Consider the following 55,897-nt stretch of genomic DNA (forward strand, 5'->3'; position numbering starts at 1 on the left):
ACGCCGACGGCGCGACGCTGCACCTCTACCGCAACCCCATCGGAAGGGTCTATGCGCTGTTCACCCTGCCCGACACGGCGGGCGACGTGGTCACCACTGGCACCGTGATGACCCTCACACCGCAAGGGTTCGAACCCAAAACGGTCGAGGCCCGCGCCGAACGTGGGCGCGTGGTGGAATACGCAATCAGCACAGGCCGGCAGGTCCGCAACCGCCTCTGGCACGGCGAGGGACAGGCCCCGGCCTTTGGCACCTTTCACGACATGCTCGAAGCCTCGGACATAGAGGCCACATTCACCCTGACCGATGGCACCACTCTGGACACATCCTGGTCTACCCAAGGCGCAGCTACTCCCATCGCCCAGGCCATCGGCGTGTCCATGGACGGCATACCCGCAGGCGCCGAATGGGAAGAAACCGCTGCTCAGGCCCTGCTGGCCGCCATGACTGCCTGCCAGTTTCCGAAACTGGATGTGATGTGCGTGCAACACGTCACCGCGTGCAGCACGCACATCAGCGACACCCGCGACATCGACGGTTTTGAGGCCTGCGTAGCCGACTAGGCTGCGTCCGGATCGTATGGGCGCGCGATGGACAGCGCGTCGTGCAACTTGGCCCAGGTTACCTCTTCGAACCGCTCCGGCCAGTCCAGATCAAGCCGCTTTGCCATCGCCCGCGCGCGGGGCAAATAGGCGGCGGCATAGGCCAGATGCGTGTCGATCATGGCCTCACGATTGGGTGCCGCCAGCGGAAGCCCGGTCAGCAGTGCCTTGTGCTCATCCGTGATCAAGCGGTTGAGGTGCAGCACACCTCCACGGTCCGGCGCGCCGGTCTCCTCGATCAGCAGATCAACCAGCAGATTGCGCAAGTGAAACACCCCCAGCACACCGTTGATGTACTCACCGCGCCCTTCAGCCAGATGCAGCAGGCCAAGAACGCGAATGAACTCTTCGAACTGATAGGCGAGCCGCCGGGGGTTGGGGGCGGTGTGGGCCGACCCTTCGGCCAAGCCGTCATAGAGCCCGTCGTGATCGAAAACAGGCCTCAGGGAATGACGCGTCTGCGCGCCCAACTGATCGGGGCGCAAAACGATGACATCGGTGCGCGTCCAGTCGGCTGTGATCGCATTGATCAACACCGGCACGGTGGTCCGATCCCACCACAGCACGATCTCACCGGTGCGCGCGACGGCCTCGCGCCAGATCTGCGCAACCTCGTCGCTGATACCGTCCTGCGTCACGAGGACAAAGTCGATGTCGCTATAGGCATCGGCGCGCCCGTTGCCATGGCTGCCGCTCAGAAACAGGGCGCGCACGGTGGGTTGGTCGCGCAACGCCTCTGCAATGGTATCGATCACGTGCTGATGTGTCATGTGTGCCCCTCGGTACGGGTCGGCGACGCTCAGACCAGCTTGCCTTGCGACATCCGCTCCAGAAAGGCGTCAGCCTCTTCTATCACGGTCGCGCGCTTGGTGTCATCCATCCGGTCCCACGTCCGGTACATGTTGCCCATCCGGGCATTGTTCGAAAACCGGTCGCGGTGCCGGTCCAGGAAATGCCAATAAAGCAGGTTGAACGGGCACGCCCCCGCGCCCGTCTTGACGCTCACCTTGTAATGGCACCCTTTGCAGTAGTCCGACATCCGGTTGATGTAAGCCCCTGAACTCACATAAGGTTTCGACGCAATCACGCCCCCGTCGGCAAATTGCGACATGCCCACGACATTGGGCGCTTCGACCCATTCAAACGCATCCGCATAAACGGCCAGATACCACTCCGACACCTCTCCCGGATCCAGCCCCGCCAACAGCGCAAAGTTCCCCGTGACCATCAACCGCTGGATATGGTGGGCATAGGCTTCGGCCCCCGTCTGCTCGACCGCCTTCGACACACACCGCATCCGCGTCTCGGCCCCCCAAAAGAAATCCGGCAACTTGCGTTGATGGTTCAACCCGTTGCGCCGCGGATACTCCGGCCCCTCGTGGAAATAGATGCCCCGCACATATTCCCGCCAGCCGATGATCTGCCGGATGAACCCTTCGGCGGCGTTGATCGGCGCATCGCCGTCCTTCCACGCCTGCTCCACCGCGCGGCAAACCTCCAAAGGGTCCAGCAGACCGACGTTGATATAAAGGCCAATGACCGCGTGATAGAGAAACCGGTTATCGGCCAGCATCGCATCCTGAAAATCCCCGAACTTCGGCAGTGCATGGGCCACAAAATGCGCCAGCGCCCGCCGCGCCTGCCCCTGATCTGTGGCAAACCAGAACGGGCGCAAGTCCCCGAAATGATTGCCAAACCGCCGCTCGACCAGGTCCAGAACCGCTTCCACCTCCTCATCCGGCGTAAACTGCATCGGTCCGCCAAAATCCACGTCATCCGGCGCAGGCTTGCGGTTGTCGTGGTCATAGTTCCACTTGTCCCCCGCAGGCTTGTCGCCCTCCATCAGCAGGCCCGTCTTGCGCCGCATCTCGCGATAGAAATACTCCATCCGCAACGCCTTGCGCCCCTTGGCCCAGGCCTCGAACTCCTTGTGCGACGCGATAAACCGGTCATCCTCCAACAGGCGCACGGTCAACGGACACTCCTCCAACGCCGCGATCAACCGATACTCACCGGGCCGCGTCGCAATCACCTCCGACGCCCCGTGCTGATCCGCCCGCCGCAACAACTCACCCACAATCGACTGGCTGTTGTCGGTGTCGTCCAACTCGGAATAGGCAACGGTCCAGCCATCCGCCCGCAAACGCGCCGCGAACTTGCGCATCGCGGCAAGGATAAAGGCAATCTTCTTGGGATGGTGCGGCACATAGGACCCCTCCTCGGCCACCTCCGCCATCACCACCACGTCGCGCGCCTTGTCCGCCGCCTTCAGCGCCGCAACGCCCGTGCTCAACTGGTCCCCAAGGACCAAAATCAACCGGCTCACCACGGCACCTCCGCACCGGAACAATCAAAAAAGCCGCCGGTCTGCGCTGGCCCCAACCCGTCCATAACCGCGATCAACTCCGCCGCCGCCTGACCCGGCTCCACCGCCGGATGCCGCCCCAGGTACTTCTCGGTAAAGGCTGTCTTCACCGTGCCGGGATGCAGCGCCACAATCGCCGCCTGCTTGTGCGTGCGCGCCAGTTCCACAGACGCCGTGCGCACCACCTGGTTCACCGCTGCCTTGGCCGCTCGATAGGAAATCCAACCGCCGATCCGGTTGTCGCCAATCGACCCCACACGCGCCGACAACACCGCCAGAACACCCGGCGCATCCCGGTCCAACAACCCATGCGCATGGCGCAACACCAACGCAGGCCCCACCGCATTGAGCGCGAACTGATCCATCATCGCAACCGCATCCAAACTCTTGATGGTCTTCTCCGGCGCTGCCCCACCAATTTCCAACGCGCCCGTGCCCACGACCACCCGCGCATAAGGCCCCCGGTCCGACAGATGCGCGGCCACAGACCCCGCATCGGTGATGTCAAACCCATCCACAGACCGCGACAGCCGATCCACACGCACGCCCCGCGCCTCAAACCCGTCCGCCAGCGCCGATCCGATCCCGCCCGACGCACCTATGATCAATACCTTTTCCATCAGCGGCGACCTAGGCCATCCGCCGCGCCCTTCCACCTTCATTGTTCCCCAAATATGCAATCCAGCGTCGACGCATTTCCGCCCTTCCCATTTCAGGCGCAGCGCGTATAGTCCCGCCCATGACACACGCCACGCATATCCCGACCACACGCCGTTCCGGCGCGTCGCTGCGTGGCCTCCTGCTCCTAATCCGCCTCTGAGCGTGCCCATCGGCGCGACCGCTCAGAGGATGGCTTTCGCGCCAAGGCTTTAGGACAGAAAAAGAGATACGCACATGACCCAAGACAAAGTTGTCATTTTCGACACAACCCTCCGCGACGGCGAACAATCCCCCGGCGCGACCATGACGCACGCAGAAAAGCTCGAAATCGCGGGCCTGCTGGACGACATGGGCGTCGACATCATCGAGGCCGGATTTCCCATCGCCTCCGAGGGTGATTTCAACGCCGTCTCCGAAATCGCCAAGAATGCGACCAATTCGGTGATCTGCGGCTTGGCCCGCGCGCAATTGCCCGACATCGACCGCTGCTGGGAGGCGGTGAAACACGCCGAACGCCCCCGCATCCACACCTTTATCGGCACCTCGCCCCTGCACCGCGCCATTCCGAACCTCACGCAGGACGAAATGGCCGAACGCATCGAACAGACGGTGACCCACGCCCGCAACCTTTGCGACAACGTGCAATGGTCGCCCATGGACGCCACGCGCACGGAACTCGACTACCTCTACCGGGTCGTCGAAATCGCGATCAAGGCAGGTGCCACGACCATCAACATCCCCGACACGGTCGGCTACACCGCCCCACGCGAAAGCGCGGATCTCATCGCCAAGCTGATCGAAAACGTGCCCGGCGCGGATGAGATCGTCTTTGCCACCCACTGCCACAACGACCTCGGCATGGCGACGGCCAACTCCCTCGCCGCGGTTGAGGCGGGCGCACGCCAGATCGAATGCACGATCAACGGTCTTGGCGAACGCGCAGGCAACACGGCGCTCGAAGAAGTCGTGATGGCCCTCAAGGTCCGCAACGACATCATGCCGTTCCAGACCGGCATCGACACCCGCAAGATCATGAACATCTCGCGCCGCGTCGCCACCGTCTCGGGCTTCCCGGTTCAGTTCAACAAGGCGATCGTGGGCAAGAACGCCTTTGCCCACGAATCCGGCATCCACCAGGACGGCATGCTCAAGAACGCCGAAACATTCGAGATCATGCGCCCCGAGGATGTGGGCCTCGCCGGGACGTCCCTGCCGCTTGGCAAACACTCCGGCCGCGCCGCCCTGCGCGCCAAGCTCGAAGAGATGGGTTTTGACGTCGGAGACAATCAGCTCAAAGACGTGTTCGTGCGGTTCAAGGACCTCGCCGACCGCAAAAAAGAGGTGTTCGACGACGATCTCATCGCCCTTATGCGCACCTCAACCGACACCGAGGATGAGCGCCTCAAGATCGAGAAGCTCGCCGTGCGCTGCGGCACCGAAGGGCCACAAGTGGCGGATCTGGTGATGGACATCGACGGCACGCGCCACATGACCACCCAAACCGGCGACGGGCCTGTCGACGCGACTTTCAACGCGGTCAAGGCGCTGTTCCCACATGAGGCACGCCTGCAACTCTATCAGGTCCACGCCGTGACCGAAGGCACAGACGCCCAGGCCACCGTATCCGTCCGCATGGAAGAAGACGGGCGCATCGTGACCGGCCAATCCGCCGACACAGACACCGTTGTCGCCAGCGCCAAGGCTTACGTACACGCGCTCAACCGCTTGCTGGTCCGCCGCGAAAAGGGTGGTTCTGACAAACGCGAAGTCAGCTACAAGGACGCCACCTGAGGTGCGCGATGAACGCGCACCCTACCATCACGCGTAGGGTGCGTACTTACTGCGCACCGCTACACGACGTCAGCCGCTGGTGCCGTCCGCTTCAAACATCAGGCGCAGTGTCACCGGCACTGCACGCACGATGTTGGGCAAGCTCGCCAGCTCCATCAACTTGTCCACGCCGGGGTCAATCTCTGCATCCGCTGTCGACAGGAAAATCATGCTGTCGGTCGTGACCATGACCTTGTCCTCGGCCAGGCGCATGATGAACAGATCACCATAAAGCGGCACTTCGACGCCCAGCAGTTCCAGGTTTCCGTCCACTTCCATCACGGTGCTGTCGCCCACCGCCACTGCGTCCAGTACCGCCATGTCGATTTGCGCGTCAATCGCGGCACGCGGCGCGTTCTTGAACACATATTCGATCATCCGCTCATTGCGGATATCGATGTTCGTCTCGACGGAACTGAGGTCGATGCCCAATGCAACCGCACCGTCCGCACCCACTGTGCCGTCGATGGACTTAAAGCTGTGAACCTCACCCAAATCGTTGAATTTGATCGACCCAAAGGCCAGCTTGGATGCGGCCCCATCCAGGGTCCAGCTGTCGGCCTGCGCGGCCCCTGCTGTCAGTGCCAGAGCCAGCCCGAAACAGGCAGTGCGAAACGAAGTCATGTGATCCTCCCGAAATCCTATGTGGTCCCGGCTGCAATGGCCAGGGCATGACGGAAACAGCGCAGGCGGGCCATTTATTCATCCACGACCGAAAATAATTTCTAGACGGAACCGCAGGTTGGCAAAAGACCGCCGACAATGCCCCGTTTTCGGCCCTTTCACCCCACCCCTCACAGCCCTATAAAGCGGGCGGTCCGCGCCTCGTTCTGAGTCGCGGACCCAACGTTATTGGGACACGACGAAGGCCCCTGACAATGGCCCCAAACAAAGGGCCCAGACAAAGGCCCCAAACAAAGGCAAGGTGCGCAGCATGTCGATATTCGGAAATCTGGGCGGACTGTTTTCGTCCGACATGGCGATTGACCTCGGCACCGCCAACACGCTGGTCTACGTCAAAGGGCGCGGCGTGATCCTGTCCGAACCTTCGGTGGTGGCCTATCACGTCAAGGACGGCGTCAAGAAAGTACTCGCCGTGGGTGAGGACGCCAAGTTGATGCTGGGCCGGACCCCCGGCAGCATCGAGGCCATCCGCCCCATGCGCGAAGGTGTCATCGCCGACTTCGACACCGCCGAAGAGATGATCAAGCACTTCATCCGCAAGGTCCACAAACGCTCGACCTTTTCGAAACCGAAAATTATCGTCTGCGTCCCCCACGGCGCGACCCCCGTTGAAAAACGCGCCATTCGCCAATCCGTTCTGTCCGCAGGCGCCCGCCGCGCGGGCCTGATTGCCGAACCTATTGCTGCGGCCATTGGCGCAGGCATGCCCATCACCGATCCCACAGGCAACATGGTTGTCGACATCGGCGGCGGGACAACCGAGGTGGCCGTGCTGTCGCTGGGCGACATCGTCTACGCCCGCTCGGTCCGCGTTGGTGGCGACCGCATGGACGAGGCGATCATTTCCTACCTGCGCCGCCAGCAGAACCTTCTGGTCGGTGAAACCACGGCTGAGCGGATCAAAACCTCCATCGGCACAGCGCGTATGCCCGACGATGGGCGCGGCACCTCGATGCAAATCCGGGGGCGCGACCTTCTGAACGGCGTGCCCAAGGAAATCGAAGTGACCCAGGCGCAAATCGCCGAGGCCCTCGCCGAACCCGTCCAGCAAATCTGCGAGGCCGTGATGACCGCGCTTGAGACCACACCGCCAGACCTCGCCGCCGACATTGTCGATCGGGGTGTGATGCTGACGGGGGGTGGTGCGCTTTTGGGTGATCTGGATCTGGCCTTGCGCGAACAAACCGGGCTCGCCGTGTCCATCGCGGATGAAAGCCTGAACTGCGTGGCGCTTGGCACCGGCAAGGCGCTGGAATACGAAAAACAGCTGCGCCACGCCATCGACTACGACAGTTAAAACACCGGCTGCGAAATTTAACATAATATGTCCCCGCGGGGACAAAGAGTTGACTTGCTCCAATGGGGCAAATGTCAGACCATCAGCGCAACGGACCAAACATGGGGTGACTTCGCCTTGGCTAAGGACCGCGGACAGGTCGACTATGCAGGCCCGCTACGGCGGCTTGTTCTGGCTGTTCTGGTGTTGGCGCTGACGGGTGTCTTTCTGCTGTGGCGCATCGACAGCCCGCGTGTGGAACGGTTCCGGGCGCAAGTCACGGACCGCATCGTGCCCAACATGGACTGGGCCATGGCCCCCGTCACTGGCACCGTCAACCTGATCCGCGATTTCCAGAGCTACCGGCGCATCGCCGAACAGAACACCGAACTGCGCCGCGAGGTGCGGCAGATGCAGGCGTGGAAAGAGGCGGCGCTCCAGCTTGAACAGGAAAACGCGCGTCTGCTCGACCTGAACAACGTTCGGCTTGATCCGCGCCTGACCTACATCACGGGCGTGGTGCTGGCCGACAGCGGGTCACCGTTCCGCCAGTCCGTGCTGCTGAACGTCGGCGCGCGCGATGGCATCGTCGAAGGGTGGGCCACCATGGATGGCATCGGCCTCGTGGGTCGGGTGTCGGGCGTGGCCCAGAACACATCGCGCGTGATCATGGTCACCGACGCATCCAGCCGTGTGCCGGCCGTCATCCAACCCTCGGGCCAACGCGCCATCGTTGCAGGTGATAACAGCGCAGCACCCCCCATCGACTTTCTCGAAAACCCCGACCTCGTGCGCCCTGGCGACCGGGTCATCACCAGCGGCGACGGCGGCGTCTTTCCCGCTGGTCTGTTGATCGGCCAGGTCGCGGCGGACCCCGGCGGGCGGCTACGCGTGCGGCTGGCGGCGGACTATGAACGGCTCGAATTTCTGCGGGTGTTGCGCCACTACGGCAACGAACCGGTGTCCGACGACAGCAATGTGTTGGCCCCCGGCGGCGCCGCATCGCTGTTGGAAGCGGAGGGGTCGGAATGAACGAGCTGAGCCCACTGCGCCTGTGGATGATGCGCGGCAGCTTTACCGCGCTGATCCTCGGCATCCTCTTTTTCCATCTGCTGCCGCTCCAGACATCGACGGGTGGGTTGATCTGGCCAGACCTCGTGCTGGGCTTTGCCCTTGCGTGGTCCGTCCGGCGGCCCGAATTTGTGCCCGCCGTTCTGTTGGCCGCCGTTTTCCTGCTGGCGGATCTGTTGCTGCAACGCCCGCCGGGTCTTTGGGCATTGCTGGCGTTGATCGCCTGCGAACAGCTCAAGGCGCAGTCGCGCAGCCTGCGTGACGCCAGCCTCGCGACCGAACTGGCATCGGTCGGCGCATGGATCATCGGGATCGGCATCGCCTATCACATGGTGCTGGCCCTGCTGTTGGTGGACCGGCCGGCCTTTGGCCTGGTAGTGATCCAGATGATCGCCACAGCACTGGCCTATCCGCTGGTCATTGCCGTCACCCATGCCGTCATGGGTGTGCGCAAGGCCGCAGCCAATGACATCGGCGGCAAGGGAGCCCGATCATGAAACGCCCCCGCGTCGATACCGAGGCGAACCACCGCCTGATCACCCGCCGGGCTGCGATCCTGGGCGGTGTGCAGCTTGCCTTTGTCGCGGGTCTGGGCGCGCGGATGCAATTCCTGCAAGTCGATCAGGCCGATCAGTTCCGCCTGCTGGCCGAAGAAAACCGGATCAATATCCGCCTCATCCCGCCATCCCGTGGCGAAGTGTTCGACCGCAACGGCGTGCCGCTCGCTCGCAACGTGCCCAGCTACCGCATCGTCATTGTCCCCGAGGATGCAGGTGATGTCGAAGACGTGGTGAACCGCCTCAACCAGATTGTGCCGCTGGACCCCGACGAGGTTGAGCGTGCGGTGGCCGAGATGAAACGCTCGGCCCCGTTCTTGCCGATCACCTTTGCCGATGAGGTGACATGGGAAGACCTGAGCCGTGTCAGCGTGAACGCCCCGGCGCTGCCCGGCGTCACACCCGAAGTTGGCCTGAGCCGCGTGTACCCGCTGGGATCGGACTATGCGCATGTGCTGGGCTATGTCGGGCCGGTCAGCGACTATGATCTGGAGCGGATCGAGGATCAGGACCCGCTGTTGCGCATCCCGCGATTCCAGATCGGCAAAGTGGGCGTCGAGGCCAAGGCCGAAGGCGCGCTGCGCGGCAAGGGCGGTGCCAAACGGGTCGAGGTGAACGCCACCGGGCGGGTGATGCGCGAACTGGACCGGCGCGAAGGCACGTCAGGCGCCGACCTGCAACTGACCATTGATTCCAAGCTGCAAAGCTATGTTCAGGCGCGCCTGAACGGCGAAAGCGCCAGTGCTATCGTCATGGATGTCCAGAGCGGCGATCTGCTGGCGATTGCCTCGGCACCTACATTCGACCCCAACCTCTTCGTGCGGGGCATTTCTTCGCGTGATTACAATGCGTTGACCGAGAACAAGTATCGGCCACTTGCGTCGAAATCCGTGCAGGGGACCTATCCGCCGGGATCGACGTTCAAGATGATCACGGCCATGGCCGCCCTCGAAGAGGGGCTGATCGGGCCGGACGACACCGTGTATTGCCCCGGCCACCTCGAAGTGGCGGAACGCAAGTTCCACTGCTGGAAACGGGCGGGCCACGGTTGGGTCGACTTGCAGAACTCGCTCAAGCAATCCTGCGACGTTTACTACTACGACCTCGCCCTCAAGGTGGGGATCGAGAAGATTTCGGCCATGGCCAACCGGTTTGGTCTGGGCGTGCGCCACGACGTTCCAATGTCGGCGGTGGCCAGTGGCCTGACCCCGACAAAGGACTGGAAGGCGCGCGTGCACGGCCAGGACTGGGTGATTGGTGACACGGTGAACGCGTCCATCGGGCAGGGCTATATGCTCGCGTCCCCACTGCAACTGGCAGTGATGACGGCGCGGCTCGCCAGTGGACGCGCGGTGGAGCCACGACTGGTCAAAACGGTGGACGGGGTCGAACAGCCCAGCGGCACCGGTGAGAGCCTTGGCGTGAACGAAAACAACCTGCGCAAGATGCGGCGGGCGATGTACGAGGTCGTCAACGACCGGCGCGGCACAGCCTATGGCAGCCGCATCATCGAAGACGCGATGCGCATGGCGGGCAAGACCGGCACCAGCCAGGTCCGCAACATCACCACCGCAGAACGCGCGCGCGGCGTGACCCGCAACGAGGATTTGCCGTGGGAGCGTCGGGACCACGCGCTGTTCGTGAACTTTGCCCCCTATGACAATCCGAAATACGCAGTGGCGGTTGTTGTGGAACATGGCGGCGGCGGGTCCAAGGCCGCGGCCCCCATCGCGCGCGATGTGACCTTGCAGGCGCTCTATGGCGAAGAGCCGCCGCTTGACGCCTACCCGACAAAGGACCGTGGCCGGATCAAGGAACAGCAACGCGTGCTCAGGGGTATTGAGCCTGTCGCCAACATCTCGGGCAAGGATCAGGCATGAGCTATCTTGAGTATACGGTCAAACACGTGCCTGCGGGCCCGCGCAAGATTCTGTATATGAACTGGCCACTTGCGCTGTTGCTGGCAGCGGTGGCGGGTGTCGGGTTTCTGATGCTCTATTCCGTGGCGGGCGGGTCGTTCAGCCCCTGGGCCGAGCCGCAGATGAAACGGTTTGCCGCCGGGTTTGTCCTGATGATGATGATTGCCATGGTGCCGATCTGGTTCTGGCGCAACATGGCGAGCCTGGCCTATCTGGGGTCGCTTGCGCTGTTGCTGGCTGTCGAGTTCTTTGGGTCTGTCGGGATGGGTGCGCAGCGCTGGATCGACCTGGGGTTCATGCGCCTGCAGCCGTCCGAGTTGATGAAAGTCACACTGGTTCTGATGCTGGCCGCCTACTACGACTGGTTGCCCGCATACCGCAAATCGCGGCCCTTTTGGGTGCTTCTGCCGGTGCTTTTGATCCTGATCCCAACTGCGCTGGTGCTCAAGCAGCCCGACCTTGGTACCTCGATCCTGCTGATGGCGGCGGGTGGTGGCCTGATGTTCCTTGCCGGTGTCCACTGGGCCTATTTTGCCGCTGTCTTCGCAGCGGGTGCGGGGTTGGTGACAGCCGTTCTGCAATCGCGGGCAACGGACTGGCAACTGCTCAAGGACTATCAATTCCGGCGCATCGACACGTTTCTGGACCCAAGTTCTGACCCGTTGGGCGCGGGCTATCACATCACGCAGTCCAAGATCGCATTAGGATCGGGGGGCTGGACCGGACGTGGGTTCATGCAGGGCACGCAGTCGCGGCTGAACTTTCTGCCGGAAAAGCACACCGACTTTATCTTTACCACGCTGGCCGAGGAATTCGGGTTCATCGGGGCGTTTTCGCTGCTGGCGCTCTATGCGCTGATCATCCTGTTTTGTGTCGCCTCTGCTGTGGCCAACAAGGACAGGTTTTCGTCGCTGCTGACGCTGGGGATTGCGCTGAATTTCTTCCTGTTCTTTGCGGTGAACATGTCGATGGTCATGGGGCTGGCACCGGTTGTGGGTGTGCCGCTGCCGCTGGTCAGCTATGGCGGGTCGGCGATGCTGGTTCTGATGCTGGCCTTTGGGCTGGCCCAAAGCGCGCACGTCCACCGACCGCGATGACGCATCTGGCCCCGTTTGAGCCGCGTGCCGTCATGGCGCTGAGCCCGGTGCACCAACACGGCTGGACATTGAAACGCTATGCCGTCCTGGCCGAGGGCCGCGCGTTTGACGACGCGGTTGCCGAGGCTGCGTCCGACGCGGCGGTGACACGCCTGCCACAGCCGGGGGTGTTGGCCGATGCAACGGGCAATCACGGCGTCGGGTTTCAGATCATCCACTTTGCCGAAACGGCGGTTGTTGCGCCGCTGTTTTATTGGCAATGGGGCAGCGTGCTGGCGCACGGCGATCAGTTGCGCGCCCCCTGGAGCAACCCCACAGAGTTCGCAACCGGTGCGACCGAGGTGTTCGGTTGTGTGTGGGAGATGGACATCGTCACGTTCGAAGTCGCCGCCTGGAAACGCACAGTGTTGAGCGGGCAGGACACCCCGGAATACCGGCTGGCCAGATATCTCGCGGCACACGTCGCCTGACGCGACCCATCACCACATCCACTGAGATCCATCACAAGCGATTGTTGTGCATCCGAGGATCAAGACGCTACACCGATCACAGATGTCGCTGACCGGAGTATCCCATGGCCCTTTTTCACCTCGCCTTCAACGTATCCGACCTGGATGACACCCGCGGCTTTTACGGCACATTGCTGGGATGCAAAGAGGGGCGGAGCACTGACACCTGGGTCGATTTCGACTTTTTCGGCCACCAACTGAGCTGCCATCTCGGCAAACCTTTTGACAGCGCGCCGACAGGCAAGGTGGGCAATTGCGATGTGCCGATGCCGCATTTTGGTGCCGTGCTGCCGATGGCGGACTGGCGCGCGTTGGCGGACAAGCTGACGGCGGCGGGCATTGAGTTTATCCTCGAACCGCAGATCCGTTTCGAGGGGGAGCCGGGCGAGCAGAGCACCATGTTCTTTACCGACCCGGCAGGGAACCCGATCGAGATCAAGGGCATGGCCAACCTTGATGCGGCGTTTGACACATGACGGTCAACGTACTCTTTGCCGCCACTGCGGACCGCTGGGACCAATACGCAGCACCGCTCAGGGCCGAGATCGCAGCCGCAGGTGTGGAGGCGCATCTGGCGACGGATATACCGGCGGACGAGGTCGACTATATCGTCTATGCCCCCAACTCCGACGTGCAGGATTTCACGCCTTTCAGCCGCGCCAAGGCCGTGTTGAACCTGTGGGCGGGGGTTGAGGGGATTGTGGGCAATCCCACGCTGCACCTGCCGCTGTGCCGGATGGTCGACCCCGCGCTGACGCAGGGCATGGTGGAATGGGTGACAGGGCACGTGTTGCGCCTGCATCTGGGGATGGACAGCCATATCGGTGCCGCCCCCGGCACCTGGGAACCGGTTGCGCCGCCGTTGGCCTTTGACACCCGCGTCACCGTTCTGGGCCTTGGGGTCCTGGGCGCCGCCTGTGCCTCGGCGCTGGCGGGCTTGGGTTTCGACGTCGCAGGTTGGAGCCGGTCACCCAAGGTCATCGACGGCCTGACCTGCCTGCACGGTGATGACGGTCTGCGCGAGGCGCTGGCGCGGGCGGACTACTGCGTGCTGCTGTTGCCCAGCACCGCGGCGACGGAAAACACGCTGAATGCGGCGACGCTGGCCGCGATGCCGCGTGGGGCGCGCATCCTGAACCCCGGACGTGGGCAACTGATCGACGATGACGCCCTGCTACAGGCGTTAGACGCGGGCCAGATCGCGCACGCCACGCTGGATGTGTTTCGGGTCGAACCCTTGCCCATGGATCACCCGTACTGGACCCATCCCAGCGTGACCGTTACCCCGCATGTGGCGTCCGAAACACGCGCCGCTTACGCATCGAAAACCGTGGCCGAGAACATACGGCGTGGCGAAACAGGCATGCCATTCCTGCACGTGGTGGACCGCAGCGCGGGCTACTGATGTCAGGGGACGTGTTACAGATAGGTCACGGCGACTTGCTTTGATACGTGATCGGGGACCCATTAGGTCGGGGTCAAGCGCAGATGCTGCGTCTGCACAATAGTGACCCGGAGACCCATATGTTTCACCTCGTTTCCCGCCGGCTTCATGCCGCGATGGACTACCCCCTGGCCCTTGGCCTGATTGTCATGCCCTTTGCCTTTGGCATCGGAATGGGGGATGCGCTGCCTTTTGCGCTGTCGTTCGGAGCGGGTTTGCTGCTGTTGTTGGTGACGTCGCTGACCGATCACGAAGCGGGTGTTCTGCCTGCCATTTCATTCCGGGCGCACCGGATCATCGACGGCATCATTGGCGCAGTTTTTGTCGCGGCGCCTCTGGGGTTCGGCTTTTCCAGCGGGGATACCCTGTATTACCTGACGGTGGGCCTGACAATTTTGGCCGTCGTATCAGCCCACCGTGATCCTGCCCCTGCGTTGGCAGCGGCAGAATAGTCGATCAGGCCGCCAGCCCACGCCCCTTGAGCAACGCCTCGACCCCCGGCAACCGACCCCGGAAGGCGGTGTAAAGTTCCGCGGCATCCACACTGCCCCCGGTCGATAGGATATGCGTCTCGAGAGCTTTGGCGCGTTCCGGGTCAAACGGCCCGCCCGCCTCTTCGAAGGCGGCAAAGGCGTCGGCATCCATCACCTCGGACCACATGTAGCTGTAGTAGCCGGACGAATAGCCGTCGCCTGCGAACACGTGGGCGAAATGCGGTGTGGCGTGGCGCATGCCAATGGCGGCAGGCATGCCGAGACCATCCAGTACGTCAGCCTGTTTGGCCATCGGATCCGCGGGGGCCGCCCCCTCGTGAAAGGCCAGATCGACCAGCGCAGAGGCCACATATTCCACCGTCTGGAACCCCATGTCATAGGTCGCCGCCGCCAGCACATTGTCCAGCAGCGCCTGAGGCATCGCCGCGCCTGTTTCGGCATGGACCGCAAATTCGCGCAGCACTTCGGGCACTTCGAGCCAGTGTTCGTAAAGCTGGCTGGGCAGTTCGACGAAGTCGCGCGCCACGGAGGTGCCCGAGATGCTTTCGTAGGTCACATTGGACAGCATCTGGTGCAGGGCATGGCCAAATTCGTGAAAGAGCGTACGCGCGTCATCATAGCTGAGCAGCGCGGGATCGCCCTTGGCAAAGTTGCAGACGTTGATGACCACGGGCGCCTGCGGTTCGGGGAACTTGGCCTGTGCGCGCATGGCCGAACACCACGCGCCAGATCGTTTGGAGCCGCGGGCGAAATAGTCGCCGATGAACACCGCCACGTGGGTGCCGTCGCGGGTGACCTCCCACGCGCGGCAGTCGGGGTGATAGAGCGGGATGTCGAGCGGTTTGAACGACAGGCCAAAGAGGCGCGTGGCACAGGCGAATGACGCCTCGATCATGCGGTCGAGCTGGAAATAGGGTTTGACCTCGGCCTCGTCCAGATCGTGCAGGTCCTTGCGGCGGCGTTCGGAATAGAACCGCCAATCCCACGGGGCCAGAGGGCCGTTCACGCCGTCGGCCTGCATCATCTGTTCCAGCACCCAGGCGTCGGCATTGGCCTGCGCCTTGGCGGGTTCCCACACGTCCATCAACAGGCCCCGAACGGCATCCGGAGTCTTGGCCATTTCGGTTTCCAGCTTGTAGGCGGCAAAGCTGTCATAGCCCAACAGCTTGGCGCGTTCCTCGCGCAGGCTGAGGATTTCGGCGGCGATGGCGCGGTTGTCGGTGTCGCCCCCATTTGCGCCGCGCGCGCCCCACGCCTTGTACGCGACCTCGCGCAGGTCGCGGCGGGTGGAGAATTGCAGGAACGGCACGATCAGCGACCGCGACAGGGTGACGACAGGGCCATCCACGCCCTTTTCCTTGCCTGCCGCGCGGGCCGTGTCGACCACGAAGGGCGGCAGCCCCGCCAGATCACCCTCGCCCAGTTCCATGAACCAGTCGCGTTCGTCGGCCAGCAGGTTTTGGGTAAAGGCGGTGCCAAGTTCGGCGAGACGCCCCTTGATCACCTTCATCCGCGCGTCGTCATCACCGGTCAGCGCCGCGCCTGAGCGCACGAACCCGCGATGGGTCAGCATCAGCACACGCGCCTGTTCATCCGTCAGGTCCAGCGTGTCGCGGGCGTCATAGACGGCGGCCACGCGGGCAAAAAGCGCCTTGTTACCCGAGATGTCAGCAAAATGTGCGGCCAGTTTTGGGGAAAAGTCGCGCTGCAACGCCTCGCGGGCCGGGTTACTGTCGGCCCCTGCGACGGTATAGAACGTGCCCAGCACCTGATCGAGATCGTGACCCGCGGCCTCGAGCGCCTCGATCGTATTGGCAAAGGTTGCGGGATCGGGATTGTTGGCGATGGCGTCAATCTCGGCGCTGTGATTGGCCAGCGCGACGTCCAGCGCCGGGGCAAAGTCGTCATCCGAGATACGGTCAAAGGGGGCGATCTGGAACGGGGTATCCCACGTTTGCAGCAGCACATTTGTCATCTTGGCACTCTCCTTTGGGATCAATGTAGGGCGCGGGTCACTGCGTCGCCATGGGGGCCGCGCCACAAACCTCGCAATCGGCACGACGAGACAGCGCGATGGTGCGGTTTTCGCCGTAGAGCGCGTCGTAAATCGCCATTTGCCCACGCAGCGGTGCGCCAGCGCCTGTGATCAGCTTGACCGCCTCAACCGCCATCATGGACCCCAGCACACCCGGCAACGGACCCAGAACGCCCGCCTCGGCGCAACTGGGCGCGAGTTCCGGCGCGGGCGCGGTGGGAAAGATGCATCGATAACACGGCGCGTCGTGAGCCGGGTCAAACACACTGATCTGCCCTTCCCAATGGGTCAGCGCGCCGGAGATCAGCGGAAGGCCCGCGCGCACGGCGGCGGCGTTGACCAGATACCGGGTGTCGAAATTGTCGGTGCCGTCCAGCACCAGGTCATAGTCGGCCATCAGATCGTCCACGATGTCCGGCGTGAGGCGGCGGTGATAGGGGCGCACGGTGACAAAGGGGTTCTGCGCCTCCATCGCGGCTTGGGCGGAAAACACCTTGGGCGTGCCGATGCGGGCATCGGTGTGGATCACCTGGCGTTGCAGGTTGGTGTTCTCAACCGTGTCGTCGTCCACAACTCCAATTGTACCAACGCCTGCCGCCGCGAGATATTGCAGCGCCGGTGCGCCCAGCCCGCCTGCGCCCACAACCAACACCCGCGCGTCGCGCAGGGCCTTTTGCCCGGATCCGCCAATTTCGCGCAGCACTATGTGGCGGGCATAGCGGTTTAGTTCTGTTTCGGAAAAGCTGCCCGCCCTGCCCTGATCAGGTTCCGCCATGGCTTGCGCGACCTGAGCACGGTTGCGCAAGGCCCGCAGCCCATAACGATACGCCAGCACCAAAGCCGCAAAACCGCCAAGAATGAGCCAAAACGCCGGGCTTTCGCCTGTGGCCATCCGCAGCGGGTGCCCGGACGGCAGTGCGACCTGCACGGCCAGCACAAGCACATAGAGGATGCCAATCATCAGCCAACGCGCGCGGCGCGGGGTTTTCATCGCGGCGCCAATGCCCCACAGGACCGCCGCAAGCGCAAAGACCAGAACCATCAGCCGTGCCCGGTCGAGCCAAAGCCGCCCGCCCCTCTGTCGGTGTGATCCAGAACATCGACCTCTTGGAACGACGCCTGCACCACCGGGGCCATCACCATCTGCGCGATGCGCATGCCGTGGGTCACGCGAAACGGCACATCCGATGTGTTCAGCAGGATAATGCCAACCGGGCCGCGATAGTCGCTGTCGATTGTGCCGGGGCTGTTGACCAGCGCGATGCCGTTTTTCAACGCCAGCCCCGAACGCGGGCGGATCTGTACTTCGAACCCGTGGGGGATGGCCATGGCAAGGCCCGTAGGGATCAGCGCGCGTGTCCCCGCGGGGACATCCACCGGCACACCATCAGGCAAGTTGGCGCGCAGGTCCGCCCCGGCGGCCCCTGCCGTTTCATAACGCGGCAGCGGGATGTTTGGGTCAAACCCCTCAAGGCGCATCAGTTTCAGTGTCTGTTCGGTCATGTCAGCGCGTCGGCAATCCGCTGGGCCAGTTGGCGCGCCACGTCGTCCTTGGACATGCGCGGCCAGCTTTCGGCGTCCTGTTCCGAAATCAGGGTCACTGCATTCTCGCTGCCGCCCATGATACCGGTGTCGGGGGATACGTCGTTGGCGACGATCCAGTCGCATTGCTTGCGAGCGCGTTTGGCAGTTGCGTTGGCGATGACATCATTGGTTTCGGCAGCAAACCCCACGACGAGCGGCGGACGCCCCTCGGTCATCTGCGCCACATGGGCGAGGATGTCGGGATTTTCCGCAAAGGTGAGCGCGGGCATGCCGTCGCGCGTCTTTTTCAGCTTGCGATCACTGGCGCTGGCCACGCGCCAGTCGGCAACTGCAGCGGCAAAGACTGCCGCATCCGCGGGCAAGGCGGCACCTACGGCATCGCGCATCTGCAGGGCTGTTTCCACGGGAACGACCTGCGCGCCTGCGGGCGGCGGCACATCGGCGGGGCCGGTGACAAAGGTAACCTGAGCGCCCAGATCCAGCAAAGCCCGCGCCAGCGCCGTGCCTTGTGCGCCCGATGACCGGTTGGCGATGTATCGCACCGGGTCAATCGGTTCGTGTGTCGGGCCGGACGTGACCAGCACATGTTTGCCCGTCAGCGGCCGGGGACCGAAATGCACCTCGACCTCTGCCACGATCTCGAGCGGTTCGGACATGCGGCCGGGGCCGTACTCACCACAGGCCATATCGCCATCGTTCGGGCCCACAACCGTCACCCCATCGGCGCGCAGTTGTGTCAGATTGCGTTGGGTGGCCGGGTGATCCCACATGCGCACATTCATCGCCGGAGCGATCATCACAGGCGTGTCCGTGGCCAACAAAAGGGTCGAGGCCAGATCATCCGCACGGCCCTGTGCCATCTTGGCCATGATGTCTGCCGTTGCGGGTGCAACGACGATCAAATCGGCAGAACGGGACAGTTGGATGTGCCCCATCTCGGCCTCGTCCGTGAGGTCAAAGAGGTCGCGGTACACCTTGTGCCCGGCCAGCGCGGACACCGACAGGGGCGTCACGAACTGTTCGGCGGCACGGGTCAAAACCGGCGTGACGGTGGCCCCGCGTTCGCGCAGGCGACGGATCAGGTCCAGCCCTTTGTAGGCCGCAATCCCTCCTGTCAGGATCAACAAAATTCGTTTGTCTTGCAGCATCATGGCATCATGTCCGCATGTCTGTGGTCGGCGTGACCATAGGCGGCTGCCGGGCCAAGAACCAGCCCCCGCGTCACGGCGGCATCATTGGCTGAACGCCGCACAGGGATCACCGCGTGCCGGGCTGGATGCACCATTGAGGGTCCAGGAAAACACACCCTCGGGTGGTTCCTGGCGTTCGCCCTGGCCAACGCTCGTGACCGACAGCGCGGGCTGCGCTTGCGCAAGGTAGACCGGCACGCCCCAGTCGGCGCGCGCATGGCCATTGCCGGTGATCAGCATCACGGGGCTGCCGTGGGTGTCCAGCGCGTCAATCACCGCACGGGCAAAGGCCGCGTCGCGCAGGCGCTGCGCGTCGACCATGCCGTCCATCATGTCCAAAGGCATCGCCGCACAATGGGCATCAAACTGGTGCAGGGTGCGCGCGGCCAAGGTGTCGGGATCAAGCGGTTGGGTCAGGCCATAGTTCGCCGCATCCGCGCCAAACACCGTGGCCGCCCCGTCCGTGAACGCGGCACGCATGTCATCACGCGACAGGGCCGCCCCAACGATCACGTCGCTGGCGGCCAGAACATCCGCGTAGTCAGCGATGTTTGACCAGTGGAAATTGGAGGTGGCCGCCGCCATCTCGACCGGATCGCGGGGGACATCCGCCAGCTCTGCGGCCTCTGACGGTGTGAGCATTTCAAACACCACGGCCTTGGGCCGGACATTGCGGATCGCTTTGGCCTGTTCGGCGTGATGCTGGGGATTGTCGTGAAATTCGCCGATGATCAGGACGTCACCGGCGAAGTCTGTCCAGTCCGTTGCGGCGTGAACGAACGCTGCCGACGCCACAAAGGCTGCGGCCGCGCAGAAGGTTTTGAATGTGGTTTGCCTCATGCGAGGAAGTGATGCACTTCCCGGCTCTGGGTTTCGAGGGTCTTTCGCATCTTTGTGAACGCGGCCGCCTCAAGCTGGCGCACGCGCTCTTTTGACAAAGACAGCTCTTGGCCGAGGCTTTCCAGCGTGCGGGGGTCGTCGCGCAGCTTGCGCTCGCGCACGATGAACCGCTCGCGTTCATTCAGCGCGCCTAGCGCAGACAACAGCCATTCGCGCAGTTGCTCGGTGTCATGGGTGTGTTCAACCGTCTCTGCCGCTTGCGCGCTGTCGTCTTCGAGGGCGTCGATCCACTCGCGCCCCTCGTCGTCCACCGACTGCGTCGCGTTTAGTGAATAGTCGGACCCGGACAGGCGGCCTTCCATCATCTCGACATCGTGCAGGGGCACACCGATCTCGGTCGAGATCATCTGGCGCAACTGGTGTTTGTCCAGCGTCTCGCCAGCCGCCGCACTTTCACGCTCAAGCCGGGCCTGCACGCGGCGCATGTTGAAGAACAGGGATTTCTGGCTGCTGGTGGAGCCGGTGCGCACCATGGACCAGTTGCGCATCACGTAGTCCTGGATTGACGCCTTGATCCACCACACCGCGTAGGTCGAGAATCGAACGCCACGGTCGGGGTCGAATTTGTCAGCGGCCTTCATCAGGCCCAGACCGGCCTCTTGGATCAGGTCATTCATCGGGGCGCCGTAGCGTTTGAACTTGGACGCCATCGAAATCGCCAACCGCATATACGCGGTGATCAGGCGGTGCAGCGCGGCCTCATCCCGGTCGTCTCGCCAAGCATATGCCAGGCGAAGCTCCGTCTCTGCGTCGAGCAGTTCGGCCTTCATTGCGGTGCGAGACAGCGAAAACTCGCGAGCGTTGTCCAATGCCATCGGTCATCCCCCTGGATGGTTATGCTTGTTTTGCGCACTTACACTCTCTACGCACGGGCATCGAAACTGGTTCACTCTGAGGATGAAAAAATGTTGTCGGGACTGACATTCGTTCTAGGGGGTGCTGCGTCGGGCAAGTCAAAATACGCGGAAACAGTTATTGAAAACAGTGGCTTGGGTAAAATCTATGTCGCGACCGCACGAATTTGGGACGAAGAAATACAGGCTAAGGTTGATCTGCACCAAGCGCGCCGCGGGGCCGATTGGACCTGTCTGGATGCCCCGATAGACGTGGCAGGCGCGCTTGGCAGCACCTCTGCAAAACAGGCCACGCTGCTGGATTGTGCGACGATGTGGCTGACCAATGTGATGCTGGACAACCATGACCTTGCCGCAGAACAGGACCGGTTTCTGACGGCGCTGGCCCGCAGCAAAGGACCGGTGGTCGTGGTGTCGAACGAGGTGGGTCAGGGCATTGTCCCCGACACACCACTGGGCCGGGCCTTTCGTGAGGCGCAGGGCCGGCTGAACATCGCGCTGGCCGCGCAGGCTGATTGCGTCGTTCATGTGGTCGCGGGCCTGCCACAGGTGATCAAAGGGGTCGCACCGTGACCACATGGCACTGGATCCGGCATGGGCCGACGCATCAGACAAGCTTTACCGGGTGGCGCGACGTTGCGGCGGACCTGTCCGACGAAGGCGCAGTGGCGCGTCTGGCCGATCATCTGCCCAGCGATGCGGTCGTGATCTCGTCCGACCTGACGCGGTCGGTCAACACGGCCACGGCGATCCAGCGGTCGAGAACCCGGTTGCCACATGATCCGGCGCTGCGCGAGTTTCATTTCGGCAGTTGGGATGGCGTGCATTTTTCGCAGGTGGCGGACCGGCATCCCGATCTGAGCCGCGACTATTGGGAAACGCCCGGTGATCATACACCCCCAGGGGGCGAAAGCTGGGACGCGGCGGCGGCACGTGTGGCCATGGCCGTGCGCCGTATCGAGGCCGCACATACGGGCAAGCATATCATTGCTGTTGCACATTTTGGCGTCATCCTGACCCAGGTGCAGGCGGTGCTGGGGCTGAGCGCCCACGCGGTCCTTGCACACAAGATTGACCCGCTTTCCGTCACCACCCTGCATCCCGAAAGCGGCACGGCAGAGCGGATCAATCATCTGCCGTGATGGTGTGGCCCACAAATCTGCGTTGGCCTGCGCAGGCGTCTATGACGTAGCCTGCGGGCCATGACCTATGACCTTTATATCGGCGATCGCACCTTCTCGAGCTGGTCCCTGCGCGGCTGGCTGATGATGGAAAAATTTAACATTCCCAAGAAGATCCACTTTGTCGGTCTCTATGGCGGCACGATGGCAGAGGATATGGCCGCATTGGCGCCTGCACGTTTGGTGCCTGCGATGCGCACGCCAGCCGGAACGGTTGTCGGCGAAAGCCTCGCCATGGCGGAAACGCTGGCCGAAGAGCACCCGAAGGCCGGGATGTGGCCCGCAGACCCCGCCGCCCGCGCCACGGCGCGGTGGCTGTGCGCCGAAATGGTGGGCGGGTTTTCCGCGCTCCGGTCCGATTGTCCGATGCAGTTGCAACATGTGAACAAGGGCTTTGCCGTCCCGGATGCCACACGGACAGATTTGGCGCGGCTCGAGACGTTGTGGGCGCATGCAGCACAGTTCGCGACGGAAGGGCCGTGGCTCTTTGGGGCCTATTCGTTGGCGGATGCGTTCTATGCACCCGTATGTGCGCGTATCGTGGGCTATGACCTGCCTGTGGGCGATGCCGCGCGGCGCTATTGCGAGACGACGATCAACGATCCCGCGTTCAAGGCATGGCGCGCCGAAGGGTTGAAAACCACCTATGACCCGTTCCCGTATGACATGGGTGTGCCGGTCACAGACTGGCCTGCCTGAGCATGGGACTGCGCCTGCATTAACCAATCGTAAACCAGCCCGCGCTAGCCATTAACCATTCACGAGGGGTGAGAGATGGTGGCACGGGCCTATACGGTTGCATTTCAGGGCGTCGATGCGCGCGAGGTCGAGGTGCAATGTGCGATGACGCCGGGCATGCCCGCCTTTTCCATCGTAGGCCTGCCGGACAAGGCCGTGTCCGAGGCGCGAGACCGGGTGCGCACAGCCCTGTCGGCAATGTCCATCGCGCTGCCGTCCAAGCGGATCACGATCAACCTGTCGCCCGCCGACCTGCCCAAAGAGGGCTCGCATTTCGACCTACCCATCGCGATGGCCCTGTTGGCCGCCCTTGGCATCCTGCCCGAGGACGCGGTCGAGGGTACTGTCGCACTGGGTGAGTTGTCCTTGGACGGCACGCTGGTCCCGGTGCTGGGCGCCTTGCCCGCCGCAATGGCCGCCGCAGAGCAGGACCGCGGGTTACTGTGTCCGGCCGGGTCGGGATCAGAGGCGGCATGGGTCGACGCCACGCGCGTGATCGCCGCGCGCAGTTTGGGTGATGTGGTGCGGCATTATACCGGACAGGTGCCGCTGGAACCTGCAACGCCGGGGCAAATTGCCAGCGGCGGCGGCCTGCCCGACATGCGCGACGTCAAGGGGCAGGAACGCGCGAAACGCGCGCTGGAGGTCGCCGCCGCCGGGCGGCACCACCTGTTGATGGTTGGCACGCCGGGGTCTGGGAAATCCATGCTTGCTGCACGCTTGCCCGGCATTCTGCCGCCGCTGTCGGCGCTTGAGGCGCTTGAGACGTCGATGATCCACTCGCTCGCCGGACTGTTGGATGCGGGTGGCATTTCGATGGACCGCCCGTTTCGCGAACCCCACCACACCGCGTCGATGGCCGCGATTATCGGCGGTGGGCGCGGTGCCAAACCGGGCGAGGTGTCACTGGCCCACAATGGCGTGCTGTTCATGGACGAGTTTCCCGAATTCCCCCGCGCGGTTCTGGAAACGCTGCGCCAACCGATTGAAACCGGCGAAGTCATGATTGCGCGGGCGAACAATCACGTGAAATATCCGTGTCGCTTTATGCTGGTGGCTGCCGCTAACCCTTGCAAATGCGGATACCTGAGCGATGCGGCACGTGCCTGTGCGCGCGCACCGGGCTGTGGTGATGACTATATGGGGCGCATATCAGGCCCCCTTATGGACCGGTTCGACCTGCGCGTGGACGTGCCACCGGTCAGCTTTGCCGACCTTGATCTGCCTGCCGCAGGTGACACATCAGCGGCCGTCGCCCAGCGCGTTTCCGAAGCGCGGACGCTGCAACTGGCGCGTTTTGACGGAACGGACGCGCGATGCAATGCCGACCTGAGCGGCCCCACATTGGAAGAACACGCCATGCCCGACGCAGAGGGGCGCGCGCTGTTGACCCGCGTGGCGGACCGGTTCGGGCTATCGGCGCGCGGTTATCACAGAGTGCTGCGCGTGGCGCGCACCATTGCCGACCTCGACAGATCGGACACCGTGCGCAAGCCCCACGTGGCCGAAGCGGTCAGTTACCGGGTCGCCGCTTTGGCCCCGGTCTGAGCGCGGCACCATGCCGCCAACGCATCCAGCGTCACGCGCGCCTCGGGCAGTATGTTGTGAAAGAGCGGCCAGACATGAGGCAGATCACGCTCGATCTTGGTCTCGGTACGGACGCCTTGGTCCCTGAGCCGCCGGTCCAGCCGCACGGTATCGTCCAGCAAAATCTCGGTATCGCCTGCCGTCAGCCACACGGGGCACGCGCCCGAAAAGTCGGCAAAGAGGGGGCTGGCCAGCGGGTCCTGGCCCGGATGACCATCAAGATAGCCCGCCGCCGCCTCAGAAATTCGGGTGATCGGCAGAACCACCTCGGCATCGGCGTTGTCCACCACGCTGCGCCCGGAAAAGGTCATGTCAGTCAGCGGGGACAGACCGTAAAGGCCCGCAGGCAGTGGTTCGCCTGTACGCAACAGCGCAACGAGGACACTTAGCGCCAGATTGCCACCGGCGCTGTCCCCACCGATGATCACATCCGCCGGGTCGTACCCCATGGCTAGAACGGCGCGGTATGTGGCCAGACAGTGATCGGGCGCTTGCGGAAAACTGTGTTCCGGCGCGAGCGGATATTGCGGCAAAATGGCGACGGCTTCTGCACGGCGCGCCAGATTGGCAAGCATCGCGGAATAGGCCTGCGGGCTGCCAAACACATGTGCACCGCCGTGAAAGTGCAAGATCACCCGCCGGGGCGTGACCCCACGCGGCGTGACAAAAAGCGCGGGGCGATCCGCGAGGGTTTGCGTCTTTTTCCGGGTGCCAAAGGGAGCGTGGAAAAACAAACGCGCCTTGAGATCAAAACTGACCCGCAAGGCACGTGCCGTTTTTGCGCGGGTCAGAAATGGTTTTTCCGTTGCGCGCAGCCAGATGTTGAGAAGGCGTGCCTGCCAGCTCATGCCCGCTTGGCTTCGATGGCTTGCCAAATCTGGGCCGCAACATTTACGCCATCAAACCGTTCAAGCTCTTGAATGCCGGTGGGTGATGTCACGTTGATCTCGGTCAGGTAGTCGCCAATGACGTCGATGCCGACAAAGACCTGGCCCTTTTCGCGCAAGAGCGGACCAATGGCCGCGCAGATTTCGAGGTCCCGTTCGGACAGGCCAATCTTTTCCGGGCGGCCGCCGACGTGCATGTTCGAGCGCGTCTCACCTGCGGCAGGCACGCGGTTGATCGCACCGACGGCTTCGCCATCGACCAGGATCACCCGTTTGTCACCGTTCGACACGTCCGGCAGGAATTTCTGCACAATCAGCGGCTCGCGAGAGAACCCCGAGAATAGCTCGTGCAGGGACGTCAGGTTGCGGTCGCCAGCGTCCAGGCGGAACACGCCTGCGCCGCCGTTGCCGTAGAGTGGCTTCAGGATGACATCCTCATGCTTGGCCTTGAACGCCTTGATCGTGTCCAGATCGCGCGCAATCGTTGTGGGCGGCGTCAGATCCGGAAAGTCGAGCACAAGGAGCTTTTCGGGGTAGTTGCGCACCCAGAACGGGTCGTTGACGACCAGTGTCGTTGCCTTGATCCGGTCCAACAGATGCGTCGACGTGATGTAGTGCATGTCAAAGGGCGGATCCTGGCGCAGCCAGACAACGTCGAAGGTGCTCAGATCGACTTCGCGCATTGGCCCCAGTTGTGCGTGATCACCCTGCACACGCTGCACGGTAAAGTCCTGACCGCGCGCGGTGATCCGGCCCTCTTGGTAGGCAAGCTGGTCGGGGGAATAGAAAAACAGGCTGTGACCGCGCGCCTGTGCCTCTTCGGCAAGGCGGAAACTGCTGTCGGCGTTGATATCGACGGCCCCGATCGGGTCCATCTGAAAGGCAACTTTCATGTCACATCTCCGGCTGGTGTCCCGCCCTAGATGGCGCAGGGGGCCGCCGGGTGCAATGGTTTGCCATTGTGCGCCGATGCACCAACGGGTCGCGGGCGTATGACGCTGTTAGTGGAACCCATGCGCAAAAGGGTTTTCCATCACATGTACCGCGCCCTTCGCATCGACCAGAGCCACATCAAACCGCACATCCGTCAGACTGCCGGTTTCAAGCGTGGCCACATATTCCTCGCCCGTCGCGAAAAGGCGCCGGACCTGCGCCGGGGTAACATGTGCAAGCGCGCTTTCAACGGTTTTGCTTTTCTTGACTTCGACAAAGATGACGCCGTCGCGACCGGCAAAGATCAGATCAATTTCTCCGCGCCGACCGCGCCAGCGTTCGGCCTGCAAAACATACCCCGCAGCCACGTAGTGCGCCGCCACCGAATTTTCCGCAGCCATCCCCGCCAGATAGGACATGCGCCCGCGATCCACGCGGGTCTGCATCGCCGTGTTGCCAGTCGTCGATCCGCTGCAGAATGGGTCCGTCATTGTCGCTCCTGCGGTTCAGGGGTCCTGCGACAGTTGCAAGGCCCGCTGGTACACTTGTCGGCGGGGCACATCCAACGTCTCGGATACAAACGCCGCTGCATCCTTGGTTCGCATGTCCCGCAGGGCTGACCGTAAAGCCGAATCAATGTCTATTTCGCTAACAGCCGCCTTTGTATTGCGCCCAATCAGGACAACCACTTCGCCTTTGACGTTTTCGGTCGCGTAGGCGTCAGCCAGTTCCTGCAGGGTACCGTGGCGGGTTTCCTCGAATTTCTTGGTCAGTTCGCGGCAGACGGTTGCTGGCCGGTCTAGCCCCAGTGTCGCGGTCGCATCCGCCAACAGCGCCCCCACCCGCTTGGGTGATTCGTAGAGGACAAGTGTCGCGTCGAGCTGCGCCAGATCGCTCAGCGCCTTTTTCCGGGCAGAGGTCGTGGCGGGCAGAAATCCGGCAAAGTGGAACGCATCGGTTGGTAAGCCGCCGATGGCCAGCGCAGTCAGGACCGCCGATGGACCAGGCGCGCAAGTCACAGCCACACCTGCAGCGCGGGCAGCGCGCGCCAGTTCAAAACCGGGGTCCGCGATAAGCGGCATACCCGCTTCGGACGCGTAGGCGATGCTGGCACCTTCAGCGGCGCGGGCGGCCAGTCGTGCCGCAGCACTGTCACCGGAGTGGTCGTGCAATGTCTCGATCCGCCGCCCGTTAAGAGGCACGCCGTGGATGTCCATCAGCTTGCGCAGGCTGCGGGTGTCTTCGGCGGCCAGCACATCGGCCGACGCCAGCACGTCCAGCGCGCGCAGTGTGATATCACGTGCCGTCCCGATGGGGACACCGACAAACCACACGCCCGCGCTCAGTGGGACCTTGATAAAATTCAACGCTGGACCCGCCTTTCCTGACGTCTATTATCCGCCCCACAAGAATGGGCCGGGCCACACCGCGCCTCGGAATGTTGGGAGTGACTGTAATCATGTTCGCGTTTTTCAAGACACTGCGCAAGGCGACACGCCGCGCAATTCTGCCTGTTGCCGCGCTGGCGCTGGCCGCCTGTGACCCGGCGGCATTGGGCAATCTGACCGCTGGGGTGGGTGGAAGTGGCCCACGTGTTGACGCCAGCCAACCTGTGCCTGTTGCCTTGCTGGTGCCACGTGGATCTGGCCGGGCAAGCGACGATCTGTTGGCGCAAAATCTTGAAAACGCTGCCCGTTTGGCGATGCGCGACCTGGAAGGCGTGCAGGTTGATCTGCGGGTCTACGGCACGGCGGGCAACGCCCAGACCGCAGCCAATCAGGCCGCGCAGGCGGTGAACGACGGCGCGCGGATCATCATTGGCCCGCTCTATGCCGAAGCGGCAAATGCCGCCGGTGTCGCAGTGGCGGAATCGAATATCAGCGTACTGGCCTTTTCCAACAACACGACCATCGCGGGCGGCAACGTCTTTGTGCTTGGGCCGACCTTTCAGAACACGGCCAACCGTCTGGTCAGCTATGCCGCATCGCAGGGCAAGGACCGCGTCGTGGTCGTGCATGCGCAGGATGTTGCTGGCCAACTGGGCCGTAACGCGATCCAGCAAGCCATCGCCAACAATGGCGGCACGCTGGCCGGCACGGTCGACTATCCGTTGTCGCAACAGGGCGTCGTGGCCGCCGTTCCGCGCATCAAATCCACGCTAGACAACAGTGGCGCCAACGCCGTGTTTTTGACCGCGACCACGTCTTCGGCCCTGCCGCTGCTGACACAACTGCTGCCTGAGGCCGGTGTGAGCCCGTCCACAACGCAGTTCATCGGCCTGACCCGCTGGGACATCCCGCCGCAAACCCTGGAGTTGCCGGGCGTGCAAGGCGGCTGGTTCGCGCTGCCGGATCCCAACCGTAGCGCCGCGTTCCGCGCGCAGTATCAGGCGGCCTATGGCGGTGCGCCGCACCCGCTGGCGGGACTGGCCTTTGACGGGATTGCAGCCGTGGGAGCACTGGTAAGCCGGGGCAATCCCAACCCGCTTTCGACCGCCGCACTGACCCAAGGGTCGGGGTTCCAAGGGTCAACGGGCATCTTCCGCCTGCGCCCCGACGGCACAAATGAGCGCGGCCTGGCCGTGGCGACAGTGCAGAACAACCAGGTCACCGTCATCAGCCCCGCGCCGCGCGGCTTTGGCGGCGCCGGGTTCTAGAAACGATACAGCGCGGCCCAAAGGACAAACCTGTGACAGAAGCCACCCTGCGGGCCGCGACCAAACCGGATCAGGCATTGATTTGCCCGTCCCGCGACATCTTTGATCCGGATGTGTTTGACGCCGTTCTGGATACGGCCAAGACGACCGGCGGGTCCGAGGGGCGCGCCGCCGTTGTTGCCCACCTCAAGGACATGCAAAAACAGGGCCGCGCGCGGATAACCGAGGCATTCCGCGCCGACCCGTTCCAGTCGCGCAAGACGACGCGCGCCTTTACCCACCTAACCGACCAACTGGTCCATGCCGCTCTGCGCACGGCCCAGGAAATGATGCACGTAAACGCCAACCCGACGCAGGGCGAACGCCTGGCTGTACTGGCTGTGGGCGGCTATGGGCGCGGTGAGATGGCGCCGTTTTCCGACGTCGATCTGCTGTTTCTGACGCCCTACAAGATCACCCCCTGGGCCGAGAGCGTCATCGAGACGACGTTGTACATCCTGTGGGATCTCAAGCTGAAAGTCGGGCATGCCAGCCGCACTGTGCGCGATTGCCTGCGTCTGGGGACCGAGGATTTCACCATCCGCACCGCAATGTTGGAACATCGGTTCCTTTTTGGCGACGCGCTGCTTGCCGCGGAACTGGACGCCCGCCTGCGCGCTGACCTGTTTCAGGGGACCGAGCGTGATTTCATCGAGGCCAAGTTGACCGAGCGCGACAACCGCCACAAGCGGCAGGGCCAGCGCTATGTGGTTGAGCCCAATGTCAAAGAGGGCAAGGGGGGGCTGCGCGATCTGCAGTCACTGTTCTGGATCGGCAAGTACATCCACAAGGTGCAGGACGCCGCTGACCTCGTGCCGCTGGGCCTGTTTACGGATGAAGAATTTGACAGCTTTGTCGCCGCCGAGGATTTCCTGTGGGCGGTCCGCTGTCACCTGCACCTTTTGTCCGGGCGCGCGACCGAGCAACTGACCTTTGACATGCAGGTGTCGGTCGCCGAGGCGATGCACTACGAGGACAACGCCGGGCGGCGTGCAGTCGAGGTATTCATGCAGGACTATTTCCTGCAAGCCACCGAAGTGGGCGATCTGACCCGTATCTTTCTCACCAAGCTCGAGGCTGTCCACCTCAAGGCCGAACCCCTGCTCGAGCGCCTGTTCAAGCGCAAGCCGCGAGTGCGTGCCGGCTATGAGGTGATCCACAACCGTCTGGCCATTCGTGACGATGCCACGTTCCTGTCGGACCCTCTGAACATCCTGCGCCTGTTCGAAGAGGCGCTGCGGACCGGCATGTTGATCCACCCCGATGCGATGCGCCTGCTCAAGTCCAACCTTGACCTGATCGACGACGATCTGCGTTGCGACCCCGAGGCGCGGCGGATCTTTCTGGACCTGCTGTTGAAACACGGCAACCCGGAACGCGCGCTGCGGCGGATGAACGAATTGGGTGTGCTCGCGGCCTTTATCCCCGAATTTGAACCCATCGTCGCGATGATGCAGTTCAACATGTACCACTCCTACACCGTGGACGAACACATCATCCAATGCATCGCACAACTGGCGATGATCGAACGTGACGAGTTGGAAGAGGACCTGCCTGTCGCGTCGTCCATCCTGAAAGAGGGCGTGAACCGCAAGGTTCTTTATGTGGCGCTGTTGCTGCATGACATTGGCAAGGGCCGGGCAGAGGATCACTCGATCCTCGGTGCGCAAATGGTGCGCAAGATCGCGCCACGTCTGGGCCTGAAGCAGGACGATGTGGATACGGTCGAATGGCTGGTGCGTTATCACCTGTTGATGTCCGACATGGCGCAGAAACGCGACATCGCCGACCCGCGCACGGTGCGCGATTTCGCCAAGGCGGTGAAAACCGTCAAGCGATTGGACCTGCTGTGTGTGCTGACGGTCTGCGACATTCGCGGAGTTGGCCCCGAGGTCTGGAACAACTGGAAAGCGGTCCTGATCCGCGCGCTCTATCGCCAGACGCGCCGCGCGCTCGAGGACGGGATGGAGGCGCTGACCCGCGAGGGCCGTGGCACCGAGGCCAAGAAGGCGTTGCGCGCCGAACTGGCGGACTGGCCCCGCAAGGACGTGCAGGCCGAGACCGCGCGCCACTATGCGCCCTATTGGCAGGGTTTGCATGTGACGGCGCACGTGGCCTTTGCCAAGCTGCTGCGCGACATCGGCGAGGATGAGATCGTCATGGACCTGCACCCGGACGAAGACCGCGACGCCACCCGCGCCTGTTTCGTGATGCCGGACCATCCGGGCATTTTTGCCCGCCTGACCGGGGCGCTTGCGCTTGTGGGGGCCAATGTCGTGGACGCGCGCAGCTATACCACGTCCGATGGCTATGTGACGGATGCGTTCTGGATTCAGGACGCCGATGGCAACCCCTATGACGTTGGCCGTCTGCCGCGTCTGCGCAAGATGATCGAACGCACCCTTGCGGGTGAGGTGGTCACACGCGAGGCGATCAAGGACCGGGACAAGATCAAGAAACGCGAAAAGGCGTTTCGCGTGCCGACCCACATCACCTTCGACAACGAAGGGTCCGATATCTACACCATCATCGAGGTCGACACCCGCGACCGCCCAGGTCTGTTGCATGATCTGACACGCACGCTTGCGGCGATGAATGTCTATATCGCCAATGCCGTGATCGCGACCTATGGCGAGCAGGTGGTCGACACCTTTTACGTCAAGGACATGTTCGGCCTGAAATATCACTCGGCCAGCAAACAGCGGACGCTGGAAAAGAAACTGCGCGCGGCCATCGTCGAAGGTGTCGAACGCGCCGCCGACTGAGCGGGCCTAGGTATTCAGAACGTCCTGCAAGGCGGGGTGGGGGTATTTGCGCGGCAGGGTCACGGCGTAAAACGGCTCCACGATACCGAGGTCAAAGGGCGCAGTGACAACGGTGCCTGCGGCAATCTCATCCGCCAGCACGACCGCAGGCGCAATTGCGACTCCGGCACCTTCGCGGGTCAGCAGGCGCACCATCGCCATGTCGTCTACATCCGCCGCGATCCGTGGCTGCACCCCGAGACGCGCGGCCAGATTTTCAAACCCGGTGCGGATGACGCTTTCCGTGGGCACGATGAGCGGCGCATTTTCCAGAACTGCGCGGATCGACCCGTGTCGCAACAGGTCGGGCCGCGCGTGCATGCCGACCACCTGTTCGCTCAGTTTTTGCGCGGCAAAGATGGTGGATGTCCCGCTGGGTGGCACTTCGGTCGTCAGCACCACGTCCAGCGCCAGCGTTTCCAGGGCCGCAAGCAAAGTCGCGGTATTGCCGCTCTTTAGGACGATATTGCCTTCGGCGCGGCCCAGCAAAGGGCGCAGGAACTGAAGTTGGAAGTTGCGCGACAGGGTGGACAGCGCCCCCACCCGCAACGGTGGCCGGGTTGTGCTGTTCTGGCTTAGGGTCGCCAGCAAGTCGTCGCCTGCGTCAAAGATCCGGTCGGCATGATCCAGCGCGATCCGTCCCGCTTCGGTCAGAACCAGTGTGCGCCCGACCCGGTCAAACAGCGCCTGATCCAGCCGCTGCTCAAGTTGCTTGATCTGCGTGGACAGCGCGGATTGTGACACGTTCAGCCGCGCAGCCGCATGACCCAGATGCCCCTCGCTGGCCACTTCGCGGAAATACCGCAGGTGATGATAGTTCAGCGTCGCCATGCTTCGTTAATATAGAACGATATGTTCTGAATGTTATATTTTTTTGTACGTTTTCTCCGCGCTATTTGCCTGCATCAGCAAAAGGAGACGCGGCATGGACACGCTTGTTACGATACTCGGCACTGTGATTGACCAATTCCAGAAACCGACACTGGCGTTCCTGATCGGCGGGATGCTGTTGGCGGCACTGGGCAGCAAATTCGAAATCCCCGAACCGGTCTACAAGTTCATCGTCATCCTGTTGCTGCTCAAAGTCGGGATAGGCGCGGGCATGTCCGTGCGCGAGGCGAACCTGACCGAATTGCTGGTGCCTGCTATTGGGGCCGCAGCGGTGGGTATTGCCATCGTGTTCCTGGGGCGTGCGACGCTGGTGCGGTGGCGTGGGGTGTCACAGATCGACGGGCTGGCGACTGCGGGGCTCTTTGGCGCTGTGTCTGCCTCGACCCTCGCGGCGGGCATGGCGATGCTGGATGACGGCGGTATCCCGTACGAAGGGTTCATCGGCGCGCTCTATCCGTTCATGGATATCGCCGCACTGGTCACAGCCATTGTGATGGCCAAGCTGAGTGCCGCGCGCAAAGCCGCGGCCACAGTGTCGATCAATGCGGACGGGACGGTCGCGGGCGGATTTGGCGGCACCCCTTCAGGCACAGAGCCCGCGATTGAAATCGGCCTGCTGCGCGGCATCCTCGTGGACACCTTCCGCAGCCCGGCGATCTCGGCCCTTTTGGTGGGGCTGGCGCTGGGGATCTTTACCGAACCGGGCACGGTGTACCAGAGTTTCTACGAGCCTCTGTTTCGCGGGCTGCTGTCGATCCTGATGCTGATCATGGGGATGGAAGCCTGGGCCCGGTTCTCGGAACTGCGCAAAGTGGCACATGCTTACATCCTCTACGGCCTTGCGGCCCCGGTGATCCATGGCCTGATTGGATTTGGCGTCGGCTATGTCGCGCACCAACTGACCGGGTTCTCGGCGGGGGGCGTTGTTTTGTTGTCGATCATGGCGGCGTCCAGCTCGGACATCTCTGGCCCTCCCACGCTGCGCGGCGCGCTGCCAGAGGCGAACCCATCGACCTATGTGGGCACCTCGACCGGCATCGGCACACCGGTTGCGATCCTCAGCATCCCCATGTTCATCGCACTGGCGGACGTGTTCATCGGCTGGTGATCCGGTCGGGCGTGCTTGCGCGCCCGACCGCCAGAGGCTACCCCGGTTTCAATGAAACCGATCCGCCTCATCAGCGGCTTCCTGACCGTGGGTGTATGGACGCTGCTCAGCCGCATCTTGGGCTTTGTGCGCGAGATCATGATCCTGTCGCTGATTGGTCCCGGTCCGCTGATGGACGCCTTTGTCGCGGCCTTTCGCCTGCCCAACATGTTCCGCCGCTTCTTTGCCGAAGGGGCGTTCAACGCGGCCTTTGTCCCGATGTTCTCATCCAAGTTGGAAGGCGACGAGGACCCGGCGCGTTTCGGGCGCGATGCGCTGAACGGGTTGGCGTTGGTAACGTTGATCCTGACGGCGCTGGCGATGGTGTTTATGCCCGTTCTGGTTTGGGCCACGGCGGGTGGGTTCGGCGCGGAACGCTTTGACCTGACCGTGGGGTTCGGGCGGGTCGTGTTTCCCTATATATTCTTCATGTCGCTGTCGGCACTGTTTTCCGGCATCCTGAACGCCACGGGGCGGTTTGCCGCCGCAGCCGCAGCCCCGGTTCTTTTGAATATCTTTGTCATCACGGCCATGGCCGTGGCCTGGGCAACCAGTGGGGCCATAATCACCTGGCTGGTCTGGACGGTGCCTGTGGCCGGTGTCGCGCAACTGACGCTGACCTGGGTGGCTGCGGCACGCGCGGGTTTTGCCCTGCGGCCCGGCCTGCCGCGCTGGACGCCAGATATGTCCCAAATGGTGCGCACTGCCGTACCTGCGGCTCTGGCCACCGGCGTGATGCAGATCAACCTCGTTGTCGGTCAACTGGTCGCCAGCCAATACGACAACGCGGTCAGCTGGCTGTTTGCCGCTGACCGGCTTTATCAATTGCCGCTTGGCGTGGTGGGTATCGCGGTGGGCATCGTCCTGCTGCCCGATCTGTCACGGCGGCTCAAGGCCGAGGATTTGGACGGCGCGCGCACCGCCTATTCCCGCGCGGGCGAGTTTGCCATGGCGCTCACCATGCCGTCAGCCATTGCCCTGATGGTGATCCCCCTGCCGCTGGTCTCAGTGCTGTTCCAGCGTGGCGAAACAGGCGCGGACGACGCCGCAGCCATTGCTGTGGCCGTGGCGATCTATGGCGCGGGCTTGCCTGCCTTTGTGCTACAAAAGGTAGTGCAGCCCCAGTTCTTTGCGCGCGGTGATACGAAACGCCCGTTCCACTATGCGGTGGTCGCCATGGTGCTGAACGCGGCGCTGGCCATCGGACTGGCCCCGGTGCTGGGTTGGATCGCGCCAGCGATTGCGACCACTGTGGCGGGTTGGGTGATGCTGGCCCTGCTGTTCCGGGGCGCACGCGGGATGGGCGACAGCGTCCGGTTCGACGACCGCTATCGACGGCGCGTGCCACGCATCATCGGCGCGGCCTTGCTAATGGGCGCGGTGCTGTGGGGGGTGGCGATTTTGCTCAAACCCGCACTGGGCACAGATTTTGTGAGATACGGCGCGCTGTTCGCTTTGGTCTGCGTCGGCGCGGCCAGCTATTTCGGGGCGGCACACATGACGGGTGCGCTGCGCCTGTCGGACATCCGCGGCGCAGTACGGCGCTAACGGCGGCGCAAGGCGGCGACCACGCGTGCCATGCCCCCCGGCATCACGAACGCCGTCAGGGCAAAGCCCGCGACAAACCCGGCAAGTTCTCCGACCCAGGAATAGCCAACCTCGAACAGGATGCCGAACACAAGCTGGATGCCCATCAGCACGCCAATCAGCATAAAGGCCTGACCCTGCGGCCCACCGCTCGCCACCTGCCGTTGCCAGTATAGAAACGTGTAGGTGCCGATCAGGCCATAGACACAAGGATACGCTCCGATCAGCCACGGCTGGTCTGTCAACAGGCCAAAGACGGCAGCCCCGCAGATGCCCGACAGAAAGAACATCAGGATCACGGCCCAACCGCCCATGATCTCGCCCACCATCTTGCCCATGGCCAAAAGGATCACACAGGCAAACAGGGTTGCGGTGAATGTGGTGTGGACAAAGGGATAGGTGAGAAACCGCAGCATGTGTTCGGGCAAGAGGCGGCCATTCGCGACCATGAAGTCAAACGCGTCGCCTGAAAACGCATAGGTGTTCAGCGCGTTCAACCGCCACCCAACAGCGCCCGGCCCGCCAATCAGCCCCGCCTCGCCCAGCGCAAAGGCCAGTTCCGGCAGTGCCACAGCGGCAAAAAGCAGCCACACAGCGGGCGGCACGGGGTTGAGCGGACTTGGGTCGTTGTGGTCGGACATGTCTGGGGCCTGCTTGACGGTGGTTGCCCCCATGGGTAAGCCAGCGACGCAGATTTGCCCAGAGGTCGACATGACAGACAGCCAATTCACACCCCGCGTGTTCTCGGGCATCCAGCCTTCGGGCTGCCTGACGCTCGGGAATTACCTGGGCGCGATCAAACGCTTCGTACAGATGCAAGAAGAAGAGTACGAGACGATCTATTGCATGGTCGACCTGCACGCGATCACGGCCAAGCTTCTTGATCCCGCCACGTTGCGCAAAAATACGCGCGAATTGGCCGCCGGGTTCATCGCCAGCGGAATCAGCCCCGAAAAATCCATCCTGATCAACCAGAGCCAGGTGCCCGAACACGCGCAACTGGCCTGGATCTTCAACTGCATCGCCCGCATGGGCTGGATGCAGCGCATGACGCAGTTCAAGGACAAAGCTGGCAAAAACGCAGAAGCGTCGTCGCTGGGGCTCTTTGCCTATCCAGCGCTGATGGCTGCCGACATCCTGATCTATCACGCCACACACGTGCCCGTGGGCGACGACCAGAAACAACACCTCGAACTGACGCGCGATATCGCGACCAAGTTCAATCAGGAATACGACGTCGATTTCTTTCCCATCACCGAACCGGTGATCGAAGGGGCCGCCACACGGGTGATGTCCCTGCGCGACGGGTCCAAGAAGATGTCCAAATCGGACGCCTCGGATGCAAGCCGGATCAACATGACCGACGACGCCGACACCATCGCCAAGAAGATCCGCAAGGCCAAGACCGACCCGGACGCCCTGCCCAGCGAGGCCAAAGGGCTCGACGACCGCCCCGAGGCGCGCAATCTGGTGAACATCTACGCCGAACTGGCCGAGATCACGGTTGATCAGGTGCTGGCCGATCATGGCGGCGCGCAGTTTGGCGCGTTCAAACCGGCGCTTGCGGAACTGGCCGTGACCAAACTGGCTCCCATCTCGTCCGAGATGGCGCGCCTGATGGATGACCCGGCAGAAATCGACCGCATCCTGGCCCACGGCGCAGAGCAAGCCCGCGAGATAACCGAACCGGTGCTGAAAAAGACCTACGAGATCGTGGGGCTGGTCGGCGCCTGATCCATGGGACATGGCGCGGCGCACCGAACTTGCCCCGCCCCTCACACACCAATGCTGTGCGCGGATGTGCCTTAAGTCTGCGCCGGATCGGACATACTCTCTGATCAATCAAAGGAGAGTTGCCATGCCTGCACGTGTTCCCGCCGAAACCCGTATCGGTCACATCCACCTCAAGGTCACCGACCTGGAACGGTCCATTGCCTTTTACGGCGACGTGCTGGGGTTCACCCTGACACAGCGCTATGGCGACCAGGCCGCATTTCTGGCCGCGGGCGACTATCACCACCATATCGGCCTCAACACCTGGCATTCGGCGGGCGCTGGCCCGGCACCGGTGCGCGCCGCCGGTCTCTATCACAGCGCGTTCCTCTTTCCCGACCGTGCGTCGCTCGGGGCCGCGCTGCAACGCGTGCTGGACCACGGCACAGCGTTGGACGGTGCCGCAGATCACGGCGTTTCCGAAGCGGTCTATTTCCGCGATCCCGACGGCAACGGGGTCGAGCTTTACCGCGACAAACCCACCGCCGAATGGCCCCGCGCCGCCGATGGCACGCTCGAGATGGTGAACAACCGCCTCGACGTTCCCGCCCTCTTGGCAGAGGCCGCATAGGGCCGTTGCCCACACCCCCAAATTGCGCCACCCTGCCGAAAAGACCAGCAAGGACACCAACATGAGCACCGGGTTTTATTGGGACGAACGCACCATGTGGCATGCGGGCGGCAACTATGCCTTTACCGTACCGCTTGGGGGGTTGGTGCAACCACTGGCGGCGGGTGGTCTGCCCGAAAGCCCTGAGACCAAACGGCGGCTCAAGAACCTGATGGATGTGACCGGGTTGACGCACGACCTGTCGGTGTCATCGGCCCCCGAGGCCACGCCGGACCAGTTGCGGCGCGTGCATACCGATAGCTACCTGACCGCGTTCAAGGAGATGTCGGACGCGGGAGGCGGCGAAATCGGGCATCACGCCCCCTTTGCGCGGGGCGGCTTTGAACTGGCGGCCCTGTCGGCGGGTCTGACCACGGCGGCGGTGGCCGCAGTGCTCGAGGGACACCACGAAAACGCCTATGCGCTCAGCCGCCCGCCCGGCCACCATTGCCTTGCCGATGCGCCGATGGGGTTCTGCCTGCTCGCCAATATTGCCATCGCCATCGAGGCGGCCAAGGCATCGCGACCAGACCTGCGTGTCGCTGTCGTGGATTGGGATGTGCACCACGGCAATGGCACCGAGGCCATCTTTTATGACCGCGCCGACGTGCTGACCCTGTCGATCCACCAAGAGGGGAACTACCCCCTTGATACGGGCGGCATCGACGCGCGCGGCACAGGCGCAGGCGAAGGGCACAATATCAACGTCCCCCTGCCCGCAGGGGCCGGGCACACCGCCTACCTGCACGCCATCGACCGCATCGTGGCCCCTGCCCTGACCGCCTACGCGCCCGACCTGATCATTGTCGCCTGCGGTTATGACGCGGGCGCGGTCGATCCGCTGGCACGTATGCTCGCCACTGCGGACACGTTCCGCGACATGACCCTCAGGCTCAAATCGCTGGCCGAACAATTGTGCGACGGCAAACTGGTTCTGTCCCACGAGGGCGGCTATTCCGAGATCTACGCCCCCTTCTGCGGCCACGCGACGCTTGAGGCCTTGTCCGGCAGCGCCAGGACTGCGCCCGACCCAATGGCGCGCGCCTTGAACAATCGCCAACCGGGGCCGCGATTTGATGCGTTCCTGACTGGCGAAATCGACCGCATGGCGCAGGAACTGGGGTTCTGACCCCTTGACCTAGGCGCTCTTTGCACCGACATGACAACCAACATGTAAAAAGGCGTAACATATGCCCGACCCCAACCCTGCGGCGCTTGATTTCCTGATGACCCGGCGGTCGCGCCCGGCCAAGACACTGACCACCCCCGTGCCGGACAAGGCCACGCTCGAGACACTCCTTGTGGCCGCGGGACGCACCCCCGACCATGGCAAGCTGGAGCCGTGGCGCTTTATCGTGCTGACTGCTGGTGTCATGCCGCGACTGGCCGAGGCCACTCAGACACGTGGCGTGGCCCTTGGCCTGGACCCCGATCAGATCACCAAGGGGCGCAGCCAGTTTGATCAGGGCAACCTCGCCGTGGTTGTGGTCGAAGTCCAAAAGCCGTCCGAGAAAATTCCCACGCTGGAACAGACCTATTCGGCAGGGGCCGTGTGCCTTGCCCTGTTGAACGCAGCACTGGCGTCAGGCTGGGGGGCCAATTGGCTCAGTGGCTGGATCAGTCACGACCGGGTGTTCATGCGCGATACGCTGGGCCTTGGGGATCACGAACGCATCGCCGGGTTGATCCACATCGGCACGGAAACCAGCACGCCGCCCGACCGGCCACGCCCGGAGCTATCTAGCATCACCACGTGGGTCGACACATGATCCTGTCGTCGTTCTTTGCGGCATTGGGCCAGATCGGAGACCCCCGGTTTCGCCGCGTCCTGCTGTTGGGCTTTGCCCTGACGGTTGCGCTGTTGGTGGCGGCGACATCGGGCTTTGTCTGGTTGATCGGATACCTGACCGCCGACAGCGTCACCCTCCCCTGGTTCGGCGAGATCACCTGGCTTGATGACATCATCAGTTGGGGGTCATTCTTTCTGTTCTTCGTGCTGTCGGTGTTCCTGATGATGCCGGTGGCATCGGCCATCACCTCGATGTTCCTCGACGAAGTGGCCCAGGCCGTCGAAGACCGCCACTATCCACACCTGCCCCCCGCCGACAGCGTGCCATTCGGCGATGCGCTTGTGGACACGGTCAACTTTCTTGGCGTGCTGATCGGTGCCAACCTGCTGGCGCTGGTGCTCTATCTGATGTTCGCGCCCTTTGCCCCGTTGATCTTTTGGGGGCTGAACGGCTTTCTTCTGGGCCGCGAATATTTCACCCTGGTCGCCATCCGGCGGGTCGGTCGGGTCCAGGCCAAGGCACTGCGGCGCGCCCATATCGGGACGATCTGGCTGGCCGGTACGTTGATGGCAATCCCGCTATCGGTACCGCTGGTGAACCTGTTGATCCCGATCATCGGTGCGGCCACGTTCACGCACCTCTATCACCGCCTTACAGCGGCGCCAGCGACCGATCGAACCAGTTCATATCGCTAAGGCTGATCCAGCCAGACAGTATGATCCCGGCGATCACGACCCACAAAACAGCCGCCACACCGGTGACGATCCACGCCTTGCGCTTGAGGTTGTGGACCTGCGGCGCACCGGCATGCGTGCCCGGTTCAATCTGGCCCAGATCACCCTGCGTCTGCACCTTGATGGGCAGCGCAATCAGGAAACACATCCACCAGATCACGGCATAGAGAACCAGCGCCGATGTAATGCCCATCAGACCTGTTCCAGTTCAACAAGGCAGCCGTTGAAGTCCTTGGGATGCAGGAACAGCACCGGCTTGCCGTGGGCCCCGATCTTGGGCTCTCCGGAACCCAGAACACGTGCGCCTGTCGATTTCAGATGGTCCCGCACTGCCAGAATGTCGTCAACCTCGTAGCAGACATGGTGAATGCCGCCTGCCGGGTTCTTTTCGAGGAACCCGTTGATGGGGCTGTCGTCACCCAGCGGGTACAACAGCTCGATCTTGGTGTTCGGCAACTCGATAAAGATCACCGTCACCCCGTGATCCGGCTCGTCCTGAGGCGCGCCCACCGTGGCGCCCAGCGCGCTGCGATACTGGTCGGCTGCGGCCTCTAGGTCCGGGACAGCAATGGCGACATGGTTCAATCGGCCGATCATGGGACGTTCCTTTTTGCAGACGCAGCATCCATATCGCCAAGCACCCAGCCCATGCAAGTGGTCGGCGTTAACGCGCTGTTAGGCATCGTTCCGTAACCATGGGTTTGAACACGACACATGACGGAGGATGTGATGGACACGACGGACCCGTTCAAGCCCAACTACCCCGCGCCCACGGCCATGCGCCCCTTGCTTGGCCTCACGGTTCTGGTGATCGAAGACAGCCGCTTTGCCTGCGAGGCGCTGCGCCTTTTGTGCCTGCGCAGCGGTGCGCGGATCCGACGCGCCGATACGCTGCGCGCGGCCCGCAGGCACCTGCAAGTGTACCGCCCGTCGGTTGCGATCATCGACGTGGGCCTGCCCGACGGCAATGGCACCGACCTGATCCGCGAGTTGTGCACCATCAATCACCGCCCGGATGTGATTCTCGGCACCTCCGGCGATTTCGACAGCGAAGCATTGGTTCTGGACGCCGGCGCAGATGGTTATCTGGGCAAACCTGTTGTTTCGCTGGGCGTCTTCCAGGACACGATCCTGTCCCACCTGCCGATGGACCGACGCCCCGTTGGACCGCGCGCGGTGTCCGAGGATGTCGTGACACCGGACCCCATCGCCTACCGCGACGACATGGCTCATGTGGCTGATGTACTGGAAAGCGGGACAGACCTGCGCACGCTGGATTATGTCGCCCAATTCCTGAGCGGCGTGGCGCGCAGCGCACAGGATGGCGAGCTGGAACATGCAACCGCCGCCCTGGCTGCCAAACGCGCCCGCGGCGACGCGGCCACATCCGAAGTGGCCACAGTTGCGGGATTGGTTCAAATGCGGCTGTCCGAAAAAATCGCGATCTGACCCTTCAGGATCCGGTCAGCGCCGGGTCCTTGGCCACGCGGACCAGCTGCGTCAGGTCCGCAAGGCTCTCAATCTGCTGGCCACCCTCGTCAAAGTTCGACCGCGCCAACCACGCGCTGAATGCCTCGCGCAGGGCGGGCCACTCGGCATCAATGGCTGCGAACCAGGCCGTGTCGCGATTGCGCCCCTTGACCACCGTCGCCTGACGAAAAATACCTTCGTAGCTCAGGCCCAACCGCTGTGCGGCGCGGCGCGACTTGAGGTTCAACGCATTGCACTTCCATTCGAACCGGCGATAGCCCGCATCGAACGCCCAGCGCATCATCAGAAACAGCGCCTCGGTGGCGGCACGTGTACGCTGCAACGCAGGGCTGAAATTGATGTGGCCCACCTCGATGCTGCCAGCCTCTGGCGCAATCCGCAGATAGCTCGCCACCCCTTCAAAGGCGCCGGTTGCAAGGTTCTTGATCGCATAGAACTGCAGAGCTGGATCGGCTTCGACTTCGCGCACCCAACGGTGATATTGCGCCGAGGATGAGAACGGACCGTAAGGCAGGAAATCCCAGACTTCATCGTGACCGGCATACGATCGGTACAACAACGCCGCATGCCGTTCGGCGCTCAGCGGCTCAAGCACACAGTGCTCACCGGACAGAACCGTATGGCCGTCTGGAACAGGTGGTGGCGCCCAATTCGGGACCAATGCGGCGTGTGGTTCGTAATGCCCGGTCATGGCGCGACGTTAGGCGGAGTTTCGCCGGACGCCAAGCGGTTTCAACCTGCGCGGATCACAGCAGCAATCCCGCATCCGCCCCCATGTCGAGCCCCGGAAACACGCTGGTTTCCAATGTTGTGCGGTCCAACCCCGCCAAACCGCGCATGATCCAAGCCGTATGCGCGCGCACATCCCCTGTGGGCATCAAATCGCGATCCTGGAAAAGGTCGCCATCCCCCAGCCCAGGCCATTGCCCAAACACCTGCCCACCGCGGATTGCACCACCGGCCAGCACCATCAAACCGCCGGTGCCGTGATCCGTCCCGCGCGTGCCATTCTGCCGCGCCGTGCGCCCAAACTCGGTCATCGCAATCACCGCTGTTTTGCTCCAGGTGTTGCCGCGCATCTTGCCGCGCAACGTCACAAGCGTCTCGGCCAGACGGTTCAGCGCCTGCCCAATGAAACGGTCCTGGTTCTGGTGCGTGTCCCATCCGTTCAGGGAAAAGGCCGCAATCCGGGCCTCTTCGGACAGGCGTTCGGCGGCAAATTTCGCGATCTGAACATGGTTGCCGCCGCCACCGCCGCCCATTTCCGGCGACATCTCTGACAGCACCCGCGCTTCGGCCAATGCCGCATGCAGCGCGGGGTCCGATTCTGTAACCAGTTCCATCAACCGCACCGCTTGCGAGCTGACGTTCAGCTCTGCGTCAGGGGCCCAGTTGGCCACCTCTGCGGCACCGCGCAGCAACCGCATATCGCTGCGCCCCACGGAATAGGCGGTCTGTGCCGTCACACCCGGAACGGTTTGCAGCATCCGGTTCAGCCACCCGTCACGCGTTCCATCCAGTGTCGCCGTTCCCGCCTCAAGCAGGTCCTGACCATCGAAATGGCTGCGCTTGTCACGATAGGGCGTGGACACGGCATGCATGAACGACAGTTGCCCCGCCTGCCACATCGGCATCAGCGGTGCCATCGCCGGGTGCAGCGCAAAATACCCATCAAGGTCCAGCGACCCCGTCTCTGGCCCACCGGCCAGCCTGCCCCGTAACTTTGCATAGGCCGGGTCGCCATAGGGCTGCACCACGTCCAACCCGTCCATGCCACCGCGCAGGATGATGACGACCAGTCGCGTGTCCCAAGGTGTCGCGGCCAGGCTGATGGGCGTCACCAAAGGGCTCGCCGCGAGCGAACATCCGATGATGCCCGCACGGGCCAGAAAATCACGTCTCGAAACAGAAGAAGCCATAAACAGTCCTATCTGCGTTGAAAGGCGGGCGACATCAGGACGATGCCGATCGCTTCGGATTTGCTTTCGGCGGCCGCAGCGGCGAACCGGACCGTATCATCGGCAAACCCGCCCAGCGCCGCTTGCGCAAATGCGCGCGGGTCCGGCAAGGCAGGCACCAGTTGCTCCGGCACACTCATCGCCCAGGAAACCCGCGACGCAATCCCTTGGGGCGTGATCCATTCAGGGTCTTCCTCAGGCCAACCATCGGGACCAAGCGGGCGTTCCCAAGGCTGACCCATCCGGATCAACGGTGCCGCAAACATACGACGCATCGCCTTTTCGGGCTGATCGGCAAATGTGGTGTCCGGCACGGCCAGCGCCCGCAGGGCAGATGACACAAAATCAATCGGCAGCTTGAAATTTGTGGAAGGCGTCTGCCAAGCGGCCGGATGCTCCAACAGCGTTTCATAAACCGCCATCAACGCGCCGCCGGTGTCCAGATACTGCGCCTCGAGCGCATCAACCAAGTCAGGATCGGGATCGTCAGACACAAAATGCACCGCCAGTTTCCACGCCAGATGCCGCGCTGTGGACGGGTGCGCCGCGAGGTCGTTCAGAGCCGCCCGCGCCTGGCTTGCATTGTGCGCATCCGGGTAGGCCACGCCCAGCACCGTCTCGGTGCCCGGCTCAATGAAATCCTTGCGAAACTTGAACCCATTGCGCGCGTCAAAGGTCAGCCCCGTGAACAACTCCGCCAACTCGGTCACATCACTCTGCGAATACGGCCCACCCACACCCAGCGTGTGCAGTTCCAGCACCTCCCGCGCGAGATTCTCGTTCAATCCGCCGGGCTTGTTTCGCCCCCGCTTTTCCGCACGCACACTATTGGGGCCAATCGACAGGCGCTGATCGAGATAGTCGAGCATCAGCGGATGCATCACCGCAGCCTGCAACAGATCCTCGAACCGCCCCGTGACAAAGGGACGAATGGCGTCCTCGATATAGGGTGACGTGGCGCGTCGCACCAACCCACGTTTGCCCATGGCCGTAAAGTGATCGGCCCAAAACGCCACCAGGCGCTCGCGAAACGCGGTTTCAGTATAGACCCGGCGCAGCATCGTCTGACCCAGCCAGCCGAACATGTCGACGCGGGCTTCCTTGTTCAGCTCGTTGCGCCGCTTACGCGCAGCTGCCGCCAGATCGGTGCCGCGGTTCTTCTTGCGAATGTCACGCTGTTCTTCGACGGCCACCATGCGTGCGCGAAATTGCACAAACGTCTCAATCGGAAACCGGTCCGCGACCGTGTCCGGCCCAACCAATCCATCGAGCATCGCCGCCGTACTGCGCGGCGGCGCAACAACCGGCGACAGGCCATAGCCAAACCGAATTTCCGCCAGTTGGGGATCAAAACGTCGCACGTTTCACCATACCTGCTTGCCTCCATGGCAATATAACAGGTCCGGGCCGACTTTACATCGCCCCGGCTGTTCACATGCGCAAATCCCTGCTCAGTCCTGCGGAATGACGCGCAGACCCAGTTCCATCAACTGGTCACTGGTGGGCTCAGATGGCGCATCCATCATCAGGTCTTCGGCACGCTGGTTCATCGGGAACAGGATGACCTCACGGATGTTCTGTTCACCCGCCAACAGCATCACAATCCGGTCGATACCAGCCGCGCAGCCACCGTGGGGCGGCGCGCCATATTGGAACGCGTTGACCATGCCGCCGAACCGCTTGCGCACTTCCGCCTCGTCATAGCCTGCAATCTCGAACGCCTTGAACATGATCTCGGGCCGGTGGTTCCGGATCGCACCCGACACCAGCTCATAGCCGTTGCAGGCCAGATCATACTGATAGCCCAGCACGTTCAACGGATCGCCCTGCAATGCTTCCATTCCACCTTGCGGCATCGAGAACGGGTTGTGTTCAAAATCGATCTTGCCGGTCTCTTCGTCCGCCTCATAGATCGGGAAATCCACGATCCAGGCAAAGGCAAAGCGGTCTTCGTCGATCAGCTTCAGCTCTTCGCCAATCACGTTGCGCGCACGACCCGCGATGGCCTCGAATGCCTTGGGCTTGCCCCCGAGGAAGAACGCAGCATCCCCAACACCCAGACCCAGTTGTTGCCGGATGGCTTCGGTCCGCTCAGGCCCAATGTTCTTGGCCAGCGGTCCTGCGGCTTCCATCCCCTCACCTTGATCGCGCCAGAAGATATAGCCCATGCCGGGCAAACCCTCTTTCTGGGCATAGGCATTCATGCGGTCGCAGAACTTGCGGGAACCGCCGCCCGGCGCTGGAATGGCGCGGATTTCCGTGCCCTCCTGCGTCAACAGCTTTGCGAAAATCGCAAAGCCGGAGTCGCGGAAGTGGTCGGAGACCACTTGCATTTTAATAGGGTTCCGCAGGTCCGGCTTGTCCGATCCGTACCACAGTGCCGCGTCGCGATAGCTGATCTGCTCCCAGCTTTCGGGCGCATCGACGTTCTTGCCGCCGCCAAACTCTTCGAACACGCCCGCCAGCACCGGCGCGATTGTGTCAAACACGTCCTGCTGCGTGACAAAGCTCATCTCGAGGTCGAGCTGATAGAAATCCGTGGGCGAGCGGTCGGCGCGTGGGTCTTCATCGCGGAAACAGGGCGCGATCTGGAAATACTTGTCGAACCCGCTGACCATCAGCAACTGCTTGAACTGCTGCGGGGCCTGCGGCAGGGCATAGAACTTGCCGGGATGCAGGCGCGACGGCACGAGGAAATCGCGCGCGCCTTCGGGCGACGAGGCGGTGATGATCGGTGTCTGGTACTCGCGGAACTCACGGTCCCACATGCGCTTGCGGATCGACGACACCACGTCGCTGCGCAGTTTCATATTCTCCTGCATCTTTTCGCGACGCAGATCGAGATACCGATAGGTCAGGCGCGTTTCTTCGGGGTATTCCTGATCGCCAAACACCATCAGCGGCAATTCCGCCGCGTGGCCCAGCACTTCGATGTCGCGGACATAGACCTCGACCTCACCAGTGGGCAGCTTGGGGTTGATCAGGCTCGCGTCCCGCGCCTTCACGTTGCCATCGATGCGGATGCACCATTCGCTCCGCACTTTCTCCACCTCGGCAAAAACGGGGCTGTCCGGGTCGCACAGAACCTGCGTCACGCCGTAGTGGTCGCGCAGGTCAATGAACAGGACCCCGCCGTGATCTCGCACCCTATGGACCCACCCCGACAGACGCACGGTATCACCCACATTGGCCGAAGTCAGAGCGGCGCAGGAGTGAGAGCGGTAAGCATGCATGATGTGGTCCCTTCGGGGCTGCGTATAAGATCGGCGCAGATACACCGGGCAAGGGGTGGAAAGTCAAGGCGACAACGGCTTTGGCCCTATGTTATCACCGACAAAACGGAGGGGCATATGGACGACAAATGGGCCAAGGGCATGGGGGTGCGCCGTACTGTGCTGGGCGACGCGCATGTGGATCGGGCCGAGGCGGTGAAAACACCGTTCGATGCGCCGTTCCAGGATCTCATCACCGAAGGTGCCTGGGGCACGGTCTGGGCCAGCGACGCCATCAGCCTGCGGGAACGGTCCATGCTGACGCTGGCGTTGCTCGCCGCGACGGGCAATTTCGATGAAATCCCAATGCACATCCGCGCCACTGCCTGCACAGGGGCCAGCAAACAGGACGTGGCCGAGGCGTTCCAGCACGTTGCGATCTATGCGGGCGTACCACGTGCCAACCGCGCACTGAAACTGGCCAAACAGACCTTTGCCGAGATGGAGGGAACCGATGAGTGACGGCGCCCTCTTTCACCGCGACCGGGGCTGGCACCCGACACCGTTGTCTCCCGACTACAAGACCAGCGTGGTGCGTGCGCCGCACAAGGCGCTGTTGTCGATGAACACCACGCTCAGCGAGGAAACCGGCCCCGTGTTTGGCCATGACATGCTGGGTGATCTGGACAACGACCTGACGGTCAACTTTGCCCAGCCCGGCGAAATGGCCATCGGTCAGCGGATCATCGTGCATGGCCGCGTATTGGATCAGAACGGGCGCGGCGTGCCCGGCGCATTGATCGAGGTCTGGCAGGCGAATGCCGGCGGGCGCTACCGTCACGCCAAGGAAGGGTACCTCGCACCGCTTGATCCCAACTTTGGCGGTTGCGGGCGCATGATCACGGATGATGAAGGTGCCTATGCCTTTCGCACGGTGAAACCGGGGGCCTACCCTTGGCCCAATGGCGTCAATGACTGGCGGCCCGCGCATATCCACTTTTCCCTGTTCGGGCCCAGCTTTGGCCAGCGTCTGATCACCCAGATGTATTTTGAAGGCGACCCGCTGATCCCGCTCTGCCCCATTGTTCGCACCATCAGCGACCCGGACGCGGTGTCGCAACTGATTGCACCGCTCGACATGGCCAACACCGTGCCGATGGACGCCCGCGCCTACAAATTCGACATCGTCCTGCGGGGCCGCCGCTCGACCCTGTTCGAAAACCGCAAGGAGGGGAATTGATGCAGACCCTGCCCCATCTCCGTGAAAGCCCGTCACAGACTGCCGGTCCCTATGTCCACATCGGGTGCGTGCCGAACTTTGCGGGCATTTCAGGTGTCTATGATCACGACCTTGGGTCCAAGATGCTGCGCGATGGCGTGCTGGGCGACAGGATCATCGTCACTGGCACCGTGTTCGACGGCACGGGGACACCGCTCAGGGATGCGATGATCGAGATTTGGCAGGCGGATGCAAACGGCATCTACCCCGGTCGCGACCCGCGCGGGGCTGGTGATCCGAACTTTGCCGGGTGGGGCCGTGCAGCGGCCAATGGCGACAGCGGTGTGTGGTCTTTCGAGACGATCAAGCCGGGCGCTGTTCCGTTTCCGGACGGGCGCATGATGGCACCGCATATCTCGTTCTGGATCGTGGCGCGGGGCATCAACATCGGCCTTCAGACCCGCATGTACTTCCCCGATGATCCCGCTGTGGGCAACGATCCCTGGCTCACACGTATCGAACACCAGAACCGCGTGCCAACCCTGATCGCGCACGAGACCAAACCCGGCACCTACCGGTTCGACATTCACCTGCAAGGCCCGGACGAGACGATCTTTTTCGACGTCTGAACGCAAAACGCGGGCCATCTCTGGCCCGCGTCTGTGTCATGTTTCGGCGTTACGCGCGCAGATCAAAGCGATCCGCGTTCATCACCTTGGTCCAGGCCGCCACGAAGTCCGCCGCGAACTTGCCCGCGTTGTCATCCTGCGCATAGACCTCTGCGTAGGACCGCAGGATCGAGTTCGAGCCGAACACCAAATCCGCACGTGTCGCGGTGAACTTGGTGTTCCCCGTCGCCCGTTCGCAGATTTCATAGGTGCCACCAGCCGCAGGTTTCCATTCATAGGACATGTCGGTCAGGTTGACGAAAAAGTCGTTCGTCAACTGGCCAACACGGTCCGTGAACACGCCATGCGCCGTGCCACCATGGTTGGTGCCCAACACGCGCATGCCACCCAAAAGAACCGTCATCTCCTGACCTGTCAGACCCATCAGCTGGGACCGGTCGACCAACATGTCTTCGGCGCTTTTGGCGACACCGTCCATGTGCCAGTTGCGGAACCCGTCCGAGAACGGCTCCAACACGTCAAAGCTGGGGCCATCCGTCATCTCGTCGGTGGCGTCGCCACGACCAGGCGTAAACGGCACGGCAATGTCGTGACCTGCTGCCTTGGCTGCCGCTTCGACCGCGACATTGCCCGCCAACACGATGACATCCGCGACGGATGCGCCTGTCTCGGCTGCAATCGGCTCAAGTGCGGCCAGCACCTTGTCCAGACGGGTCGGCTCGTTGCCTTCCCACCCGCGTTGGGGCGCCAAACGAATGCGCGCGCCATTGGCACCGCCCCGCTTGTCCGACCCACGGAACGTGCGTGCGCTGTCCCATGCGGTGGCAATCAGATCCGCGTGCGGCACACCGCTTGCAGCGATCTTGGCCTTCACCGCATCGACGTCATAACCGGTGTTGCCCGCAGGGATCGGATCTTGCCAGATCAGATCCTCGGCTGGCACGTCGGGGCCGATATAGTTGGCCTTGGGGCCCATATCGCGGTGCGTCAGCTTGAACCAGGCGCGCGCAAACGTGTCGCGGAAATAGGCCTCGTCCGCCATGAACTTCTCGCAGATTTCGCGATAGATCGGATCGACCTTCATCGCCATATCCGCGTCCGTCATCATCGGCATACGGCGCACCGACGGATCGGACGCGTCAACAGGCATGTCCTCTTCCTTGATGTCGATGGGCTCCCACTGATGGGCACCGGCGGGCGATTTGGTCAACTGCCACTCATAGCCAAAGAGCAGCTTGAAATAGCCCATATCGAACTTGGTCGGCTCTGTGGTCCAGGCCCCTTCAATGCCCGACGTCACAAGCGAGCTCGCCTTGTCGGTCTGGTTCGGGTTCATCCAGCCAAAGCCCTGGGTCTCATAACCCGCACCCTCAGGCTCTGCGCCCAGCGCACCGGCGTCGCCGTTGCCGTGGGCTTTGCCGACCGTGTGACCGCCTGCCGCCAGGGCCGCAGTCTCTTCGTCGTTCATTGCCATCCGGGCAAAGGTCTCGCGCACATGCAACGCGGTACGTGCCGGATCGGGGTTGCCGTTCACACCCTCAGGGTTGACGTAGATCAGGCCCATATGGACCGCCGCCAGCGGGTTCGCCATCGTCGACGGATCGTCGAGGTCTTCGTAACGGTTTTCGCTCGGCGCCAGCCACTCGGCTTCCTCGCCCCAGTTGATGTCTGTGCCGGGTGCCCATGTGTCGGCACGGCCAAAGCCAAAGCCAAAGGTCTTCAACCCCATGGATTCGTATGCCACGTTGCCCGCCAACAGCATCAGGTCAGCCCAGGACAGCGCATTGCCGTATTTCTTTTTGACCGGCCACAGCAGACGCCGCGCCTTGTCGAGGCTGGCATTGTCCGGCCACGAGTTCAGCGGTGCAAACCGCTGATCACCTGCGGAACCACCGCCGCGACCGTCCTGCATCCGGTACGTACCCGCCGCGTGCCACGCCATGCGGATCATCAAACCACCATAGTGACCCCAGTCAGCAGGCCACCAGGGCTGGCTGTCGGTCATCAGCGCATGCAGGTCGGCTTTGACCGCGTCATAGTCCAGACCCTTGACCGCGTCGCGGTAGTCAAAATCGGGGTCCATGGGGTCAATGCGCGCGCCGTGCTGGTGCAGCACGTCAATGTTCAGCGCCTCGGGCCACCAATCCTTGTTCGTGCGGCCGCCAAAAGTGCTGTGCAAGGTTGCCCCGTGCATCACCGGGCATTTGCCAACGTCATTTCCGTCCATGTTCATCTCCGATCATTGTCTATGCGCCGCAACTTAAGCCCAGATTGGAATCGTTCTAGTCTTGCGTCGCGATTACTTTGTTCCCTGTCACGCTATTCCCGGACACACGTGCGATTCGCGCGCACAATCACCGGGTCGGTCACAGTTCCATGCAGAGGCGTACCAAGTTCCCGCCATTGGTTTAAGTTGTATTTTCCTATCGATGCCATAGGTATGCCTTATGGAAAGCCTCACCTTGCGACAGCTCCGATATTTCGACGCGCTGGCCCACGAGGGTCACTTTGGCCGCGCCGCCGACCGGTGCGCCGTGTCTCAACCCGCTCTGTCCGTTCAGATAAAGGATCTGGAGGCCAGCGTGGGCTTTGCTCTGTTCGAACGTGGATCGCGCGGCGTGCGCCTGACCAGCATGGGCGAAACCTTTGCCGTGCGGGCGCGCGACATCTTGCGCGGTGTCGCCGATCTGGGCGATTGGGCCGCCACCGCGCGCAGCGGTCGGCTTGACCGGTTGCGGCTGGGTGTGATCCCGACCATCGCGCCGTATCTGCTGCCCAACCTGATTGGGGCCTTTGCCAAGGCGCATCCGTCCATGGACATGCACGTGCGCGAAACGGTGACGCCCCGGCTGATGACCGAACTGTCCGAGGGTCTGATCGACGCCGCGTTGGTGGCACTGCCCTTGGACGACACCACCCTGACCGAAGTACCGCTCTTTGAGGAACAGATGGTTCTGGTCCAACACGAATCGCGGGCAGGCGCGCCCATTGTGTCAGCAGAGGCCCTGGCAGATATGCGCCTGCTCCTGCTCGAAGAGGGGCACTGCTTTCGCGATCAGGCCCTGTCCTTTTGCAACATCAACCCGCGCCGCCCGCGCGAGGGTCTCGACGGCAGTTCGCTGTCCACACTGGTCCAGATGGTTGGCGCGGGCATCGGCGTGACCCTGATCCCCGACATGGCCGTGTCGGTTGAAACCCGGTCCGCGCCCGTCTGCATCACCCGGTTTCGCGATCCCGCACCGACCCGCACGATTGCCCTCGTCTGGCGCAAGACGAACCCGATGGGAAACACGCTGCGCGCATTTGCCGACGTGATCCGCGATGTTGTGGCCTAGCCCCCTTTCTTTGACGGGTGCCCTGCGATATTTCCGGGCAACTGAAAAACCAAAGGCGGGTTTCGCGGATATGGCGCGGCGAGCATGACAGAGATCTGGGACGGCGTGCGCGCCGCATTCTGGTTGGTCGTCCAGCTCGACGCGGATCTGATCGACATCACGCTGCGATCCCTGCACGTCAGCCTGACCGCCCTCGTGATCGCCTGTGTCATTGCACTGCCCGCAGGCACATGGCTGGCCGTGCGCCGGTTCCGGTTCCGCCGTGCCGCCATCGCCACGCTGAACGCATTCATGGGCCTGCCCCCGGTGGTGGTCGGCCTGATCGTCTACCTGCTGCTGTCGCGCAACGGACCCTTTGGCGTGCTGGGCCTGCTGTTCACCCCCACCGCGATGATCATCGCACAGGTGATCATCATCACCCCGCTGATCATGTCGATCACGCACCAGGCCATGCGCGAGCTCTGGGCCGAATATCACGACCTGCTCATCTCGCTCAACACAACGCGCACCCAACGCATCCGCACCCTGTTGTGGGATGGCCGCCGCGCCCTGCTGACCGCTGCACTGGCCGGTTTTGGCCGCGCCATCGGCGAAGTCGGCGCAATCATCATCGTGGGCGGCAACATCGATCAGGTCACCCGCGTTCTCACCACCGCCATCGCGCTCGAAACATCCAAGGGTGACTTCGCCCTCGCCCTCGGGCTGGGCTTTGTGCTGATCGGCCTGTCGCTGATGGTCAACTACCTCACCCACAGCCTGTCACAAACCGAACGGAGCGGACGATGGTAGACAATCTGCTGCCACTCCGCGTTGACGATCTGGTGGTATCGCGCCGGGGCAAACGCCTGCTCGGCCCGGTATCGCACACATTTGCGCCCCAAGGGCTGACCCTCGTGATCGGTCCGAACGGCGCCGGAAAAACGACGTTTCTCAAGGCATTGCACGGGATCGAACGTATCAGCGGCGGCACCCTGACCTGGAACACACCACCCGAAGACGCGCGGCAACGCCAATCCTACGTGTTCCAAAGCCCGACCATGCTGCGCCGATCCGTCCGCGACAACCTCGCTTATCCCCTCTGGGTTGCCGGGGTGGACAAGGCCCTGATCCGCACCCGCTGCGACCGCTGGGGCGCACGGATCAACCTGTCGGACGCGATGGATCGCCCCGCCCCACTGCTGTCCGGCGGCGAACGCCAGAAACTCGCCATCGCGCGGGCGCTCATTTCCGATCCAGACGTGCTGTTTCTCGATGAACCCTGCGCCAACCTCGACGGTCAGGCCACCGCCGACATCGAACGCATGCTGACCGAAACACAGGCCACCGGCACAAGGGTCATCATGACCAGCCACAATCTCGGACAAATCCGCCGCCTCGCGACCGATTTCCTGTTTGTCCTGTCGGGCCACATTCACGAGGTCGGCCCGGCGGCGCAGCTTCACACACCCGCCACACCCGAACTTGCCGCCTTTCTTCAGGGGGACCTGCTGTGATCCGACATCTTATCCTGCTCATCAACCTGATCTGGGCCACCGCCGCCACGGCCGACACGCTGCGCATGGCGGTCACCACGTCGTTCCACAACTCGGGCCTTGCCGATGTGCTGCTCCCCGCGATTCAGAAGGACACGGGGCTCGATGTGCACCTGCTGGTGGTCGGCACCGGGCAGGCCCTCCGCCTTGGACGCGCCGGTGACGTCGACGCGGTCCTCGTCCATGCCCGCAGTGCCGAGGATACCTTTGTCTCCGAAGGCTACGGCACACACCGGCGGGAAATCATGTATAACGACTTTGTTCTGATCGGCCCTCAAAACGACCCCGCGCAAATCGCGACGCAGAACACCGTCACCGGCGCCATGACCGCACTCGCCGCCACACGCGCACCCTTTGTCAGTCGCGGTGACGACAGCGGCACCCACAAGAAAGAAATCGCACTTTGGGTCGATGCGGGGCTGGATCCCGACGCGTTCGGCCCCTGGTATCGGTCCGTCGGCGCGGGCATGGGGGCGAGCCTGAACACCGCCGCAGGGCTCAACGCATATATCCTGTCGGACCGCGCCAGTTGGCTGAACTTTGCGAACAAATCCGGGTTGGCGCTGCTGTTTTCCGGCGATCCGACCCTGTTCAATCAATACGCCTTCTTGCCGGTGAACAGCGCGCGCCATCCCCATGTCCGTACAGAGGCGGTGCAGCGTCTGGAACAATGGCTGACGGGTCCAAAGGCCAAATCATTGATCAACGGGTTCTCGATCGACGGTCAAAACCTGTTTGTCTTCAACGCGCAAAACCCGTGACCCGGAAAACCAAAACGCCGCCCACGAGGGACGGCGTTTTGTTGGTTGCGGGAGTAGGATTTGAACCTACGACCTTCAGGTTATGAGCCTGACGAGCTACCGGGCTGCTCCATCCCGCGCCATTTGGTTTGGACGACTTACGCCACACCGCAGGGGACCGCAAGAGCATAGCTTCGATTTCCTATCAGAAATCTGTCACAAAAATTTGCGGCCATTTGCGACACTGCCACGCACCCGTGGTCCGTCAAATCCCTGCCGCCCGCGTGACAACTTATTATGATCGCGGCACAGTAGAACGGACACTTAATCGCCAGATCACAACAGGATGGGCACCGCGCCATGCGCAAAGAGGACAATCAGACCCAAGACGCCCTGTCCTCTTATGTTGTCGAAATTCACGTGGCCCGCGGGTTCAGCGGGCTTGAGCTGACATCGATCACGCATGTCCTGGCTACGGCCAACACGTTGCTTGGGCGTGACCTGTTTTCGTGGCGGTTCAGTACCGATGCGCCGGGTATCATCACCGGTGATCAGGGCGCACTTGTGCGCGCCGAACCCGCCATCGCCGATCACCGGCTTGCGGATATGTTCATCGTTGTGGGGGGGCGCAACGCAGGAACACCCACCTGGCTGCCACGCGTCCGCGCAATGCAGCGCAAGGGGCGCTTTGTTGTCCTGCTGTCTGACGCGGCGACCGGTTATATCAAGAACACCAAGGCACCGGGGGGCCGGGTCACGACGCATTGGCGCGATGTCACCCCGCTGATCGAAACCGGGTATCACCCGAAACTGACCACACATCTCAGCGAAAATTCGGATGGTATTATCACCGCTGCCGGAGCAGGTGCGACACTTGAGTTGATGATCGGCTTGATCGCACGTCATTTGACCAGCCCGCAGATCGCGGAACTCGGCAGTCAGTTGCTGTTGCAGACGCTCCGCAAGAGTGACGCGGAACAGCCGCGCAGCATCGCCGACAACGAAGGGCTGTTTGACAACAGGCTGACCCAGGTGATCCGCCTGATGGAAGAGACCGTGAACGAGCCGCTTTCGATGGACGACATCACCGCGCGCATTGGCGTATCGACCCGCCATCTCGAGCGTGTGTTCCGCACGACTTTTAACGACACGCCCGCACGGTTTTACAAACGTCTCCGCGTGAAACGCGCCCGCACGATGATCGAGGAATCGTTGTTGCCGATGATAGATGTGTCGGTGGCCTGCGGTTTCGGGTCCTGCACCACGATGTCAAAGGCGGTAAAGGATGAGTACGGCGTAACTCCGTCCCAGATGCGCGCGCGGAAAAAGATAACGTTGCTGACCTACGAAGGTCGACAATCCGGCGACACTTAGACGCATCAAAGGTCCAAC

Annotated in this window: 56 protein-coding genes and 1 tRNA gene (1 of these 57 only partly in view); 33 read left to right on the forward strand and 24 right to left on the reverse strand. The window is 62.8% G+C overall.

Going from position 1 to position 55,897, the window contains the following annotated elements; genetic code table 11:
- A protein-coding gene (locus tag Q0936_RS14310; RefSeq protein ID WP_299294127.1) for a hypothetical protein crosses the window boundary here: on the forward strand, positions 1–563 show its 3' portion. Its footprint begins 124 nt before the window's first position; only the last 563 of its 687 coding nucleotides appear in the window; its start codon lies off the left edge, out of view; the stop codon is at positions 561–563.
- Here Q0936_RS14310 and Q0936_RS14315 read toward each other — a convergent pair.
- The 3 genes from Q0936_RS14315 to Q0936_RS14325 are packed head-to-tail and all read right to left on the reverse strand — an operon-like array spanning position 560 to position 3,587.
- Positions 560–1,372, reverse strand: a complete 813-nt coding sequence (locus Q0936_RS14315; RefSeq protein ID WP_299294125.1) for a nucleotidyltransferase domain-containing protein — start codon at positions 1,370–1,372, stop codon at positions 560–562. The genes Q0936_RS14310 and Q0936_RS14315 overlap by 4 nt on opposite strands.
- 29 nt (positions 1,373–1,401) lie before the next feature.
- Entirely contained in the window at positions 1,402–2,928 is a 1,527-nt protein-coding gene (locus tag Q0936_RS14320; RefSeq protein WP_299294123.1) for a cryptochrome/photolyase family protein, read from the reverse strand.
- Positions 2,925–3,587, reverse strand: coding sequence for an SDR family NAD(P)-dependent oxidoreductase (locus tag Q0936_RS14325; protein ID WP_299294121.1), 663 nt, complete (start codon positions 3,585–3,587; stop codon positions 2,925–2,927). The genes Q0936_RS14320 and Q0936_RS14325 overlap by 4 nt, the downstream gene beginning before the upstream one ends.
- Positions 3,588–3,861: 274 nt before the next feature.
- On the opposite strand from Q0936_RS14325, the gene Q0936_RS14330 reads away from it, so the two are divergent.
- Positions 3,862–5,418, forward strand: coding sequence for a 2-isopropylmalate synthase (locus tag Q0936_RS14330; protein ID WP_299294119.1), 1,557 nt, complete (start codon positions 3,862–3,864; stop codon positions 5,416–5,418).
- Between the two features lie 69 nt (positions 5,419–5,487).
- Here Q0936_RS14330 and Q0936_RS14335 read toward each other — a convergent pair whose 3' ends face one another.
- Entirely contained in the window at positions 5,488–6,081 is a 594-nt protein-coding gene (locus tag Q0936_RS14335; RefSeq protein WP_299294117.1) for a YceI family protein, read from the reverse strand.
- A gap of 310 nt (positions 6,082–6,391) precedes the next feature.
- Between Q0936_RS14335 and Q0936_RS14340 the strand changes: the two genes are divergently transcribed.
- The 9 genes from Q0936_RS14340 (at position 6,392) to Q0936_RS14380 (ending at position 14,466) form a co-directional block, all read left to right on the forward strand.
- On the forward strand, positions 6,392–7,438 hold the full coding sequence (locus tag Q0936_RS14340; RefSeq protein ID WP_299143324.1) for a rod shape-determining protein: 1,047 nt from the start codon (positions 6,392–6,394) through the stop codon (positions 7,436–7,438).
- Positions 7,439–7,555: 117 nt separating this feature from the next.
- Positions 7,556–8,449, forward strand: a complete 894-nt coding sequence (gene mreC, locus Q0936_RS14345; protein ID WP_299143326.1) for a rod shape-determining protein MreC — start codon at positions 7,556–7,558, stop codon at positions 8,447–8,449.
- A complete protein-coding gene (locus Q0936_RS14350; RefSeq protein ID WP_299143328.1) occupies positions 8,446–8,985 on the forward strand; it encodes a rod shape-determining protein MreD in 540 nt (179 codons plus the stop codon). The genes mreC and Q0936_RS14350 overlap by 4 nt, the downstream gene beginning before the upstream one ends.
- Positions 8,982–10,925, forward strand: coding sequence for a penicillin-binding protein 2 (mrdA, locus tag Q0936_RS14355; RefSeq protein ID WP_299143330.1), 1,944 nt, complete (start codon positions 8,982–8,984; stop codon positions 10,923–10,925). The genes Q0936_RS14350 and mrdA overlap by 4 nt, the downstream gene beginning before the upstream one ends.
- Positions 10,922–12,061 (forward strand): rod shape-determining protein RodA, encoded by a 1,140-nt coding sequence (gene rodA / locus Q0936_RS14360; RefSeq protein ID WP_299143332.1) that lies wholly within the window; start codon positions 10,922–10,924, stop codon positions 12,059–12,061. Before mrdA ends, rodA begins: the two co-directional genes overlap by 4 nt.
- Positions 12,058–12,531: a hypothetical protein gene (locus Q0936_RS14365; RefSeq protein WP_299294114.1), complete on the forward strand. Its 474-nt coding sequence runs from the start codon at positions 12,058–12,060 to the stop codon at positions 12,529–12,531. Before rodA ends, Q0936_RS14365 begins: the two co-directional genes overlap by 4 nt.
- A 104-nt stretch (positions 12,532–12,635) precedes the next feature.
- A complete protein-coding gene (locus tag Q0936_RS14370; protein ID WP_299294112.1) occupies positions 12,636–13,046 on the forward strand; it encodes a VOC family protein in 411 nt (136 codons plus the stop codon).
- Entirely contained in the window at positions 13,043–13,975 is a 933-nt protein-coding gene (locus tag Q0936_RS14375) for a glyoxylate/hydroxypyruvate reductase A (RefSeq protein WP_299294110.1), read from the forward strand. Before Q0936_RS14370 ends, Q0936_RS14375 begins: the two co-directional genes overlap by 4 nt.
- Before the next feature lie 119 nt (positions 13,976–14,094).
- Complete coding sequence (locus tag Q0936_RS14380; RefSeq protein ID WP_299143339.1) at positions 14,095–14,466, forward strand: hypothetical protein; 372 nt, start codon at positions 14,095–14,097, stop codon at positions 14,464–14,466.
- Between the two features lie 4 nt (positions 14,467–14,470).
- On the opposite strand, the gene Q0936_RS14385 is transcribed toward Q0936_RS14380, so the two are convergent.
- The 6 genes from Q0936_RS14385 to Q0936_RS14410 all read right to left on the reverse strand — a co-directional run bounded on the left by Q0936_RS14385 (position 14,471) and on the right by Q0936_RS14410 (position 20,993).
- Positions 14,471–16,483, reverse strand: coding sequence for a M3 family metallopeptidase (locus tag Q0936_RS14385; protein WP_299294107.1), 2,013 nt, complete (start codon positions 16,481–16,483; stop codon positions 14,471–14,473).
- A 37-nt stretch (positions 16,484–16,520) separates the two neighbouring features.
- Complete coding sequence (gene moeB / locus Q0936_RS14390) at positions 16,521–17,585, reverse strand: molybdopterin-synthase adenylyltransferase MoeB (RefSeq protein ID WP_299294105.1); 1,065 nt, start codon at positions 17,583–17,585, stop codon at positions 16,521–16,523.
- Positions 17,585–18,046, reverse strand: a complete 462-nt coding sequence (gene dut / locus Q0936_RS14395; protein ID WP_299294103.1) for a dUTP diphosphatase — start codon at positions 18,044–18,046, stop codon at positions 17,585–17,587. Before dut ends, moeB begins: the two co-directional genes overlap by 1 nt.
- Positions 18,043–19,236, reverse strand: a complete 1,194-nt coding sequence (coaBC, locus tag Q0936_RS14400; protein WP_299294223.1) for a bifunctional phosphopantothenoylcysteine decarboxylase/phosphopantothenate--cysteine ligase CoaBC — start codon at positions 19,234–19,236, stop codon at positions 18,043–18,045. The genes dut and coaBC overlap by 4 nt, the downstream gene beginning before the upstream one ends.
- Before the next feature lie 84 nt (positions 19,237–19,320).
- Positions 19,321–20,118 carry a ChaN family lipoprotein gene (locus Q0936_RS14405; protein WP_299294101.1) on the reverse strand — a complete coding sequence of 266 codons (798 nt, stop codon included), beginning with the start codon at positions 20,116–20,118 and terminating at the stop codon, positions 19,321–19,323.
- On the reverse strand, positions 20,115–20,993 hold the full coding sequence (locus Q0936_RS14410) for an RNA polymerase factor sigma-32 (protein WP_299143351.1): 879 nt from the start codon (positions 20,991–20,993) through the stop codon (positions 20,115–20,117). The genes Q0936_RS14405 and Q0936_RS14410 overlap by 4 nt, the downstream gene beginning before the upstream one ends.
- A 90-nt stretch (positions 20,994–21,083) precedes the next feature.
- On the opposite strand from Q0936_RS14410, the gene cobU reads away from it, so the two are divergent.
- From cobU to Q0936_RS14430, 4 genes are all read left to right on the forward strand, one after another.
- Positions 21,084–21,605, forward strand: coding sequence for a bifunctional adenosylcobinamide kinase/adenosylcobinamide-phosphate guanylyltransferase (gene cobU, locus Q0936_RS14415; RefSeq protein ID WP_299294099.1), 522 nt, complete (start codon positions 21,084–21,086; stop codon positions 21,603–21,605).
- Positions 21,602–22,174, forward strand: a complete 573-nt coding sequence (locus Q0936_RS14420) for a histidine phosphatase family protein (protein WP_299294097.1) — start codon at positions 21,602–21,604, stop codon at positions 22,172–22,174. Before cobU ends, Q0936_RS14420 begins: the two co-directional genes overlap by 4 nt.
- A gap of 60 nt (positions 22,175–22,234) precedes the next feature.
- Positions 22,235–22,912 carry a glutathione S-transferase gene (locus Q0936_RS14425; protein WP_299294095.1) on the forward strand — a complete coding sequence of 226 codons (678 nt, stop codon included), beginning with the start codon at positions 22,235–22,237 and terminating at the stop codon, positions 22,910–22,912.
- 75 nt (positions 22,913–22,987) lie between these two features.
- Entirely contained in the window at positions 22,988–24,499 is a 1,512-nt protein-coding gene (locus Q0936_RS14430) for a YifB family Mg chelatase-like AAA ATPase (RefSeq protein ID WP_299294093.1), read from the forward strand.
- On the opposite strand, the gene Q0936_RS14435 is transcribed toward Q0936_RS14430, so the two are convergent.
- The 4 genes from Q0936_RS14435 to rsmI all read right to left on the reverse strand — a co-directional run bounded on the left by Q0936_RS14435 (position 24,469) and on the right by rsmI (position 27,725).
- Entirely contained in the window at positions 24,469–25,386 is a 918-nt protein-coding gene (locus tag Q0936_RS14435) for an alpha/beta hydrolase fold domain-containing protein (protein WP_299294091.1), read from the reverse strand. The genes Q0936_RS14430 and Q0936_RS14435 overlap by 31 nt on opposite strands.
- The gene (gene gshB / locus Q0936_RS14440; RefSeq protein ID WP_299294089.1) at positions 25,383–26,318 is read right to left on the reverse strand and encodes a glutathione synthase; all 936 of its coding nucleotides are present in this window, start codon (positions 26,316–26,318) and stop codon (positions 25,383–25,385) included. Before gshB ends, Q0936_RS14435 begins: the two co-directional genes overlap by 4 nt.
- A gap of 108 nt (positions 26,319–26,426) precedes the next feature.
- On the reverse strand, positions 26,427–26,849 hold the full coding sequence (locus tag Q0936_RS14445) for a YraN family protein (protein ID WP_299294087.1): 423 nt from the start codon (positions 26,847–26,849) through the stop codon (positions 26,427–26,429).
- Between the two features lie 15 nt (positions 26,850–26,864).
- A complete protein-coding gene (gene rsmI, locus Q0936_RS14450; RefSeq protein ID WP_299294085.1) occupies positions 26,865–27,725 on the reverse strand; it encodes a 16S rRNA (cytidine(1402)-2'-O)-methyltransferase in 861 nt (286 codons plus the stop codon).
- A 92-nt stretch (positions 27,726–27,817) separates the two neighbouring features.
- Here rsmI and Q0936_RS14455 point away from each other — a divergent pair, with 92 nt between their 5' ends.
- Entirely contained in the window at positions 27,818–29,014 is a 1,197-nt protein-coding gene (locus tag Q0936_RS14455; RefSeq protein WP_299294083.1) for a penicillin-binding protein activator, read from the forward strand.
- Between the two features lie 113 nt (positions 29,015–29,127).
- A complete protein-coding gene (locus Q0936_RS14460) occupies positions 29,128–31,818 on the forward strand; it encodes a [protein-PII] uridylyltransferase (RefSeq protein WP_299294221.1) in 2,691 nt (896 codons plus the stop codon).
- A 6-nt stretch (positions 31,819–31,824) separates the two neighbouring features.
- Here Q0936_RS14460 and Q0936_RS14465 read toward each other — a convergent pair whose 3' ends face one another.
- Positions 31,825–32,688: a LysR family transcriptional regulator gene (locus Q0936_RS14465; RefSeq protein WP_299294082.1), complete on the reverse strand. Its 864-nt coding sequence runs from the start codon at positions 32,686–32,688 to the stop codon at positions 31,825–31,827.
- Positions 32,689–32,782: 94 nt separating this feature from the next.
- Here Q0936_RS14465 and Q0936_RS14470 point away from each other — a divergent pair, with 94 nt between their 5' ends.
- Both Q0936_RS14470 and murJ read left to right on the forward strand, forming a co-directional pair.
- Positions 32,783–33,856: a sodium-dependent bicarbonate transport family permease gene (locus Q0936_RS14470; protein ID WP_299294080.1), complete on the forward strand. Its 1,074-nt coding sequence runs from the start codon at positions 32,783–32,785 to the stop codon at positions 33,854–33,856.
- A 51-nt stretch (positions 33,857–33,907) separates the two neighbouring features.
- Positions 33,908–35,443, forward strand: coding sequence for a murein biosynthesis integral membrane protein MurJ (murJ, locus tag Q0936_RS14475; protein ID WP_299294078.1), 1,536 nt, complete (start codon positions 33,908–33,910; stop codon positions 35,441–35,443).
- Here murJ and Q0936_RS14480 read toward each other — a convergent pair.
- Complete coding sequence (locus Q0936_RS14480; RefSeq protein WP_299294076.1) at positions 35,440–36,123, reverse strand: rhomboid family intramembrane serine protease; 684 nt, start codon at positions 36,121–36,123, stop codon at positions 35,440–35,442. The two genes, murJ and Q0936_RS14480, sit on opposite strands and share 4 nt — an antisense overlap.
- A gap of 70 nt (positions 36,124–36,193) precedes the next feature.
- Here Q0936_RS14480 and trpS point away from each other — a divergent pair, with 70 nt between their 5' ends.
- The 5 genes from trpS to Q0936_RS14505 all read left to right on the forward strand — a co-directional run bounded on the left by trpS (position 36,194) and on the right by Q0936_RS14505 (position 40,350).
- On the forward strand, positions 36,194–37,216 hold the full coding sequence (gene trpS, locus Q0936_RS14485; RefSeq protein WP_299294219.1) for a tryptophan--tRNA ligase: 1,023 nt from the start codon (positions 36,194–36,196) through the stop codon (positions 37,214–37,216).
- 124 nt (positions 37,217–37,340) lie between these two features.
- Positions 37,341–37,826 carry a VOC family protein gene (locus tag Q0936_RS14490; RefSeq protein WP_299294074.1) on the forward strand — a complete coding sequence of 162 codons (486 nt, stop codon included), beginning with the start codon at positions 37,341–37,343 and terminating at the stop codon, positions 37,824–37,826.
- Positions 37,827–37,887: 61 nt separating this feature from the next.
- Positions 37,888–38,994, forward strand: a complete 1,107-nt coding sequence (locus tag Q0936_RS14495; protein ID WP_299294072.1) for a class II histone deacetylase — start codon at positions 37,888–37,890, stop codon at positions 38,992–38,994.
- Between the two features lie 61 nt (positions 38,995–39,055).
- Complete coding sequence (locus Q0936_RS14500) at positions 39,056–39,634, forward strand: nitroreductase (protein WP_299294070.1); 579 nt, start codon at positions 39,056–39,058, stop codon at positions 39,632–39,634.
- Positions 39,631–40,350, forward strand: a complete 720-nt coding sequence (locus Q0936_RS14505) for an EI24 domain-containing protein (RefSeq protein ID WP_299294068.1) — start codon at positions 39,631–39,633, stop codon at positions 40,348–40,350. The genes Q0936_RS14500 and Q0936_RS14505 overlap by 4 nt, the downstream gene beginning before the upstream one ends.
- Here the strand turns inward: Q0936_RS14505 and Q0936_RS14510 are convergent.
- Both Q0936_RS14510 and mce read right to left on the reverse strand, forming a co-directional pair.
- Entirely contained in the window at positions 40,307–40,582 is a 276-nt protein-coding gene (locus Q0936_RS14510; RefSeq protein WP_299143396.1) for a DUF1467 family protein, read from the reverse strand. The two genes, Q0936_RS14505 and Q0936_RS14510, sit on opposite strands and share 44 nt — an antisense overlap.
- Positions 40,582–40,986: a methylmalonyl-CoA epimerase gene (gene mce / locus Q0936_RS14515; protein WP_299294066.1), complete on the reverse strand. Its 405-nt coding sequence runs from the start codon at positions 40,984–40,986 to the stop codon at positions 40,582–40,584. Before mce ends, Q0936_RS14510 begins: the two co-directional genes overlap by 1 nt.
- A gap of 132 nt (positions 40,987–41,118) precedes the next feature.
- Between mce and Q0936_RS14520 the strand changes: the two genes are divergently transcribed.
- Positions 41,119–41,838, forward strand: coding sequence for a response regulator (locus Q0936_RS14520; RefSeq protein ID WP_299143402.1), 720 nt, complete (start codon positions 41,119–41,121; stop codon positions 41,836–41,838).
- Positions 41,839–41,842: 4 nt separating this feature from the next.
- Here Q0936_RS14520 and Q0936_RS14525 read toward each other — a convergent pair whose 3' ends face one another.
- The 4 genes from Q0936_RS14525 to aspS all read right to left on the reverse strand — a co-directional run bounded on the left by Q0936_RS14525 (position 41,843) and on the right by aspS (position 47,071).
- The gene (locus tag Q0936_RS14525; protein ID WP_299294064.1) at positions 41,843–42,571 is read right to left on the reverse strand and encodes a GNAT family protein; all 729 of its coding nucleotides are present in this window, start codon (positions 42,569–42,571) and stop codon (positions 41,843–41,845) included.
- A gap of 55 nt (positions 42,572–42,626) precedes the next feature.
- A complete protein-coding gene (locus Q0936_RS14530) occupies positions 42,627–43,799 on the reverse strand; it encodes a DUF1501 domain-containing protein (RefSeq protein WP_299143408.1) in 1,173 nt (390 codons plus the stop codon).
- An 8-nt stretch (positions 43,800–43,807) separates the two neighbouring features.
- Positions 43,808–45,199, reverse strand: a complete 1,392-nt coding sequence (locus Q0936_RS14535) for a DUF1800 domain-containing protein (protein WP_299294062.1) — start codon at positions 45,197–45,199, stop codon at positions 43,808–43,810.
- A 90-nt stretch (positions 45,200–45,289) separates the two neighbouring features.
- The gene (gene aspS, locus Q0936_RS14540; protein WP_299143414.1) at positions 45,290–47,071 is read right to left on the reverse strand and encodes an aspartate--tRNA ligase; all 1,782 of its coding nucleotides are present in this window, start codon (positions 47,069–47,071) and stop codon (positions 45,290–45,292) included.
- 117 nt (positions 47,072–47,188) lie between these two features.
- Between aspS and pcaC the strand changes: the two genes are divergently transcribed.
- From pcaC to pcaG, 3 genes are read left to right on the forward strand one after another with little or no spacing between them, the layout of a single operon-like run.
- On the forward strand, positions 47,189–47,572 hold the full coding sequence (gene pcaC, locus Q0936_RS14545; protein ID WP_299294060.1) for a 4-carboxymuconolactone decarboxylase: 384 nt from the start codon (positions 47,189–47,191) through the stop codon (positions 47,570–47,572).
- Positions 47,565–48,290 carry a protocatechuate 3,4-dioxygenase subunit beta gene (pcaH, locus tag Q0936_RS14550; protein ID WP_299294058.1) on the forward strand — a complete coding sequence of 242 codons (726 nt, stop codon included), beginning with the start codon at positions 47,565–47,567 and terminating at the stop codon, positions 48,288–48,290. Before pcaC ends, pcaH begins: the two co-directional genes overlap by 8 nt.
- Positions 48,290–48,898: a protocatechuate 3,4-dioxygenase subunit alpha gene (gene pcaG, locus Q0936_RS14555; protein ID WP_299294057.1), complete on the forward strand. Its 609-nt coding sequence runs from the start codon at positions 48,290–48,292 to the stop codon at positions 48,896–48,898. The genes pcaH and pcaG overlap by 1 nt, the downstream gene beginning before the upstream one ends.
- 49 nt (positions 48,899–48,947) lie before the next feature.
- Here pcaG and katG read toward each other — a convergent pair whose 3' ends face one another.
- Positions 48,948–51,125 (reverse strand): catalase/peroxidase HPI, encoded by a 2,178-nt coding sequence (gene katG, locus Q0936_RS14560; RefSeq protein WP_299294055.1) that lies wholly within the window; start codon positions 51,123–51,125, stop codon positions 48,948–48,950.
- A gap of 220 nt (positions 51,126–51,345) precedes the next feature.
- Between katG and Q0936_RS14565 the strand changes: the two genes are divergently transcribed.
- The 4 genes from Q0936_RS14565 to Q0936_RS14580 all read left to right on the forward strand — a co-directional run bounded on the left by Q0936_RS14565 (position 51,346) and on the right by Q0936_RS14580 (position 54,526).
- Positions 51,346–52,233 carry a hydrogen peroxide-inducible genes activator gene (locus Q0936_RS14565; RefSeq protein WP_299294053.1) on the forward strand — a complete coding sequence of 296 codons (888 nt, stop codon included), beginning with the start codon at positions 51,346–51,348 and terminating at the stop codon, positions 52,231–52,233.
- 84 nt (positions 52,234–52,317) lie between these two features.
- Entirely contained in the window at positions 52,318–53,022 is a 705-nt protein-coding gene (locus Q0936_RS14570) for an ABC transporter permease (protein ID WP_299143435.1), read from the forward strand.
- Complete coding sequence (locus Q0936_RS14575) at positions 53,016–53,726, forward strand: ATP-binding cassette domain-containing protein (RefSeq protein WP_299294051.1); 711 nt, start codon at positions 53,016–53,018, stop codon at positions 53,724–53,726. Before Q0936_RS14570 ends, Q0936_RS14575 begins: the two co-directional genes overlap by 7 nt.
- A complete protein-coding gene (locus Q0936_RS14580; protein ID WP_299294217.1) occupies positions 53,726–54,526 on the forward strand; it encodes a substrate-binding domain-containing protein in 801 nt (266 codons plus the stop codon). Before Q0936_RS14575 ends, Q0936_RS14580 begins: the two co-directional genes overlap by 1 nt.
- A 42-nt stretch (positions 54,527–54,568) precedes the next feature.
- Here the strand turns inward: Q0936_RS14580 and Q0936_RS14585 are convergent.
- A tRNA-Met gene (locus tag Q0936_RS14585) sits at positions 54,569–54,645 on the reverse strand.
- Between the two features lie 220 nt (positions 54,646–54,865).
- Between Q0936_RS14585 and Q0936_RS14590 the strand changes: the two genes are divergently transcribed.
- On the forward strand, positions 54,866–55,879 hold the full coding sequence (locus Q0936_RS14590; protein ID WP_299294049.1) for a helix-turn-helix domain-containing protein: 1,014 nt from the start codon (positions 54,866–54,868) through the stop codon (positions 55,877–55,879).
- Positions 55,880–55,897: the final 18 nt, after the last annotated feature.

The organism is uncultured Tateyamaria sp., assembly GCF_947488715.1.
Classification (GTDB): domain Bacteria; phylum Pseudomonadota; class Alphaproteobacteria; order Rhodobacterales; family Rhodobacteraceae; genus Tateyamaria.

What these genes read in the sequence shown, in the direction of transcription:
- Q0936_RS14315 (WP_299294125.1), bottom strand. Translation starts at nt 1,372, where the DNA reads ATGACACATCAGCACGTGATCGATACCATTGCAGAGGCGTTGCGCGAC.
- Q0936_RS14325 (WP_299294121.1), bottom strand. Translation starts at nt 3,587, where the DNA reads ATGGAAAAGGTATTGATCATAGGTGCGTCGGGCGGGATCGGATCGGCG.
- Q0936_RS14330 (WP_299294119.1), top strand. Translation starts at nt 3,862, where the DNA reads ATGACCCAAGACAAAGTTGTCATTTTCGACACAACCCTCCGCGACGGC.
- Q0936_RS14335 (WP_299294117.1), bottom strand. Translation starts at nt 6,081, where the DNA reads ATGACTTCGTTTCGCACTGCCTGTTTCGGGCTGGCTCTGGCACTGACA.
- Q0936_RS14340 (WP_299143324.1), top strand. Translation starts at nt 6,392, where the DNA reads ATGTCGATATTCGGAAATCTGGGCGGACTGTTTTCGTCCGACATGGCG.
- Q0936_RS14350 (WP_299143328.1), top strand. Translation starts at nt 8,446, where the DNA reads ATGAACGAGCTGAGCCCACTGCGCCTGTGGATGATGCGCGGCAGCTTT.
- mrdA (WP_299143330.1), top strand. Translation starts at nt 8,982, where the DNA reads ATGAAACGCCCCCGCGTCGATACCGAGGCGAACCACCGCCTGATCACC.
- rodA (WP_299143332.1), top strand. Translation starts at nt 10,922, where the DNA reads ATGAGCTATCTTGAGTATACGGTCAAACACGTGCCTGCGGGCCCGCGC.
- Q0936_RS14365 (WP_299294114.1), top strand. Translation starts at nt 12,058, where the DNA reads ATGACGCATCTGGCCCCGTTTGAGCCGCGTGCCGTCATGGCGCTGAGC.
- Q0936_RS14370 (WP_299294112.1), top strand. Translation starts at nt 12,636, where the DNA reads ATGGCCCTTTTTCACCTCGCCTTCAACGTATCCGACCTGGATGACACC.
- Q0936_RS14375 (WP_299294110.1), top strand. Translation starts at nt 13,043, where the DNA reads ATGACGGTCAACGTACTCTTTGCCGCCACTGCGGACCGCTGGGACCAA.
- Q0936_RS14380 (WP_299143339.1), top strand. Translation starts at nt 14,095, where the DNA reads ATGTTTCACCTCGTTTCCCGCCGGCTTCATGCCGCGATGGACTACCCC.
- Q0936_RS14385 (WP_299294107.1), bottom strand. Translation starts at nt 16,483, where the DNA reads ATGACAAATGTGCTGCTGCAAACGTGGGATACCCCGTTCCAGATCGCC.
- moeB (WP_299294105.1), bottom strand. Translation starts at nt 17,585, where the DNA reads ATGGTTCTGGTCTTTGCGCTTGCGGCGGTCCTGTGGGGCATTGGCGCC.
- dut (WP_299294103.1), bottom strand. Translation starts at nt 18,046, where the DNA reads ATGACCGAACAGACACTGAAACTGATGCGCCTTGAGGGGTTTGACCCA.
- coaBC (WP_299294223.1), bottom strand. Translation starts at nt 19,236, where the DNA reads ATGCTGCAAGACAAACGAATTTTGTTGATCCTGACAGGAGGGATTGCG.
- Q0936_RS14405 (WP_299294101.1), bottom strand. Translation starts at nt 20,118, where the DNA reads ATGAGGCAAACCACATTCAAAACCTTCTGCGCGGCCGCAGCCTTTGTG.
- Q0936_RS14410 (WP_299143351.1), bottom strand. Translation starts at nt 20,993, where the DNA reads ATGGCATTGGACAACGCTCGCGAGTTTTCGCTGTCTCGCACCGCAATG.
- cobU (WP_299294099.1), top strand. Translation starts at nt 21,084, where the DNA reads ATGTTGTCGGGACTGACATTCGTTCTAGGGGGTGCTGCGTCGGGCAAG.
- Q0936_RS14425 (WP_299294095.1), top strand. Translation starts at nt 22,235, where the DNA reads ATGACCTATGACCTTTATATCGGCGATCGCACCTTCTCGAGCTGGTCC.
- Q0936_RS14430 (WP_299294093.1), top strand. Translation starts at nt 22,988, where the DNA reads ATGGTGGCACGGGCCTATACGGTTGCATTTCAGGGCGTCGATGCGCGC.
- Q0936_RS14435 (WP_299294091.1), bottom strand. Translation starts at nt 25,386, where the DNA reads ATGAGCTGGCAGGCACGCCTTCTCAACATCTGGCTGCGCGCAACGGAA.
- gshB (WP_299294089.1), bottom strand. Translation starts at nt 26,318, where the DNA reads ATGAAAGTTGCCTTTCAGATGGACCCGATCGGGGCCGTCGATATCAAC.
- Q0936_RS14445 (WP_299294087.1), bottom strand. Translation starts at nt 26,849, where the DNA reads ATGACGGACCCATTCTGCAGCGGATCGACGACTGGCAACACGGCGATG.
- Q0936_RS14455 (WP_299294083.1), top strand. Translation starts at nt 27,818, where the DNA reads ATGTTCGCGTTTTTCAAGACACTGCGCAAGGCGACACGCCGCGCAATT.
- Q0936_RS14465 (WP_299294082.1), bottom strand. Translation starts at nt 32,688, where the DNA reads ATGGCGACGCTGAACTATCATCACCTGCGGTATTTCCGCGAAGTGGCC.
- Q0936_RS14470 (WP_299294080.1), top strand. Translation starts at nt 32,783, where the DNA reads ATGGACACGCTTGTTACGATACTCGGCACTGTGATTGACCAATTCCAG.
- murJ (WP_299294078.1), top strand. Translation starts at nt 33,908, where the DNA reads ATGAAACCGATCCGCCTCATCAGCGGCTTCCTGACCGTGGGTGTATGG.
- Q0936_RS14480 (WP_299294076.1), bottom strand. Translation starts at nt 36,123, where the DNA reads ATGTCCGACCACAACGACCCAAGTCCGCTCAACCCCGTGCCGCCCGCT.
- trpS (WP_299294219.1), top strand. Translation starts at nt 36,194, where the DNA reads ATGACAGACAGCCAATTCACACCCCGCGTGTTCTCGGGCATCCAGCCT.
- Q0936_RS14490 (WP_299294074.1), top strand. Translation starts at nt 37,341, where the DNA reads ATGCCTGCACGTGTTCCCGCCGAAACCCGTATCGGTCACATCCACCTC.
- Q0936_RS14495 (WP_299294072.1), top strand. Translation starts at nt 37,888, where the DNA reads ATGAGCACCGGGTTTTATTGGGACGAACGCACCATGTGGCATGCGGGC.
- Q0936_RS14500 (WP_299294070.1), top strand. Translation starts at nt 39,056, where the DNA reads ATGCCCGACCCCAACCCTGCGGCGCTTGATTTCCTGATGACCCGGCGG.
- Q0936_RS14505 (WP_299294068.1), top strand. Translation starts at nt 39,631, where the DNA reads ATGATCCTGTCGTCGTTCTTTGCGGCATTGGGCCAGATCGGAGACCCC.
- Q0936_RS14510 (WP_299143396.1), bottom strand. Translation starts at nt 40,582, where the DNA reads ATGGGCATTACATCGGCGCTGGTTCTCTATGCCGTGATCTGGTGGATG.
- mce (WP_299294066.1), bottom strand. Translation starts at nt 40,986, where the DNA reads ATGATCGGCCGATTGAACCATGTCGCCATTGCTGTCCCGGACCTAGAG.
- Q0936_RS14520 (WP_299143402.1), top strand. Translation starts at nt 41,119, where the DNA reads ATGGACACGACGGACCCGTTCAAGCCCAACTACCCCGCGCCCACGGCC.
- Q0936_RS14525 (WP_299294064.1), bottom strand. Translation starts at nt 42,571, where the DNA reads ATGACCGGGCATTACGAACCACACGCCGCATTGGTCCCGAATTGGGCG.
- Q0936_RS14530 (WP_299143408.1), bottom strand. Translation starts at nt 43,799, where the DNA reads ATGGCTTCTTCTGTTTCGAGACGTGATTTTCTGGCCCGTGCGGGCATC.
- aspS (WP_299143414.1), bottom strand. Translation starts at nt 47,071, where the DNA reads ATGCATGCTTACCGCTCTCACTCCTGCGCCGCTCTGACTTCGGCCAAT.
- pcaC (WP_299294060.1), top strand. Translation starts at nt 47,189, where the DNA reads ATGGACGACAAATGGGCCAAGGGCATGGGGGTGCGCCGTACTGTGCTG.
- pcaH (WP_299294058.1), top strand. Translation starts at nt 47,565, where the DNA reads ATGAGTGACGGCGCCCTCTTTCACCGCGACCGGGGCTGGCACCCGACA.
- pcaG (WP_299294057.1), top strand. Translation starts at nt 48,290, where the DNA reads ATGCAGACCCTGCCCCATCTCCGTGAAAGCCCGTCACAGACTGCCGGT.
- katG (WP_299294055.1), bottom strand. Translation starts at nt 51,125, where the DNA reads ATGGACGGAAATGACGTTGGCAAATGCCCGGTGATGCACGGGGCAACC.
- Q0936_RS14565 (WP_299294053.1), top strand. Translation starts at nt 51,346, where the DNA reads ATGGAAAGCCTCACCTTGCGACAGCTCCGATATTTCGACGCGCTGGCC.
- Q0936_RS14570 (WP_299143435.1), top strand. Translation starts at nt 52,318, where the DNA reads ATGACAGAGATCTGGGACGGCGTGCGCGCCGCATTCTGGTTGGTCGTC.
- Q0936_RS14575 (WP_299294051.1), top strand. Translation starts at nt 53,016, where the DNA reads ATGGTAGACAATCTGCTGCCACTCCGCGTTGACGATCTGGTGGTATCG.
- Q0936_RS14590 (WP_299294049.1), top strand. Translation starts at nt 54,866, where the DNA reads ATGCGCAAAGAGGACAATCAGACCCAAGACGCCCTGTCCTCTTATGTT.